The organism is Anaerococcoides asporogena (assembly GCF_029590275.1).
Taxonomy (GTDB): Bacteria; Bacillota; Clostridia; order Clostridiales; family Clostridiaceae; genus JG1575.
The window spans coordinates 3,627,166-3,684,836 of the sequence record NZ_CP120965.1 but is presented as its reverse complement, the minus strand read 5'-3'; the positions used below and the strand labels follow the sequence as shown (position 1 = coordinate 3,684,836).

Annotated in this window: 47 protein-coding genes and 2 pseudogenes (2 of these 49 only partly in view); 31 read left to right on the top strand and 18 right to left on the bottom strand. The window is 53.4% G+C overall.

The features are described 5' to 3' along the window. The 8 genes and pseudogenes from rsmG to rpmH all read right to left on the bottom strand — a co-directional run. Nucleotides 1–128 carry the start of a 16S rRNA (guanine(527)-N(7))-methyltransferase RsmG gene (gene rsmG, locus P6M73_RS16760; RefSeq protein WP_277854146.1) on the bottom strand. 679 nt of this gene lie to the left of the window's left edge, so 128 of the gene's 807 nt are visible here — the first part of the coding sequence; it begins with the start codon at nt 126–128; its stop codon lies off the left edge, out of view. A 1-nt stretch (nt 129) separates the two neighbouring features. Next, entirely contained in the window at nt 130–2,001 is a 1,872-nt protein-coding gene (gene mnmG, locus P6M73_RS16755; RefSeq protein WP_277854145.1) for a tRNA uridine-5-carboxymethylaminomethyl(34) synthesis enzyme MnmG, read from the bottom strand. Between the two features lie 8 nt (nt 2,002–2,009). Next, complete coding sequence (mnmE, locus tag P6M73_RS16750; protein WP_277854144.1) at nt 2,010–3,377, bottom strand: tRNA uridine-5-carboxymethylaminomethyl(34) synthesis GTPase MnmE; 1,368 nt, start codon at nt 3,375–3,377, stop codon at nt 2,010–2,012. 290 nt (nt 3,378–3,667) lie between these two features. Next, nucleotides 3,668–4,297: an RNA-binding cell elongation regulator Jag/EloR gene (gene jag / locus P6M73_RS16745; protein ID WP_277854143.1), complete on the bottom strand. Its 630-nt coding sequence runs from the start codon at nt 4,295–4,297 to the stop codon at nt 3,668–3,670. Then, nucleotides 4,297–5,055, bottom strand: coding sequence for a YidC/Oxa1 family membrane protein insertase (locus tag P6M73_RS16740; protein ID WP_277854142.1), 759 nt, complete (start codon nt 5,053–5,055; stop codon nt 4,297–4,299). Before P6M73_RS16740 ends, jag begins: the two co-directional genes overlap by 1 nt. Before the next feature lie 11 nt (nt 5,056–5,066). Beyond that, the gene (yidD, locus tag P6M73_RS17100) at nt 5,067–5,270 is read right to left on the bottom strand and encodes a membrane protein insertion efficiency factor YidD (protein WP_489666511.1); all 204 of its coding nucleotides are present in this window, start codon (nt 5,268–5,270) and stop codon (nt 5,067–5,069) included. Between the two features lie 36 nt (nt 5,271–5,306). Continuing rightward, nucleotides 5,307–5,630 (bottom strand): annotated as a pseudogene (rnpA, locus tag P6M73_RS17095) (ribonuclease P protein component); the annotation flags it as partial. A gap of 47 nt (nt 5,631–5,677) precedes the next feature. Next, complete coding sequence (rpmH, locus tag P6M73_RS16725; RefSeq protein ID WP_277854141.1) at nt 5,678–5,812, bottom strand: 50S ribosomal protein L34; 135 nt, start codon at nt 5,810–5,812, stop codon at nt 5,678–5,680. Between the two features lie 496 nt (nt 5,813–6,308). Here rpmH and dnaA point away from each other — a divergent pair. From dnaA to P6M73_RS16710, 3 genes and pseudogenes are all read left to right on the top strand, one after another. Continuing rightward, nucleotides 6,309–7,675: pseudogene (gene dnaA / locus P6M73_RS16720) on the top strand (chromosomal replication initiator protein DnaA). A 259-nt stretch (nt 7,676–7,934) separates the two neighbouring features. Beyond that, entirely contained in the window at nt 7,935–9,035 is a 1,101-nt protein-coding gene (dnaN, locus tag P6M73_RS16715) for a DNA polymerase III subunit beta (protein WP_277854140.1), read from the top strand. Further along, a complete protein-coding gene (locus P6M73_RS16710) occupies nt 9,035–9,247 on the top strand; it encodes an RNA-binding S4 domain-containing protein (protein WP_489666458.1) in 213 nt (70 codons plus the stop codon). Before dnaN ends, P6M73_RS16710 begins: the two co-directional genes overlap by 1 nt. 1,000 nt (nt 9,248–10,247) lie before the next feature. Here the strand turns inward: P6M73_RS16710 and P6M73_RS16705 are convergent. Then, nucleotides 10,248–10,673, bottom strand: coding sequence for an Hsp20/alpha crystallin family protein (locus P6M73_RS16705; RefSeq protein ID WP_277854139.1), 426 nt, complete (start codon nt 10,671–10,673; stop codon nt 10,248–10,250). Between the two features lie 497 nt (nt 10,674–11,170). Here P6M73_RS16705 and recF point away from each other — a divergent pair, with 497 nt between their 5' ends. The 7 genes from recF (at nt 11,171) to P6M73_RS16670 (ending at nt 20,859) form a co-directional block, all read left to right on the top strand. Next, on the top strand, nt 11,171–12,268 hold the full coding sequence (gene recF, locus P6M73_RS16700) for a DNA replication/repair protein RecF (protein WP_277854138.1): 1,098 nt from the start codon (nt 11,171–11,173) through the stop codon (nt 12,266–12,268). Further along, the gene (remB, locus tag P6M73_RS16695) at nt 12,265–12,546 is read left to right on the top strand and encodes an extracellular matrix regulator RemB (protein WP_277854137.1); all 282 of its coding nucleotides are present in this window, start codon (nt 12,265–12,267) and stop codon (nt 12,544–12,546) included. The genes recF and remB overlap by 4 nt, the downstream gene beginning before the upstream one ends. Continuing rightward, nucleotides 12,536–14,458 carry a DNA topoisomerase (ATP-hydrolyzing) subunit B gene (gene gyrB / locus P6M73_RS16690; RefSeq protein WP_277854136.1) on the top strand — a complete coding sequence of 641 codons (1,923 nt, stop codon included), beginning with the start codon at nt 12,536–12,538 and terminating at the stop codon, nt 14,456–14,458. Before remB ends, gyrB begins: the two co-directional genes overlap by 11 nt. Before the next feature lie 10 nt (nt 14,459–14,468). Next, entirely contained in the window at nt 14,469–17,159 is a 2,691-nt protein-coding gene (gene gyrA, locus P6M73_RS16685) for a DNA gyrase subunit A (protein ID WP_277854135.1), read from the top strand. A gap of 1,011 nt (nt 17,160–18,170) precedes the next feature. After that, a complete protein-coding gene (locus P6M73_RS16680) occupies nt 18,171–18,650 on the top strand; it encodes a DUF6431 domain-containing protein (protein ID WP_277854134.1) in 480 nt (159 codons plus the stop codon). A 60-nt stretch (nt 18,651–18,710) separates the two neighbouring features. Next, entirely contained in the window at nt 18,711–20,066 is a 1,356-nt protein-coding gene (locus tag P6M73_RS16675; RefSeq protein ID WP_277854133.1) for a DDE-type integrase/transposase/recombinase, read from the top strand. Then, nucleotides 20,059–20,859, top strand: coding sequence for an ExeA family protein (locus P6M73_RS16670; protein WP_277853148.1), 801 nt, complete (start codon nt 20,059–20,061; stop codon nt 20,857–20,859). The genes P6M73_RS16675 and P6M73_RS16670 overlap by 8 nt, the downstream gene beginning before the upstream one ends. Before the next feature lie 712 nt (nt 20,860–21,571). On the opposite strand, the gene P6M73_RS16665 is transcribed toward P6M73_RS16670, so the two are convergent. Beyond that, complete coding sequence (locus P6M73_RS16665; protein ID WP_277854132.1) at nt 21,572–23,911, bottom strand: N-acetylmuramoyl-L-alanine amidase family protein; 2,340 nt, start codon at nt 23,909–23,911, stop codon at nt 21,572–21,574. Between the two features lie 615 nt (nt 23,912–24,526). Between P6M73_RS16665 and P6M73_RS16660 the strand changes: the two genes are divergently transcribed. From P6M73_RS16660 to P6M73_RS16635, 6 genes are all read left to right on the top strand, one after another. Then, nucleotides 24,527–25,051, top strand: coding sequence for an HD domain-containing protein (locus P6M73_RS16660; RefSeq protein WP_277854131.1), 525 nt, complete (start codon nt 24,527–24,529; stop codon nt 25,049–25,051). 31 nt (nt 25,052–25,082) lie between these two features. Further along, the gene (locus tag P6M73_RS16655) at nt 25,083–26,468 is read left to right on the top strand and encodes an FAD-dependent oxidoreductase (protein WP_277854130.1); all 1,386 of its coding nucleotides are present in this window, start codon (nt 25,083–25,085) and stop codon (nt 26,466–26,468) included. A gap of 11 nt (nt 26,469–26,479) precedes the next feature. Next, entirely contained in the window at nt 26,480–26,701 is a 222-nt protein-coding gene (locus P6M73_RS16650; protein WP_277854129.1) for a DUF1667 domain-containing protein, read from the top strand. A gap of 376 nt (nt 26,702–27,077) precedes the next feature. Then, a complete protein-coding gene (locus P6M73_RS16645) occupies nt 27,078–28,346 on the top strand; it encodes an MFS transporter (RefSeq protein WP_277854128.1) in 1,269 nt (422 codons plus the stop codon). 349 nt (nt 28,347–28,695) lie between these two features. After that, nucleotides 28,696–30,072 (top strand): uracil-xanthine permease family protein, encoded by a 1,377-nt coding sequence (locus P6M73_RS16640; protein ID WP_277854127.1) that lies wholly within the window; start codon nt 28,696–28,698, stop codon nt 30,070–30,072. Nucleotides 30,073–30,498: 426 nt separating this feature from the next. Next, a complete protein-coding gene (locus P6M73_RS16635) occupies nt 30,499–32,001 on the top strand; it encodes a cobyrinic acid a,c-diamide synthase CobB (protein WP_277854126.1) in 1,503 nt (500 codons plus the stop codon). On the opposite strand, the gene P6M73_RS16630 is transcribed toward P6M73_RS16635, so the two are convergent. Continuing rightward, nucleotides 31,955–33,172: a metallophosphoesterase gene (locus tag P6M73_RS16630; protein WP_277854125.1), complete on the bottom strand. Its 1,218-nt coding sequence runs from the start codon at nt 33,170–33,172 to the stop codon at nt 31,955–31,957. The genes P6M73_RS16635 and P6M73_RS16630 overlap by 47 nt on opposite strands. 249 nt (nt 33,173–33,421) lie before the next feature. Between P6M73_RS16630 and P6M73_RS16625 the strand changes: the two genes are divergently transcribed. After that, complete coding sequence (locus P6M73_RS16625; protein ID WP_277854124.1) at nt 33,422–33,619, top strand: hypothetical protein; 198 nt, start codon at nt 33,422–33,424, stop codon at nt 33,617–33,619. A gap of 216 nt (nt 33,620–33,835) precedes the next feature. Here P6M73_RS16625 and P6M73_RS16620 read toward each other — a convergent pair whose 3' ends face one another. From P6M73_RS16620 to P6M73_RS16610, 3 genes are read right to left on the bottom strand one after another with little or no spacing between them, the layout of a single operon-like run. Then, the gene (locus P6M73_RS16620) at nt 33,836–35,095 is read right to left on the bottom strand and encodes a serpin family protein (RefSeq protein WP_277854123.1); all 1,260 of its coding nucleotides are present in this window, start codon (nt 35,093–35,095) and stop codon (nt 33,836–33,838) included. Nucleotides 35,096–35,130: 35 nt separating this feature from the next. Further along, entirely contained in the window at nt 35,131–36,387 is a 1,257-nt protein-coding gene (locus P6M73_RS16615; protein WP_277854122.1) for a serpin family protein, read from the bottom strand. A 34-nt stretch (nt 36,388–36,421) separates the two neighbouring features. Further along, complete coding sequence (locus P6M73_RS16610) at nt 36,422–37,681, bottom strand: serpin family protein (protein WP_277854121.1); 1,260 nt, start codon at nt 37,679–37,681, stop codon at nt 36,422–36,424. A gap of 126 nt (nt 37,682–37,807) precedes the next feature. On the opposite strand from P6M73_RS16610, the gene P6M73_RS16605 reads away from it, so the two are divergent. The 3 genes from P6M73_RS16605 (at nt 37,808) to P6M73_RS16595 (ending at nt 41,651) form a co-directional block, all read left to right on the top strand. After that, on the top strand, nt 37,808–38,257 hold the full coding sequence (locus P6M73_RS16605; RefSeq protein WP_277854120.1) for a DUF488 domain-containing protein: 450 nt from the start codon (nt 37,808–37,810) through the stop codon (nt 38,255–38,257). Nucleotides 38,258–38,465: 208 nt separating this feature from the next. Then, entirely contained in the window at nt 38,466–39,383 is a 918-nt protein-coding gene (gene glsA, locus P6M73_RS16600; protein ID WP_277855809.1) for a glutaminase A, read from the top strand. Between the two features lie 243 nt (nt 39,384–39,626). Then, nucleotides 39,627–41,651, top strand: a complete 2,025-nt coding sequence (locus P6M73_RS16595; protein WP_277854119.1) for a thioredoxin domain-containing protein — start codon at nt 39,627–39,629, stop codon at nt 41,649–41,651. A gap of 270 nt (nt 41,652–41,921) precedes the next feature. Here P6M73_RS16595 and P6M73_RS16590 read toward each other — a convergent pair whose 3' ends face one another. Both P6M73_RS16590 and P6M73_RS16585 read right to left on the bottom strand, forming a co-directional pair. Continuing rightward, complete coding sequence (locus P6M73_RS16590) at nt 41,922–42,599, bottom strand: hypothetical protein (RefSeq protein ID WP_277854118.1); 678 nt, start codon at nt 42,597–42,599, stop codon at nt 41,922–41,924. Beyond that, on the bottom strand, nt 42,596–43,048 hold the full coding sequence (locus P6M73_RS16585; RefSeq protein ID WP_277854117.1) for a hypothetical protein: 453 nt from the start codon (nt 43,046–43,048) through the stop codon (nt 42,596–42,598). Before P6M73_RS16585 ends, P6M73_RS16590 begins: the two co-directional genes overlap by 4 nt. 539 nt (nt 43,049–43,587) lie before the next feature. Here P6M73_RS16585 and prdC point away from each other — a divergent pair. From prdC to P6M73_RS16560, 5 genes are all read left to right on the top strand, one after another. After that, a complete protein-coding gene (gene prdC, locus P6M73_RS16580; RefSeq protein ID WP_277854116.1) occupies nt 43,588–44,913 on the top strand; it encodes a proline reductase-associated electron transfer protein PrdC in 1,326 nt (441 codons plus the stop codon). 123 nt (nt 44,914–45,036) lie between these two features. Next, nucleotides 45,037–46,860 (top strand): D-proline reductase (dithiol) proprotein PrdA, encoded by a 1,824-nt coding sequence (gene prdA, locus P6M73_RS16575; protein WP_277854115.1) that lies wholly within the window; start codon nt 45,037–45,039, stop codon nt 46,858–46,860. Further along, nucleotides 46,860–47,150 (top strand): CBO2463/CBO2479 domain-containing protein, encoded by a 291-nt coding sequence (locus P6M73_RS16570; RefSeq protein WP_277854114.1) that lies wholly within the window; start codon nt 46,860–46,862, stop codon nt 47,148–47,150. The genes prdA and P6M73_RS16570 overlap by 1 nt, the downstream gene beginning before the upstream one ends. Further along, the gene (gene prdB / locus P6M73_RS16565) at nt 47,116–47,841 is read left to right on the top strand and encodes a D-proline reductase (dithiol) protein PrdB (protein WP_277854113.1); all 726 of its coding nucleotides are present in this window, start codon (nt 47,116–47,118) and stop codon (nt 47,839–47,841) included. The genes P6M73_RS16570 and prdB overlap by 35 nt, the downstream gene beginning before the upstream one ends. Nucleotides 47,842–47,952: 111 nt before the next feature. Beyond that, a complete protein-coding gene (locus tag P6M73_RS16560) occupies nt 47,953–48,945 on the top strand; it encodes a proline racemase family protein (protein WP_489666510.1) in 993 nt (330 codons plus the stop codon). 125 nt (nt 48,946–49,070) lie between these two features. Here the strand turns inward: P6M73_RS16560 and P6M73_RS16555 are convergent, their stop codons facing one another. Next, nucleotides 49,071–50,432 carry a DUF3100 domain-containing protein gene (locus tag P6M73_RS16555; RefSeq protein ID WP_277854111.1) on the bottom strand — a complete coding sequence of 454 codons (1,362 nt, stop codon included), beginning with the start codon at nt 50,430–50,432 and terminating at the stop codon, nt 49,071–49,073. Between the two features lie 257 nt (nt 50,433–50,689). Continuing rightward, a complete protein-coding gene (locus P6M73_RS16550; RefSeq protein ID WP_277854110.1) occupies nt 50,690–50,986 on the bottom strand; it encodes a hypothetical protein in 297 nt (98 codons plus the stop codon). A gap of 47 nt (nt 50,987–51,033) precedes the next feature. Here P6M73_RS16550 and P6M73_RS16545 point away from each other — a divergent pair, with 47 nt between their 5' ends. The 6 genes from P6M73_RS16545 to P6M73_RS16520 all read left to right on the top strand — a co-directional run. Then, nucleotides 51,034–52,224, top strand: coding sequence for a M20 metallopeptidase family protein (locus P6M73_RS16545; protein WP_277854109.1), 1,191 nt, complete (start codon nt 51,034–51,036; stop codon nt 52,222–52,224). Beyond that, a complete protein-coding gene (locus tag P6M73_RS16540; protein WP_277854108.1) occupies nt 52,224–52,763 on the top strand; it encodes an OsmC family protein in 540 nt (179 codons plus the stop codon). Before P6M73_RS16545 ends, P6M73_RS16540 begins: the two co-directional genes overlap by 1 nt. Nucleotides 52,764–52,976: 213 nt before the next feature. After that, entirely contained in the window at nt 52,977–53,819 is an 843-nt protein-coding gene (gene nudC, locus P6M73_RS16535; protein ID WP_277854107.1) for an NAD(+) diphosphatase, read from the top strand. A gap of 456 nt (nt 53,820–54,275) precedes the next feature. Continuing rightward, nucleotides 54,276–54,770: an NADH-quinone oxidoreductase subunit NuoE family protein gene (locus tag P6M73_RS16530; protein ID WP_277854106.1), complete on the top strand. Its 495-nt coding sequence runs from the start codon at nt 54,276–54,278 to the stop codon at nt 54,768–54,770. After that, nucleotides 54,754–56,637, top strand: coding sequence for an NADH-quinone oxidoreductase subunit NuoF (locus tag P6M73_RS16525; RefSeq protein ID WP_277854105.1), 1,884 nt, complete (start codon nt 54,754–54,756; stop codon nt 56,635–56,637). The genes P6M73_RS16530 and P6M73_RS16525 overlap by 17 nt, the downstream gene beginning before the upstream one ends. A 3-nt stretch (nt 56,638–56,640) precedes the next feature. Then, on the top strand, nt 56,641–57,671 hold the 5' portion of the coding sequence (locus P6M73_RS16520; RefSeq protein WP_277854104.1) for a [FeFe] hydrogenase, group A. 655 nt of this gene lie beyond the right edge of the window; 1,031 of the gene's 1,686 nt are visible here — the first part of the coding sequence; it begins with the start codon at nt 56,641–56,643; its stop codon lies off the right edge, out of view.

Below are 57,671 nucleotides of genomic sequence, written 5' to 3'. Positions count from 1 at the left end.
AGGTTCAGGTGTTGGTTCCATTCCTGCAGCAGATTTTTATAAAGAACAAATCGCTCAAATGTTTCACGTGAAACATCCATTTCCATTGGTTCAGCGATCCGTCGGAGCATATCATAGTGCTGGTTCATATTACCTCCTGGATTCCAGATAAATTAAAAGGACATTGATATCAGCAGGGGAGACTCCCGAGATTCGAGATGCCTGGCCCAGGTTCAGCGGTCGTAATTGATCCAGCTTCAGCTGTGCTTCCTTGCGCAGTCCTTTGATTGTTAAATAGTTAACCTCATCCGGAATCAACCGATTTTCCATCTTGCGGAACTGATTGATTTTCTCCTGTTCCTTTTGAATGTATCCTTCGTATTTGATTTGAATATTAATTTCGTCCCGGATATCCTTCCTCAATGGCATGCGGTTCGGATCCAGGGGCGACAGTTTGTCATAATCCAGTTCTGGGCGCTTGATCAGGTCATACAGGCTCGTGGCTTTCTTAATCTCAGTGCTGCCCAGTTTAATCATGACTTCGTTTTGGTCCGCCTTGCCGGTAAGGACCTCTTCCTTCAGCCGGTGTTTCTCCCGACCGATGGCTTCCTTGCGCTCCATATACCGGGCCCAGCGCTCATCATTGACCAAACCAACTTGTCGGCCAAGTTCCGTCAGCCGAAGATCCGCATTGTCCTGTCTTAACTCCAGACGATATTCCGATCGGGCCGTCATCATTCGATAGGGTTCATTGGTCCCCTTGGTGACCAGATCGTCCACCAGTACGCCGATATACCCCTGAGAACGGTCGATCATCACGGGCTCCCGATGCTGTATGGCCAATGCGGCATTGATGCCAGCCAGAATTCCCTGACCGGCAGCTTCCTCATAGCCAGAGGTTCCATTGATCTGGCCGGCACTGAACAAGTTTCGGATTGTTTTGAATTCAAGGGTCGGTTTCAACTGCAGGGGATCAATGCAGTCATATTCAATGGCGTATCCCGGACGGGTGATTTCCGCCTGCTCCAAACCAGGTACAGAACGGAGGAATTCAATTTGGACATCCTCCGGCAGCGATGATGACATACCTTGTATATACATCTCTTGGCTGGATTCACTTTCCGGTTCAATAAAGATCTGATGACGTTCTTTATCCGGAAATTTCATCAGCTTGTCCTCGATCGAAGGGCAGTAGCGCGGCCCGACCCCCTCGATGGATCCATTGTAGAGAGGGGAGCGATGGATATTCCGGCGGATTATTTCATGGGTCAGGGGAGCGGTATAGGTCAGGTGGCAGCTGACCTGGTCCACCCGGTCCAGCGTTTCGGTCAGGAACGAGAACGGGTAAATCTCGGAATCACCGGTCTGCTCCTCCATGACGGAAAAGTCGATGCTTCGCTTATGGACCCGGGCAGGGGTACCGGTTTTAAACCGTCTCAGGGCAATGCCCAGGTCGAGCAGATTCTGGGAGAGGTCCCGAGCCGGCTGAAGTCCGCTGGGGCCAGACTCATAACTGGTTTCTCCAATAATGATTTTTCCTTTCAGATACGTTCCGGTGCACAGGATGACGGCTTTTGCCGGAAGGTATGCCCCGTTCTTGGTGGTGACGCCCTGAATGACTCCGTCTGTCACATTCAAAGCGGTTGCCTCTACCTGATAGAGGGTCAAACCGTCCTGAGCTTCCAGCGTCTTGATCATTTCTTCCTGGTAGCGTTTCTTGTCAGCCTGGGCCCGCAGTGAATGAACTGCGGGACCCCGGGATGTATTGAGCATCCGGGACTGGATAAAAGTCTTATCAATATTCAGGCCCATCTGTCCGCCCAGAGCATCCACTTCCCGGACCAGATGACCCTTGGCTGTTCCTCCGATGTTTGGATTGCAGGGGAGGAAGGCAATAGAATCGATGTTCATGGTCAGCAGGATGGTTTTCATCCCCAGGCGGGCACTGGCCAGAGCAGCTTCCGCTCCCGCATGGCCGCCGCCGATCACGATCACATCGTATGATTGTCCTTGATATGGCATTATTTCACCTACTTTCCGATACAGAAGCCGGAGAAGATCTTGTCAACCAGATCCTCCTGCAGCGTATCACCTGTTATTTCGCCCAGACTGGACCAGGCTGCATGAACATCGATGGTTACAAGATCCATCGGCACAGCCAGCTCGATGGCAGCAACCGCATCCATAAGGGCCTGCTGGGCCTGCATCAGTGCTTCCTTATGTCTGGCTGAGGTAACCAGTGTTTCATCAAAGCCGGAGGCATCCTCCAGGCTCATGGCATGAATGCGCTCCCGCAGCCGGTCCAGCCCATAATTGTTCAGCGCCGAGATCACAGTGGCATCTTGAAGGATGTCCTCCGGAATTTCAGCCACCTTGGGCAGGTCTTCCTTATTAAGCAGCAGGATTCGTTTGCGGCCGGCCGTCTGCTCCAGCAGTTCATGATCTTCCTCACTTAAGTGTCTGGACAGGTCCAGCACCAGGATAATGAGATCCGCTTCTTCCAGGCTGCGGCGGGATCGCTCCACACCGATGGATTCCACCAGATCCTGAGTCTCGCGGATCCCTGCCGTGTCGGTCAGACGGATCGGAATCCCCTCCAGATTGATGTATTCTTCAATGACATCGCGCGTCGTTCCCGGAATTTCGGTGACGATGGCCCGCTGTTCCTCCAGCAGCGCGTTGAGCAGAGAGGACTTACCGACATTCGGCTTGCCGGCAATGACCACCTTGATGCCCTCGCGCAGCAGCTTGCCTTTTTCTGCAGTGGCCAGAAGCTGTTCAATTTCGGTGTAGATTGCCTCCAGTTCCTGCGCCAGCTTCAGATCGGAGGACCGATCCAGGTCATCATCCGGAAAGTCCAGCGTAACTTCAATTTTGGCCATGACGTTCATCAGTTCATCCCTCAGTTCCAGGATGCGCCGGGACAGCTTGCCCCGGCTCTGATCGTTGGCTGAGCGCAGAGCGGCATCGGTCCGGGACTGAATGATGTCCATGACTGCTTCCGCCTGGGAGAGGTCAATCCGCCCATTTAAAAATGCCCGTTTGGTAAATTCTCCGGGCTGAGCCAGTCGAACGCCCTGCTCCAGAATTCGTTCCAGAATGCGGCGGACGGGGAGGGGACCGCCATGGCAGGAAATCTCGATGACATCCTCTCCGGTGTAGCTTCTGGGTCCTTTGAAGTAGCTGACCAGAACCTCGTCAATCACACTGCCGTCTTGTTGAAGAATGTGGCCGTAGCGAATGGAAAACGGCCTGATGTCCGTCAGCTGCCGTCCCCGAATGCCCCGGAAAATCCGGCTCGCAACGGGCAGAGCCGCCTCCCCGGATAACCGGATCACGCTGATGGAACTTAAACTGGCCGAAGTGGCTACTCCCACTATGGTCTTATTATCTATCATTACTGTTCACCATATCTTTCTGCCGGTCCCTCGACTCGATGAAGCACGTTCCGGCCGGCTGTTGCTGAGGTTGCCGCGGTGATCCCTGATCGGACCGGCGGTTGACCGTGTATTTTCCACTGTTGGGACTGCTGCATGAACTGCAGCGATCACCCAGAGGAAACTGTTCTTTATCATTATATCTGATCTGTCAAAAAAACGAATGACACCGGCCGTCATTTCTTCCAGGCATAGAACAAAGACATCATCCGGCAGGATAATGTCTTTGTTTTATGCTTCCATTCAGTTGGTTATTTCTGGTCAAGTTCCACAACAACCTTCCGGTAAGGCTCTTCCCCTTCGGAATGGGTTTTAACATTCGGATAATCCTGCAGTCTGGAGTGGATGATTCGACGCTCGTAGGGATTCATTGGATCGAGTTTGATGCTCTTGCCGTACTTGGTGACTTTCCAGGCGGTTTTCTCAGCCAGATGCTTGAGGGTTTCTTCCCGCTTTTCACGATAACCTTCGGTATCAATGATGACTCGGGTGTATTCCTCACGGCTCCGTTCCTTGTTGATTGCCAGGTTCGTCAGATACTGGAGCGCATCCAGCGTTTCCCCGCGGTAGCCGATGATCAGGCCCATCTTGGGTCCGGCCAGGTTGACACGGATATTGCCGTCTTCTTCGCGTACTCTGATCTCCGCCATCAGTCCCATCTTATCAAGGATGGAGCGGATGAAGTGTTTTGCCTTGTCGGTCAGGGGTTCCGCTTTGCGGGTCGCCTGAACGATGAATGGTTTGGCGCCGAATCCGAGGATCCCTTTGGAGCCTTCTTCAAGCACCTGATATTCCATCTGGTCCAATGTGCAGCCTAAGCTGGCTCTGGCAGCTTCTACAGCTTCTTCCAGTGTTTTTCCTGTTGCTTTCAATGCTTCCATTATTTTCTGATCACCTTATTTCTTTTCCTTTTCTTTTCCGGTTCCGGAAGGTCAGGGACGATCACAGGGTTTGGTTCATTCCCCTGAACTTTGTTCATGATGAGCTGCTGGAAAATCCGGAAAATGTTTCCGGTGATCCAGTACAGTCCCAGAGCAGCGGGGGAGGACCAGGTGAACCAGCCGATCATGAGTGCCATGACGTAGTTCATGGTATTCATCTGCTTGGCCTGAGCCTTTGCTTCGGCTGACATGTTCTTCTCATTGGCTTTCTGAGTAATCCAGGTTGAGAGGAGCATGGTAAGAACGGTCAGAATGGTCAGTGGCAGATTATTGTTGTCTGCCAGATCATTAATCAAGGGTCTGAGGAATCCCATCCCACCGATGGTTCCATCCTTCGCCAGCTGATTAAAGACGTTGAACAGCGCAATGAACAGGGGCCACTGAATCAACATGGGCAGGCATCCACCCCACATGCTGACGTTGTTTTCCTTCATCAGCTTGGACTGTGCTTCCTGAAGCTTGGCAGGATCATTCTTGAAACGCTCCTGGATCTTCTTCAGCTCCGGCTGGATCATGCTCATTTTCTTCGAACTCACCATGGCTTTCCAGTTCAGCGGAAAGACGATGATGTTGAAAAGAACTGTGAAAAGCACAATGGACAATCCCCATCGTGTTCCGGGATCAGCGATATAGCTGCCCAAAAATTGATTCAGGATGTCAAAAACTGTCCTGAACACATTGTTAATACTCTGTTGCAACGGAATTCCTCCTAGTCTTTATCAACCGGATCATAAATGGCTCCCCGATAAAAGGGATGACACCGCAATATCCGTTTCACGGCCATCCAGGAACCCTTGAGAGCTCCATACTTTTCGATCGCTTCCAGGGAATACTGGGAGCAAGTGGGGATGAACCGGCAGCTGGGTCGTGTATTCGGAGAAATATTTCTCTGATAAAACTTAACCAGGCTGATTAGTACTTTTTCATGTTTAATTCCCGCTTTCTTATACAAATAGCGGACCGATGACAGCACTTCATGATAAGTTTTGCCAACGATGGGGTTTCTGGCGACGAATACCAGGTCAAATCCTTGGACTGTATCTTCCCTGGAAAGTCGTGCGGCCTCCTGGATCAGCCGTTTTACACGGCTTCGGGTAACGCTGTTTCCAACTTTCTTGCTGACGGAGATCCCAATTCGGTTGAACGGTTCTCCATTCAGAACATTTCGTGGATTCTTCAGTTTGTAGAGCACCAGCATATCACTGGCACAAGACCTGCCTCTTCTGTATACGTTCCGGAACTCCTGGTTTTTCCTGAGTCTTTCATGTTTCACAGAAGTGTTCCTCTTTCCTTACAGAAAAAGGCCACATAATGCGGCCCTTAAGCTGTTAATCTTTTTCTGCCCTTAAGTTTTCTTCTCTTAAGTACATTTCTTCCATTCTTGGTTGCCATTCTCTTTCTGAAGCCGTGTTCTTTCTTTCTCTGCTTCTTCTTTGGCTGATACGTCATGAACATATATCTACACCTCCTCCGGGTCTATTCGCAATTAATGCATTTTAAGTGATACTAGATTATTATACTCATGTGTTTTTAGTGTGTCAAGAAAGTTATGCCCAAGTGGTCCAGGGTATTTTAGCCCAGATTTCTGTGGATAACTTATTGTTTTAGTAAACCCAACTATGTTATCATTAAAACACGAAAACTGCGGAACCCATTGGAATCACTAGATTCTCAGCGGGTCCTCATTTTATTTTATCCCCATTATATCACAAGATCCTGTGGATAACTTCGGGCCTGTGATTAACTTGTGGATAACATGTGAAATTACTTTGGAGAAAATTTAAGCCACACGACATAAAATCAAGCATCGCAAAGATGCAGCGGTCATCCGGCCAGTGGAAAAGCATCATGGGTTCCCTGTGCATAGATTCCGAAGAACGAACGCGACCGTAACATTATACACAGCTGTGGATTGAACTTATCAACATAAGATCAAAGGAGACTATCGAACATGAGGGACAATCTGGAAGGCATCTGGCAGGATGTGCTAAAGATTATTGAAGATGAAATAATGGCCCCGGTCAGTTTCAAAACCTGGTTTTTACCGATTCGGCCGGAGAAAATCGCAGACCGAAAACTCACATTAAGTGTACCAAACAAGATGATCCGCGAGATCATTGAGCAAAAATATATGGATCTGCTGAAAAACTCCGTGGCCCATGTAACCAGGCAGGATTTAGCCATCGATATCATCATCGGTGATCTTCCCGATTCTGAGTTGTCCGTCGAGGAGAAAAAAAGCAAGGAAGAAGCCAGACCCCAAAACCGACAGCAGGCAATGGAAACGGCAGCGATGCAGGCAATCTCAATCCGAAATACACGTTTGAGACCTTCGTCATCGGTAATTCCAACCGGTTCGCCCATGCGGCCTGCCTGGCTGTTGCCGATTCACCCAATGAAACCTATAATCCACTGTTCATATACGGCGGAGTCGGGCTGGGTAAGACCCATCTGATGCATGCCATTGGCCACCGCATCAAGGAAAAGAATCGAAATGCCCGCGTTGTGTATGTCTCCTCGGAAAAATTCATGAATGAAATGATCCATTCCATCCAGAATAACTCCAACGAGGCCTTCCGGGAAAAATACCGCAAAAATGTTGATGTGATCCTGATCGATGACATCCAATTTATTGCGGGCAAGGAAAGCACGCAGCAGGAACTGTTCCATACCTTCAACGAACTGAAGGATTCCAACAAGCAAATCATCCTGTCCTCGGACCGCCCGCCCAATGAAATCCCCACGTTGGAAGACCGGCTTCGCACCCGGTTTGCTTCAGGGCTCATCGCCGATATCGAAGCACCGGATTTTGAAACACGAGTCGCTATATTAAAGAAGAAAGCCGAAGCAGACAAGATTAGTGTACCGGATGATATCCTTATATACATCGCCACCAAAATCAAATCCAACATCCGTGAACTGGAAGGCGCCCTGATCCGGGTCATGGCCTACGCGCGTCTGACGGATGAAGCGATCACGGTGGATCTGGCGACAGAAGCGCTGAAGGATCTAGTCTCCGAGTCACGAAACAGAGAACTTTCTGTTGAACTGATTCAGGAAGTAGTTGCCAATTATTATAATTTATCCGTTGATGACCTGAAGGGGCAGCGCCGTACCAGAAATGTGGCCATGCCGCGCCAGATCGCAATGTATCTTTCCCGTACCCTGACATCCACCTCCCTGCCAAAAATCGGCGAGGAATTCAATAAGGACCACACCACGGTCATGCATGCCTACACGAAGATCCACGAAGCACTGGCAAGTGATTCATCCTTAAAAACCACAGTGGACAACATCACCAAAAAGCTCAGCAATTAATCCACAAAACTACGCATAGCCCGCTGTGCATTCCCTGTGGATGGTCTGACAGTCTTTCCAGCCTGTTGATAACCCCCTGTTTTATCCTTCGGTTATCCGAAGCGTCATCCACGGGCCAAAGCCTTGCGCCAGGCCGATAATAACCACATATCAACAAATTCACAGCCCCTACTACAAACTACTGTTTTAGAACAATAAATAATCAATAAAAAAGGGTCAACCCGACACCTGTTGATAACCAAGCGATGGAGGAAAAACAATGATTCTCAAGGTGAATAAAAAAGATCTGGTCGATGCCGTCAATGTTGTCCAAAAAGCTGTTGCAGCCAAATCTCCCATTCCGATCCTGGAAGGCATCCTGGTGGAAGCCAAGGGAGGCACATTGACTCTGCGGGGAACCGATGTCGATGTCTCCATGGAGACATCCTTTCCCACGGAAATTCATGAGGAAGGCCGCATCGTCGTGGACTCACGCATGTTCGGAGACATCATCCGCAAGCTACCCAACAACATCATCACCCTGGAAACAGCTGACAACAACACGGTCACCATTTCAGCCGAAAAATCAGTCCTGAATCTGCTCTACATGGATCCCACTGATTTCCCGGTTTTCCCGGAGGTCGAGGAAACCACTTCACTGTCCCTGACTCAGAGCGGACTCAAGAACATGGTTCGTAAAGTCCTGTCCTCCGTAGCCACAGAAGACACCCGGCCGATTCTTATGGGCATGCTGTTTGAAGCAGCCGATGGCAAACTGAACATGGTTGGGCTGGATGGTTATCGCATGGCTATGGTCACGGAAGAACTCGAGACTCCGGTGGAGATCAAGCGGGTTATATCCGGCAAGACCTTACGGGACCTGTTATCCGTGATTCAGGATTCCGACGAGGAAGTCCGGCTTTCCTTCACGGACAATCACGTCCTGTTTGAGCTGGGTAAAACCCGGATTATATCCCGTCTGCTCCAGGGCGACTACCTGAAGTACCAGAACATGATCCCCGATTACTCCAAACTCAGCGTCGTCATAGACAAGAATGAGTTCCGCGATGCGACGGAGCGGGCTTCGGTTATGGCCAATGAAGGCACCTCAAACCTGATTAAATTCCTGTTTGAAGACAATACCCTGGTCATCACCTCCAACTCAAAACTGGGAAAACTCCGGGAAGAAGTCTACGGCGAAATGACCGGGGAATCACTGGAAATTGCCTTTAACGCCAAATACATTATCGACATCCTGAAAACCATGGATGAGGACAAGATCGTGATGGAGATGACCTCCAACATCTCGCCCTGCATTGTTCGGCCGGAAGACAACGACAAGAGCCTGTATCTTGTGCTCCCGGTTCGGATCGCCCGGTAATGGCCATGATCGAAATCAAAATCGATACGGAGTTTATCCGGCTGGATTCTCTGCTGAAACTGGCGGGTCTGGCATCCATGGGCGGTGAAGCCAAGCATTTTATCCAGGATGGGCTGGTCCGGCTCAACGGTACGGTCTGTACTGAGCGCTCCAAAAAGATTCGTCCTGGTGATGTCGTGGAATTCAGCGGACAGAAAGTCACGGTGAAATAGCCCCGGGGTTTTTAGCCCAAAAAAGGCTCAATCACTTTTTATGTGGGATTATGATTTTCCCTGTTTACACGGAGAGGTCGACGTGGTAGCCTGACTGGCCGACTAGCCCAGCATTTATGCAGCATAGCGGCAAGGCTGGCGGAACCACGCCGACAGAGGCTCCATGTCAACTTGGGAAAATCCCACAGTTTTTGTGATTGACCCCCAAAAAACACAATTTATTTTTTAGCGCCTTATTTCCTGGACAAAACGCTGACATTCCCTGGTATTCCCAGACATTTCTCTGTGGGTGAGCAGGGGACTGTCTCGCTTTGACATCAGAAAAAAACTGAATTTGACTTAGCCCAGGTTCACAGCTTTTCCAGAGGCCAGGGAATTCGAATGACCATCGAATGATCTGCTCGGCTTGATGTGAACTCCTAATCAGGCAGGTCAGATCACCGTAAGATAACTAGCCTGGTTTATCGAGGATTGCAGGTCAGTGATCTGACCCGGCCTCGGCCGCCGACCTTCTCTTGATCTGCCCCTGATTTCGAAGATCGGCTTTTGGAGATTCTTGCGGGAAATCCGTACGACCCCGCAGACCGATCGACCTCGCGGATCACAACCGAATGATTCCTGGGCTACATCATTGGGTGAGGCTTTCGCCATCCATCCCGGTCACCCTGACAAGGTTCACGGCCGGGTCCGACGACGCTCCTGGCTGATGAAGGTGACACTGGTTTACTGAATCCACCCAGGATAATGTTTTTCTGGCTGTGGCCAGACTCCGTCTGTGCGACCGCAGGATCCGCAAAGGATTCGATGCATCGGTGTCATGGGCTGGCAGCTCCCGAACTGCTCCAGCCCTGACAGGACAATCCGGGGAATCATTCGAACCTCGCCGAGCTTCTCGCCTCTCAGCCAAGCGAGGCAAGAAGCCGAGCACTCCTGTCGGTGCCATGTGTCCGGATAAAGAACAGCTCACGGAAGACTCTTCTTCCGTGAGCTGTCTATAGCCCTATTTAATTTCTATCTCGCGGACATTGGTTTCCGGTTCCTTTTCTTTCTTGGGGAGGGTGATCCGAAGGATGCCGTTGTCCAGGGCTGCAGTAATTTCATCGGCTTTGACATTTTCCAGGATGATCTGACGCTTGCTGGAAGAGGAGTAGCGCTCTCTCATCATGTACCGCTTTTCCTCGTTTTCCTCTTTTTTCTCTTCCGTCTTTTCGGTCTGAATGGTCAGGACATTGTCTTTGTAGTGGATTTTGATATTTTCCTTGGCAATGCCAGGCATGTCAGCTTCCAGAAGGAAATGGTCGCCTTCGTCCTTCAGGTCGATGGCCAGTGAGTTTTTATGATCGGTCAGACTGTCAAAGAATTTTCGGAAGAAGCGGTCTTCCGGCATCAGCGACGGACCGGTCAGCATAGGGAATAAATCAGCCATTTTCTTAACCTCCGTTCCATAAAATTCAAAGCAGGTTCGGCCTGTTCCTAACTTCAATATAGGACGGACTGCCCATGAATGAAATGAGAATCAGGGGATTTTGAAGGCATCTGAACCAGCTGACAGCAGATCTGGGTATAATAGCTGACAAAAGCTTATATTCTCTAAGCAAGGCTTTGATTCTCTAAGTACTTTGACTGGAGACCTGATACAGGGTTGGAAAAAGCAGAAGTCCGGCGACTCTCCAAAAAATGGCAATAAAAATTCGCTTTTGATAGAAAACAACTGGAATTTGCAGCTGTATACTAAGTGGAATGATAAATTTTAAGTCTTTTACAGGATGATTTATCAATGATTTTCAGAGGTCTGAATATGGGCTGACTGCAAGGCTTGCGGGGGTTGATGAAACTGTCCCAAGGAAGACCAAACCACCTCAAACCCTTGCCATATCTGAACTTTCTGCCATTTTATGGTATAATTTTAAGGTAGAGGTTCGTATGTATATTGAAAATTTGGAATTAAAAAACTTTCGAAATTATGAAAAGCTGAATATTGAGCCGGTCCAAGGAGTAAACATCCTTACCGGAGACAATGCCCAGGGAAAGACCAATATACTTGAGGCAGTATTTTTTTGTGCCTACGGACGGAGCCACCGGACCACCCGGGATAAGGAAATGCAGCGGTTTGACGCGCCGTTTACCCAGGTTTCGGTAAAAGTTAAGCGGGAACCGGTGGACAAGCAAATTGTCCTCCGCTTCAACAGCGAGGGCCGCAAGTTCATTGAGGTCAACGGCCGCAAGATCACGCGGATTCCCGATCTCCTGGGAAACCTGTACGTCATTATGTTCTCGCCGGAGGATCTGAAGATCGTCAAGGAGACTCCCGGAACCAGGCGCCGCTTTCTCGACATGGAGATCAGCGCCCTGGATAAATTCTATTATCACGACCTGGTGAGCTACAACAAAGTGATCCAGGAGCGAAATAATCTGCTTAAGATGCGATCGGTCGACCGGACGGTGCTGGATGTCTATGACACCAACGCCGCCCAGTACGGAGCGCGCATTATCCAGCGCCGGCTGGAATATATCGAACAACTCAATACCAAGGCCCGCCCGATCCATCACGAGATTACCGGGGGCAAAGAGGAAATTGAGATTGTATACCGGACCAGCCTGGATCCGGCGAAGCCTCTGGAAGCTTCGCTGAAACAGCTGCTGACAGAGCACCGGCGCCAGGATATGGAGCGCGCCGCAACCTCCGTTGGGCCGCATCGCGACGATTTCGCCATACTCATTAACGGCGCCGACGCCAGAACCTTCGGTTCCCAGGGGCAGCAGCGCACCGTCATTCTGACTCTGAAATTTGCCTCGCTCTGGATCATCCGCGAGCTGACCGGTGAATTTCCGGTCCTGCTGCTGGATGACGTGCTCAGCGAACTGGATCTGTCCCGGCAGAATTTCATTCTGTCATCCATCGAGGGCATACAGACCATCATTACGATGACAGGTTATGAAAACATAGAAAAACGTCTGATCGAAGGGGCCAGGGTGTTCCAGATCAAGGAAGGCACAGCAGCCATGGAGGTAATCGGATGATCCTGCATTTGGGAGAAAATATATCGGTCCAGCTTCGGGAGATCATCGGGATCTTTAATCTGGAAAACAACGGCAATTCCTCAGACAATCTGTCTTTTTTAAAGACAGCCGGTGATGAGGGCTTTATCCACCAGATTTCGGATGATCCGCCCAAGTCCTTTGTGGTGGCCGAGAAGGATCATAAATCCATCGTATACCTGTCACCCATTTCGACACAGACTTTAATCCGGCGGGCTCAGTCCGCCTTCGATCAGGAGGAGACCAATCATGGAAGATAAAACGTTAATGGAACGGGCCGGTCAGTATGACGACAGCCAGATCCAGGTCCTGGAGGGACTGGAGGCTGTCCGTAAGCGCCCCGGTATGTATATTGGTTCCACCTCGCTGGTGGGGCTGCACCATCTGGTTACGGAAATCGTAGATAATTCCATCGATGAAGCCCTGGCTGGATTTGCTACGCACATTGAAGTCTATATCCACCCCGACAATTCGGTTACAGTCCAGGATGATGGCCGCGGCATGCCCGTGGGCATGAATCAGAAACTGGGAAAATCCACCGTTGAAGTCATCCATACCGTGCTCCATGCCGGCGGCAAGTTCGGCGGCGGGGGATACAAGGTATCCGGCGGCCTTCACGGCGTCGGCGCTTCGGTCGTCAATGCCCTGTCTCAGTACATGCGGGTGGAAGTATCCCGCGACGGCCATGTCCACATGCAGGAATTCCGGCGAGGATTCCCGGTGGAACCTCTCCAGGTGATTGGAACCACGACGGGTCATGGCACGAAAACCACCTTCAAGGCGGATGACCAGATTTTTGAGGAACGGGTCTACGATTATGATATTCTGGTTGCCCGGCTGCGCGAACTGGCCTTCCTGAACAAGGGTCTGCGCATTACAGTCACGGACGAACGGGAAGACAGCCCGGTCAGCGAGTCCTTCCACTACGAAGGCGGAATCCGGGAATACGTGGAATACATGAACCGGAACAAGGTTCCGCTGCATCAGGAAATTATCTATGTGGATGAGAAATTTGACACCATGGAAGTGGAACTGGCCCTCCAGTACACGGACAGCTATGTGGAAAACATCTCATCCTATGCCAATAACATCGTCACCAAAGAGGGCGGCATGCACCTGGAAGGCTTCCGGCGCGCCCTGACCAAGGTTATCAATGACTACGGCAAGCGCTTCGGCTATGTCAAGGATGGCGAGAAACTGACCGGCGAGGACGTCCGGGAAGGACTCACCGCCATCATTTCCGTCAAGCTGGAAGAGCCTCAGTTCGAGGGACAGACCAAGCAGAAGCTGGGTAACTCCGAAGCCAGAACCGCGGTGGACCAGATTACCACAGCCCAGCTGGCAGAGTACCTGGAGGAAAATCCCCAAATCGGCCGGCTGATTCTGGACAAGAGCTTAATGGCGGCCCGCGCCCGCGAAGCGGCGCGCAAAGCCCGGGAGATTTCCCGAAAAAGCGTTCTGGAATCCACCACGCTGCCGGGAAAACTGGCAGACTGCCGCTCCAAGGATCCCAAGGAATGTGAGATCTACATCGTCGAAGGAGATTCCGCCGGCGGTACTGCCAAGACCGGACGGGATTCCCGCTTCCAGGCCATCCTGCCGCTGCGGGGCAAGATTCTCAATGTCGAGAAGCAGCGCCTGGACCGCATCCTCAGCTCGGGAACCATCCAGAACATGGTTGCTGCCTTTGGCGCCGGCATCGGCAATGATTTTGACCGCAGCAAGCTCCGCTATGACCGGATTATCATCATGACTGATGCCGATGTCGACGGGGCCCATATCCGGACACTGCTCCTGACCTTCTTCTACCGCTATATGCGTCCTCTGGTTGACGAAGGACACGTCTTCATGGCCATGCCGCCGCTGTATAAGGTATCCAAGGGCAAGACGTATCGCTATGCCTATGACGATGCTGAAAAGGATCAGATCCTGGAAGAAATGGGTGGCAAGGAAACCCAGTTTGAAATCCAGCGTTACAAAGGTCTTGGAGAAATGTCCGAGCACCAGCTCTGGGAGACGACCATGGATCCCGAGCGCAGAACACTGAAGCGCGCCAATGTCGACGATGCCAAGGTGGCCGATGAGATCCTGACCATCCTGATGGGTGAGAAGGTCGAACCGCGCAAGGAATTTATCGAAAAAAACGCGAACAAAGCCGACATCGACTTATAGGAGGTAGGGAATGAGCGAATTTGAAAATAACCAGGGTCATATCGAGGATATTGAGCTATCCCAGGAAATGAAAAAAAGCTTCATCGACTACTCCATGAGTGTCATCGTCGACCGGGCACTGCCCGATGTCCGCGACGGACTGAAGCCCGTCCATAAACGCATCCTGTTCGGAATGCACGAAGCCGGCATGTATCCGGACAAGTCCTACAAGAAATGCGCCCGTATCGTCGGTGACGTCATGGGTAAATACCATCCCCACGGCGACTCCTCCATCTACGACGCACTGGTACGTATGGCCCAGCCGTTCTCGTTCCGCTATCCTCTGGTCGACGGCCAGGGCAACTTCGGTTCCATTGACGGCGACGGCGCGGCGGCTCAGCGTTATACCGAGTGCCGCATGGACAAGCTGGCGGTGGAAATGGTCCGCGACATTGAAAAGCAGACGGTTGATTTTCGGCCCAATTACGACGGCAATGAGAAAGAGCCCGTCGTGCTTCCGTCCCGCTACCCCAACCTTCTGGTCAACGGCGCCGTCGGCATTGCCGTCGGCATGGCGACAAATATTCCGTCGCACAACCTGGGTGAGACCATCGACGGCGTCATCGCCATGATCGATCAGCCCGACATCAGCGTGCTGGAACTGCTGCATTACATCAAGGGACCGGATTTCCCCACCGGTGGTATCATTCACGGTACTACCGGCATCCGGGAAGCCTATGAAACCGGCCGCGGCAAACTGGTGGTCCGGGCAAGAGCTGAGATTGTCGAGGAAAAGAACGGCAGAAGCCGAATTGAAGTAACGGAACTGCCCTATCAGGTCAACAAGGCCAAACTGGTGCAGAGCATTGCCGAGATGGTAAAGGAAAAACGGATCGTCGGCATTTCGAACATCGAAGATCTGTCCGACCGGAATGGTCTGCTGATTTCTGTTGAAATCAAGCGGGATGCCAATCCCCATATTGTCCTGAATCAGCTGTACAAGCATACCAAGCTGCAGGATACCTTCGGCGTCAACATGCTGGCTCTGGTTGACATGCGGCCCAAGCTGCTGAACCTGAAGCAGATGCTCTATCATTATCTTGAATTCCAGAAAGAGGTCGTCACCCGCCGCACCCAGTATGATCTGGCCAAAGCCAGGGAACGGGCTCATATCCTGGAAGGCTTGCTGATCGCCCTGAATCATATCGATGAAGTGATCCGGATCATCCGGGCTTCCACCAGCACCGAAGCTGCCAAGTCAGAGCTGATCGAACGGTTTGAACTCAGTGATATTCAGGCCGTGGCGATCCTGGACATGCGGCTGCGCCGGCTTTCTCAGCTGGAAGGCGGCAAAATCCAGCAGGAATTTGACGAACTGCAACGGGAAATGACCCGCCTCATGGGAATCCTGGAAGACAAGGCGATCCTGCTGAATGTCATCCGCACCGAACTGCTCGAGATCAAGGAAAAATACGGCGATCCCCGCCGGACCTCCATCGAAATGCAGGAAAATGAGATTGACTATGAAGACCTCATCAACGAGGAAGACGTCGTCATTACCCTGACCGCTTCGGGCTACATCAAGCGGATCACCACGGACGCCTACTCGGCGCAGCGCCGCGGCGGCAAGGGCATTCAGGCCATGAACATGAAAGAGGATGACCTTATCACCAATGTGTTCATCACCTCGACCCACCGCCATCTGCTCTTCTTCACCAACCGGGGCAAGGTCTACCGGCTGAAGGCCTATGAGATTCCGGATGCCGGACGCAGTGCCAAGGGCATGAACATCATCAATCTGCTGCCCCTGGAAGCGGACGAACGCATTCAGTGCGTGCTCTCCATCGGTTCCATCAAGGACGGCAGCTTCCTGGTCATGGGAACGAAGCTGGGCATCATCAAGAAAACGCCGCTGAAGGATTTCGCCAACCTCAGAAAGAACGGCCTGATTGCCATTCGCCTGCGGGATGAGGATGAACTGCTCCACGTCAAGGCAACCAAGGGATCAGCCGAGCTGATTTTCGTCACGAAAAACGGCATGGCCATCCGCTTCAATGAAAAGAATGTCCGGCCCATGGGACGGAATTCCTCCGGTGTTCGCGCCATTCGCCTGCGCAAGGGCGATGAAGCCGTAACGATGGATATTGCGGTGGAAGGTGAAAAGCTGCTGCTGGTATCCGAAAAAGGTCTGGGAAAACGTACGCCCATCAGCTTGTTCCGCCAGCAGACCCGCGGCGGACTCGGCACCAAAGCCTACAAAGTCACCAGCCGCTCTGGAAAGGTCGCCGCGGCCCGCATCATCAACGATGAGGATGAAGTAATGCTGGTCAACTCCGATGGCGTGGCCATCCGGATCAAAGCCAGCGACATCGCGGTCACCTCCCGCGATGCCACCGGCGTCATCCTGATGAAGAACATCAATGAAACTACCGTCGTCTCCATGGCTAAAATCAAGAAGGCCCAGGAGAGCGAGGAAGAAGTGGATGTCGAGGAAATTGACTCCGAAGAACTGCTGGATCGCGATGAGCGGCACTTTGACAACGAGGAACTGACGGATATGGATGAATTTGAAGACCAGGATCCGCAGGACGATTTCCTCTCCCTCGAAGAAGATGAGCTGGAAGAGGATGCCGACAGCCTGATTGACGACCTGTTCGACGAAGAAGATTCCGACGAAGAATCCGACGAAGAAGACTCAGAACCAGAGAATCCGGAAGAATAATCTATCAGGAATCCTTTCCATAACAAGGCACAACGTGCTTCAACCATAAGAAAAATCAAAACCCTGGCTTCGCAAGATTTGCGAAGCCAGGGTTTTGCAGTCTGATCAACATGATCATTTTTCAGCAATGACCGATCATAGAAACTGTTCATGGCTAAACCAACCAGAACAAAAAAATCTAAAACCGATTAATCTTTTCAGCAGCCACTTTATAGTTAATTAATATAATTGTCACAGTCTGAAAAAAACACCCAAAAATAGCATATTCATGGAAAACTGATACTATGGAGATATGTGCAACATCAATAATGTCATTCAACATGGGATCCGGGAGTGGGAACTTGAGATGCGATATTACCATAATGATATGCTGCAGCCAATTCAGTTGATGGCAAGGCATACAGCTCAGGAAGTGGATTAATGAAGCAGCTGATATTTTAGTATGTGGGGCGGTAATTAGATGGATCGAACAAAAGACGATTGAAAATAGGTAAAATTACCCTTCTTGTTTTGCTGGCTCTTTTAATAGCTGGCGATGTGTGGAATCATATGAAACCAGCGGCTACATTACTGGATCTGACAGGAATGAATGCTTCCGAGATTGTTAAAATAGAGCTATATAATGGCCATAAATTGGTTAATGCAATTGAGGATGAAGCTTCTAAAAGTGAAGTCATAAATTATCTTCAGCAATCAAAGTTCAAGTATTCATCCGCTCGACCAAAAGGTTACTTTGGTTTCCCATATGAAATGATATTTTATTCAAGTAAATCGAAAAGTGGATTCTGTTTATGCCGGAACCAATCGTCCTATAGTAGCCAGCCTTGCCTGTCCGTAAATAGACGGATATAATGTCCATAATAATATTGTGGAGGACAAAAAGAGATCCTCCCTGACTCTATGGTTAGCGCCGAGTCATCAGGGAGGATCCTTACTAAGTTATTAGCATGATCAGTATATCAAAATACGTTTTAGAATGGAATCCCGATCAGGGTGTTTTTTGTTCGGAGTATGGAGAAAAGCATATGTCCCATCTGTCATCAGTCGCTTAAGGTCATTGGCTCCCGCAGGAGATCAGTGATCGACGAGAATGGGGATGTCATGATCCTGGTGCTTCGTCGCCTGCGCTGTACCAACCCCGGTTGCGGGAAGATTCATCACGAACTTCCGGATCTCTTAACTCCCTATAAGCGGCAGACCACAACGATCCTGGAGCAGATCATCACCGGTCAACATGAAGCGGTGCCCGTTGAGAATTCGACCATTCGGCGGGTCCGAGCCTGGTTCAACTCCAGAGCCCACGCTTTAGTCGGTGCTCTGCTCAGTACATATGCTACAGTCACTCAGGACTATGGGGTCGACTTTTCCGATCTGCCTCAGTCCATACTCGAGAGGATTTTCTTCTTTGTAGGCGAGCCTGCGGGCTGGCTGAAAAAGGTTGTCCGGATTTTAGTCAACAATCACCGATGGCCACATACCCAGTTGGCATAGGTGTCCACCGAGGAGTCCTCTAAAATCATGTCATCACTCGAAATTGAATGGAGGCATGACATGAAGGACAAGGAAAAAGCACAGGAAATAGCGACGCAACGGGCGATTCTACTGGCGCCCCTTCTTTCCCATGACTTGGACAAGGGGCAGATCCGGGTGCTTAAGGAGCAGATCTGCCGCGAGGCTGGGATTTCCGAGCGGACCTTACGGCGATATCTGAATAGTTATCTGCAGAAGGGGTTTTCCGGACTGATGCCGCAGGCGAGGGTATCGCAGGATTCAAGAGCCATCCCGGCGCTGGTGTTGGACGAAGCCGTGCGGCTGCGCAAAGAGATCCCGTCCAGAAGTGTGGCTGAGATCATTCGAATCATGGAATGGGAAGGCCTCACCGAAGCTGGCGCGATCAAGCGAAGCAGCCTGCAGGAGAAATTGCAGGAGAAGGGCTACAGCGGGAAGCATATGGCCATCTATGCCGCTGGCGGGGTAGCTACCCGCCGATTTCAAAAACGCACCCGCAACAAACTGTGGCATTCGGATATCAAGTATGGCTGTTACCTGCCGATCGGTCCTGGAAACAAGCCGCAGCAGGTCTATCTGGTGGCGTTTTTGGACGACGCTACCCGGATGATCCTCCATGCCCAGTTCTACTCGAACCTGGAGCAGAGCATCGTTGAGGATTGCTTCCGCAAAGCCATCCTCAAGTGGGGAATTCCAGAGCAGGCATACTTCGATAACGGCCGCCAGTTTAAAAATAAGTGGATGTCCAGAGCCTGCGCAAAGCTTGGCATCCGGCTGATCTTCGCAAAGCCCTACTCTCCGGAAGGCACCGGAAAAATAGAAAAATTCAATCAGAATATCGATCGGTTTCTCGATGAGTATAAATTCGATAACTCGGAACGATCCCTCGAGGTTATGAATGAGCGGTTCTGGATCTGGTTGGAAGAATGCTACCAGAACAAACCGCATACCGCACTCAATGGAACGACCCCGCATCAGGCGTATAATCTGGATCCCAGGCCCTTGAAATATCTGCCGGCGGAGAAGGTCGCCAACGCCTTTTTGCACGCCGAGACCAGAAAAGTCGACAAGAGTGGCTGCATCAACTTTGGCGGCGCGAAGTATGAAGTTGGGCTACCCTATGTGGCTCGCAGCGTGGAAGTGGTCTATGACCCCAGTAACACCGAGGAACTGAGCATTGAGTATCAGGATGACAAACCCTTTGTGGTGAGAAAGCTGGTCATTGGGGAGCGGGTGGCGCCCAAGCCTCAGCTGCCGGAGTTCCTGACTCCAGTCAAGCCAACCTCTTCCCGGTTACTCGATGGTGCCCAAAAGCAGAATCAGAAGCGAAAAGACAAACAGCAGTCTACGGCCATCTCTTTCAAAGACATAAGAAAAGGGGGTGGCAGTGATGTTTGAAGCGTTTTATGGCTTCAAGAAAACTCCATTCTGTCGGGATCTGCCGACGACGGAACTATTCCCCTCCAATACGCTGGAGGAGTCCCTGAGCAGATTATCCTATGTCGCCGAACGGCAACTCTTCTGTGTACTCACCGGAGAGTGCGGCACTGGTAAGACGACCACCATTCGCCGATTCCGCGATCAACTGGATGACACCAGATACACCCTGATCTATCTGGCAGACTCGAAAATGACGCCGAGAAATTTCTACAAAGGGATGCTGGATCAGCTGGGGGCCGAATCAAGATTCTATCGAGGGGATGCCAAACGCCAGCTGCATAAAGAGATCGAGCTGATGAAAGGGCTCCACAATAAGCGTCCGGTGGTCGTTGTCGATGAGGCGCATCTGTTGGATCGAGAAATGCTTGAAGAGGTACGTTTTCTCCTCAACTTCCGGATGGATGCCGTCAGTCCCATGGCACTGGTACTGGTGGGCCAGGTCGAGCTATGGGAGAAGCTCCAGATGCAGTCCTATACGGCGATCCGGCAACGGATCGACATCCAGTGCAAAATGCAATTGATGGACCACTCACAGGTGAAGGGATACATGAAACGCCACCTGGAATATGCCGGGATCGACCATGAGCTCTTCTCAGATGAGGCTACTGAGGCGATCTATCGATATTCCGGTGGATCCGCCAGGCTAGTCAACCAAGTGTGTACCAGCACCCTGATTTTTGGTTACCAAAGTGGAAAGCGAATCATTGACGACCACATGGTCAAACTGGTCATCAATGGTGAACTGAGCTAAACAAAATGGCAAGTTGAAATTTCTCTCAACTTGCCATTCTTTCCAGCAATTCCCGGACAAGAAATACCATCAACTTCTGGACAAGGAACAATAGCAGTAACAGGATTCTTCTTGGAGCAGATCGATTCGATTGTAACGGAAGACAGTATTTACCTAAAATCTTCTGGAGTATACGATCTTAATACATTGATTTCCTTTTTTAAGTAAGTAAATTGCTCCAGCATAAATAGTACAGCCCTGACTTGGCGGTATTGTTCAAGTTGTTTTGGACACACTATTTTCAAAGTAGATCTCTCTATTTCATGAGTCTGGGAATAAAAAATGGCAAAGCCCTTGAATTCACTTATTTTGAGTGAATCAAGGATTATTTTGTCCTGCTATTTCAAGTTTTTCTATCAAAAAAACTCTTGTTATACTATGGAATTTGGACAAGGCTATATTTTATCCAAGGTTATTGTTCCAGGATCCGTTGCAGGTTCAGGTAAGTATTGATCCTCTTGATGGGAGTCAAGATGGTTTTATACAGGGGTGTTTGATCAAGTTACTTTGGACGCGTTGTTCTCGAAGTAGTTTTGTAAGGGAAAGCCATCTAAAATATATAAGTTCAACAAAAACATAAGTCTCACTCGACTTCGAGTGAGACTTATGTTTTTGTTGATTATTTGAAATCCAGGTCTGGAAATTGACCAGTATCTAAGTCAATGGATCTGCTTTACTTGTAGAAGAAGTTATAGACTTGATTGGCCAGTTTTTTTGACAGTTCCTGCTGGAAAGCGGGGTTAATGATTTTTTTGACATCACCTGCATGGGAGATGAAGCCGATTTCCGTCAGGATGGATCTGCTGTTGGTATTGCGGAGCATGTAGAGCGAACCGCCGGACATGTCCTTGTCCCGATAAGCGCCGCGGTAGCCCATGCCTGAACTGGAATAAGCAGAGCTCATCATTTCGGATAATTTTTTGCTTTCGCTGAAGGCGGCCTGGGTCGAAGGATTGGCTTTCGCCGAGGGGTAAAGGGTCATCCCGCCGGATACCGTGCTGGAACCGGCGTTGTGATGGACAGAAAACAGCAGGTCGGCATCGGAGCGGTTGGACAGCGAGGCCCGGTCGGCCCGGGGCACGTCATAATCAGTGGTGCGGGTCATCACAACCCGGAAACCGAGCTTGATCAGTTCATCGCGCAGATTGCTGGCGAACTTGATGTCATAATCTTTTTCGTAGATTGACTTGCCGTTGAGACTGCCGACTGCTCCGGAATCACGTCCGCCGTGTCCGGCATCCACCACGATGGTGGGAACCTTGGTCACGGTGAAGGTGCTGGTCTGATAGAGGAGGCCGCCGGGGGTCGCAACCTGGATTCTCAGGTCGTTCCTGCCGGGACGGGTCACATTGGACGGAATGGTGTAGCTGAAGGACTGACCGCTGAGGCGTCCAGGATTCAGGTACGTGCCATTCAGGAATACGCTGACTTTGGTCGCGCTGGTATTCTTCACGGAACCGCTGATTTTGATGTCAGTATCCTTGTATTTTTTGTTGTGGCTGATTTTCACCTGGTCGGACCGGGTGCCGCCCAGGGTCTGGACATTGGGGGTGACGGAGCCGGAGCCGCCGGAACCTGAACCGGAACCGCTGCTGCCGGGAGAAGTATACCCTGGGGCTTTTTTGAGGTGCTTCATGTGGATATAGCCGTCCTTGCCCTGGTAGCTTACCTTGACGAAGTAGCCCCAGTCGTTCAGGACCGTGACTTCCGTTCCTTTGGGCAGGGTCGCCTTCGACTTGAAGTCCGTGTTGGGACCTGCCAGCAGCTTCACCGACTGTTTGGTGGACATGATATGGACGCCGCGGTAGCTGTCCTGCGAAGAGCCGGATCCTTGGGAGGAACCGCTGCCGGAGGTTGAGGAACTGCTTTTGGTATAATCGGTCAGATCTGATTTTTTCACCCAGCTGTAGGATTTGTTGTAGCGGACTTTATACCAGCCGTCCTTCAGATCGATGATCAGAAAATCGGTTCCCTCGGACACGGTGGTCCGGGTCTTGTATGAGGAACCGGCTCCCTGCTTCAGTACTGTCTGGCGTTTGGCGTACATATGGTAGCCATCGGACTGGATGGACTGGCCTTTGCCCGAATCAGACTGGCCTTCACCGGTTGAAGGTTTCTTCTCCGATGAGGAGTCCTTCTGATCGGATCGGTTTGCTGCCAGCGCCTTGTCAGCGGCTGACGTTCCGTAATCCGCCAGGTTTTTTTTATGGACATAGCCATAGCGTTTGTTGACATATACTTTCAGCCAGTCGCCCTTCCGGGAAATGATGAGAACATCGCTCCCGCCGGGGAGACTACCCAGCCTCCGGCTGTCAGCGGAAGCCTCTGACCGGAAATTGACTGTTCCTGATGTGACCATATGGTAGCCGTCACTCTTCACAGACTGGGCGGAACTAGAAGTTTTTTTCGAAGTGGATTCCTTCGCGGACTGACTGGTTTCGGATTTGTTTCCAGTCTTGCTGTAGTCCCGGGCTGAACTGACTGGGATCCAGCCATAGCGTTTGTTGACGTAGATCTTATAGTAGGAGCCTTTTCGATCGATGAGAAGGAAATCGGTTCCCGGTTTCAGCACCGTCAGTTTTTCCGAGGAAGAGGAAGCTGATGTTCGAAGGGTCACGGACTCCGCCGTAAACATGTGGTATCCGTCCGAGCGGACAGAAGAACCGGATTTCGGTGAGGCAGCGGCGGAAGATCCTGAACTTTGGGCCTTGGTCAGATACATCGTGCGGATATAGCCGGTCCGGTTGTTCCAACGCACTTTTGCCCAGGCGCCATTCTGATAGACGCCCAGGATATCGACGGCCTGACGGGAGGGTATTTTGACAATCAGCGTCTCATCATTGCGCATACCGCGGCGCATGCTCGTGGTCACGGTGGTTTTATAGACCGTCTGCGCGTAAACGATGCTGTTTTGCGGTTCGATCTGTGCGCCGACCAGGTACCCTGCACCGGAGACGGAACAAACAAGAGCCGTTTTTAATATGATTTCCTGTGCTCTCTTGTTAAACATCATATACTCCTCCTAATTATCGCTTCAATACTATACTGAAAGCAGTATTATGTTAATGTCAATTGATAAAATGACTGTTTCATAATTGATAACAATTCATCTTAATATTTTTAGCCCATTTTGGATGATAGAACGTAAATTCGAAAATCAAAAAATAGAGTAAAAAACGTCGTTTTAAGGATTTCTAGTTTTATAATGATTTTCTTCAAAGAATAACGTATTGCAAGGGTTTTAACCGTTTTGTTACTATTTGCATGACCATTCCCAGGATGTGGATAAAAGATCGCTAAGCTGGGATACAGGCCTGTTATAGCCGTTTTCCTTTCTGTATCAGGGTTAATTTTCATTATTTTAGCCCAAATTCAAAGCGTGAATCCAGTGTTTTCAACGGTTCATGGGGGTGGTTGACATAGTACCGGACAATTGTCTGAAATTTCTATCTAACAAGTTTATCCACAGTTTTTGTGGATAAGAGGAGATAATTGTTCATAACCTTTTATGAAATCGTTAGAGGCCACTTTTTTGAACAAAGTTATCCACAGGCCAGGGGTCAGAATTGTGGAACGTTTGTCCGGCTGCGGCTGTGGTAAAATGAAAGAAACGGGAAAAGGAGATATTATGTCCAGAGTCAGGCAGTTTTTCATGGATCTGGCAGCGCCGGTTCGACCGCTGAACGAAGTTTATTTGAAGCAATACCTGATAGAACCGGAACGGCAGGCCGTTGGACAACTGCGTCGAGCCGAGCTGTTGCACACCATTGCAACGGCACAGACGCTGGAACAGCTGCTCCCCGTCGCTGTCACCGGAGAGCGGAAACGACAGCTGCTCCGCGCCGCCCTCCTGCATGATGTCGGCAAAATCCGCTACGGCGCCGGGCCGATCCAGAAAACACTGGTGGTTCTCCTGGCAGGCATTATTCGCCGCGTTCCGGCGGTGGCCGGTCATTGGAAAGCTTGGGACATCTATCAGCATCACCCCGAATACGGCTATGCCATGGTGACTGCCTGGGACAGCTTTGCGTCCGATCCGTTTCTGTACGACCTGATCCGCTTTCATCATGATCCCGAATTGTTTGAGCGGCGGTACGAAGCGAGGGAACGCGACCTTTTCCGATTATTCTGTCAGGCCGATGAAATGAACTAACCAGCACGATGAACCAAGAGAGGGACGAAAGATGGATTATGATGTAGTCATTCTGGGCGGCGGTCTCGCCGGCTGCAGTGTTGCCGCGGCACTTGCCCGCTATAATCTGAATATTGCTGTCATCGAGCGCAATTTCGACATTGCGGAAGATGTAGCCCAGTTCATTACAACCTTTGTAACCGACGGGACGGATGTCATGGATGATTCGGTCTATGAACTGCTCCGGGATTCCCATATTCCACTGCTGGAGTACAGCCGGAAAGGCAATTTCTACTACGAGAAAGAGCCATCCCTGTCGATTTATGACGAGAAGAAGGACTTTGAGGCCGCCCTGGAGAGGATCCACCGCCGGGGCATCCAGGGAGCCCGCCCGGTCAGCCGGGAAGAGGCCGCTGCCTGGACACCGCAAATCAAAGACAGCTATCAATGGATCATCCGCCATGAGAACACCGGTATTATTTCTCCCTATGACATGGCCACCGCTCTGGGAGAGATCGCCTCAGAAAATGGAGTCCGCATTCGCCTCGAAGAAGAAGTAACCGCCATCGAACGAATCGCCCATGACGAGGTTCGGGTTACCACGAATAAATCCAAATATACCTGCCGGGTAGTGGTCATCACGGCGTTCAACGATCTGTACCTGGGCGGCGGGGAATACCGCCGGGCCACGCGGGATGTCCCGCTGCAGACGATGCTGCTGGAGAAAAATTACCAACAGGATATCGGGCTCATGCTGAACGTATTTCATGCTGACGGCCATGCTTCCTCCATCATGCCGACTTTTTCAGGAAAGGCAGTGGCTGCCATTGAAGCCTCCCAACGCATGGATTACAAGGGCGTCAAGCACCGGGTGGAAGAGCTCATCGGACCGTTTCCCTCCGAGCGGGTGGACCTGTTAACCGTCAATAATTACTATGATGTGCCCATCGTTATCAGTGATCTGCTGGAAGAAAAAGGCTACATTAACCTGGAGGTTAAGAACCATCAACTGCCTGCTCTGCTGCCCCGGGTCACACAGATTGTGTCGGACCTGGTGGTCAGCAATTTCAAGACAGCTGAGAATCCGGACTATGTATTCAAACGGCGGGATTATTTCCGGTTCCGCGATCTGTCGGACAAGGAACGCAATGAAGCCATTGCCTTTGATCCCCGCTTTGGCCATATGATCTGCACCTGTTCCCAGGTGACGGAAGGAGAAATCGTCAACTCCATCCGGCGGCCGCTGGGAGCCCGTACCGTGGAAGGCGTCAAGCGCCGCACCGGCATCTCCTTCGGCAGCTGTCAGGGATCTTACTGCATGAATCGGATCCTGAAAATTCTGGCCAAGGAGCTGGACAAAAAGCCCGAGGAAATTCTCAATGACTCCAAGGAATCCCGCATTCTGACTGCCCGAATCAAAGAATTCGAAAGCATATAGGAGGTCTGGCCATGAAAGCCTATTTTACATCCCTCATTCGCTGCAAGGACTCCGGACGAATTGAAGTGGTGCCGGTGAAAAGCACCCAACCAGTGGAGATGGAAATGTTCCTGCCGATTTCCCGGGTACTCTCCCGCATTTATGTTGGAAAGCCCGTCCGCCGGGGCGACGTGATCTGCCTCAATGTACTCAACCAGGGCATTAACATTGTCGCCACCAAAACCGTCGAGTAGTCCCCCTCCATAGAATCAGAATCTGGTCCAGGCTCCATCCGGTCAAACACCAGTCACCACAAACCAGCTCAGAAGAGCGCTCCTCCGATAATAAGATCGGACCAGACAGAACCAAAGAGCATAACAGACCTCTGCCCAGAAGTGACAAAACAGACAGATCAACAGACTGGCAGACTGCATTGGGTTGATACAGACCGAAACAGCCAGAGACAGACCGAGTGCACTAAACGGACCGGACCAGCCCGAAACAAACCGAGAAAGCTGATAATACACAGAGGATCAGAACCATTTATGGATGAAGCATCTGTCATGGATGAAGCATCTGTCAAAGAAGTAAAAAGAATTTATCATAACAACGCTGTGAGGAGATGGTCATATGCCACAGGACAAGCTGAAGCTGAACGTTCGCCAGACCCTGCTGATCGGATTGGGATTTTTTGCCAGCTCATTGTTATGGAGCCTGTACAACAGTTTCGTACCCTTGATTCTTCAGGACTTCATTGCCTCCACCGCCACCGTCGGTCTGATCATGACCATCGACAACGTCTTCGGGGTGATTTTTCAGCCGTATTTCGGTGCCAGAAGCGACAAAACCCGCACCCGGTTCGGCCGGCGCATGCCCTATATCCTGATTGGCGCACCGATCTGCGCCGTGCTGTTCGCCTTCATTCCTCAGATGAAAGTGCTATGGCTTCTGATGCTGGTTATTATTATCTTTAATTTCATCATGTCCATCTGGCGGGCTCCCATGATTGCATTGATGCCGGATTTGACACCGGACCCCCTGCGCAGCAAGGCCAACGGACTGATTAATCTGATGGGCGGCGCTGCCTCCATCATCGCCTTTCTGGTGGGGGGACGCATCGCCCACAGCTACGGCCGCGGCGCCACTTTCCTTATGGGGTCCGTCATCATGCTGCTGGCCGTTGGCCTGCTCTTTGTCCTGATCAAGGAAAACCGGCTCAATCCCAGACTGATGACTCCGCCGGATACCCAGGAGGAATCTGGTGATCAGTCATTCTTTGGACTGGGGGGCTTCCGCAAGCTGTCGTCCGATTCCCGGCGCAGCCTGTTCTTTCTGCTTCTGGCGATTTTTTTCTGGTTTTGTGCCTACAACGCGGTGGAAACATTCTTCACCAGCTATGCCACGACGGTCCTGGGACAGAGTGAGGGACAGGCAGCCATGCTGCTGGCATTTTTCTCCGTTTCCTTTGTCATTTTCGCCGTACCCTCGGGGATCATTGCCGATCGGATCGGCCGGCGCCGAACGATCCTCCTGGGTCTGATCGGACTGGTGGCGGTGTTCATTCCGCTTCTGTTTGTGGAATCATTATGGGGCATCCGGGCGCTGCTGCTTCTGGGCGGTATGTTCTGGGCCGGGATTAACATCAATTCCCTGCCCATGGTGCTGGAGATGGCGGGAGAGAATGAACTGGGAACATTCACCGGTTACTACTATTTCTTTTCCTTCTCTGCATCCATTGCCAGCCCCATCCTGTTCGGACTGGTCCGGGACCTGTCCGGCAGCTTCCGCTCCCTGTTTGTTTACGCGCCCATTGCCTTCGCGCTGGCGCTCCTGGCGATTCTGCAGGTGACGCACGCCTGGGAGAAAAAAACGCAGCCCGGAGATTCAGGAAACCAGTAAGTCACCCGGCACTCATTCCAGGAAGAACAGCCTCTGACCGATCACTGGACTGGATGAATCAGGCAGCGAAAAGACCGCTTCGGCGGTCTTTTGCTTTGATCCAATTGGTTTCGTCAAATCGAACGGCAATTTTTGAGCATTTCATCGCCGAGCACCGATGAATGGTGATAAAACGTGAAATAAACCCCGGGTTTGATTTCCTTCTTTCTATTTGAAGCAGAAAGTGATATCATCGTAATGATAAATCTTTAAAAAGGTTCTCGAGAAACCGTAAGATAACAAATGGGATAACTGTGCGATCTTGCGGCGAGCAGGATTTTTTTATTGCAAAAAATTGGAGGTATTATTCATGACCAACAAGGTACACGGCTATCTGCCGGATGAGACGCCAAGGCCCCTGGAATTATTATTCTTTGCACTCCAACAAATCATCGTCATGTTCCCCGCGACGGTTCTGGTCGCTCTGCTGACCGGATTCAACGTATCCACCACCATCTTCGCCTCAGGGCTGGCAACGCTTTGCTTTATCCTGGTGACCGGACGCAAGATTCCGCTCTACTACGGTTCCAGCTTCTCCTACATCGCGGCCATTACCTCCATTACCATGGGATCAACCTATGCCCATCTGCCCATGAATGAAAGAATCTCCATTGCTCAGTTCGGTATCATGATGTCCGGATTCGTGTCGATCATTGCCGGTTTCATCATCCGCCGGTACGGCCGCAAGCTCATTGATCGCCTGCTGCCCGCCAGCGTCACCGGACCCATTGCCATCATCATCGGTCTGTCCCTGGCTGGTTCGGCTATGTCCAACGCCACCGCTGTGCCGGCCTCCGTGGATCCCGCCTGGGGAATGAACTGGGCCTGGGTGATCGCCATCGCGACCCTGCTCTCCACCATCCTTTACTCAGTTTATCTGAAGGGACGATTCAGCCAGCTGCCGATCCTGTTCGGACTCCTGACCGGCTATGGCGTTGCCATCATCGTTCAGATGGTTACGAAAATTCCGTTCATCAGCTTTGATACCATTCAGGGAGCCATGCTTCAGCTGCCGGTCATCACGCTGCCCAAGCCGACCTTTGTTGCAGTGGCTGCTATTATGCCCATCGCGCTGGCCACCATCCCGGAATCGACGGCCCACATCTTCCAGCTGCACATCTATGTCAACAATCTGGCAAAGAAGAAGGGTTCCACTAAGGTCTACGACCTGGAGAACCGCCTGGGCGACAACCTCATCGGTGACGGAATCGGCGACATCGTTTCCGCAGCCATCGGCGGACCGGCCGGCACCAACTATGGCGAAAACATTTCCGCCATGGCCATTTCCAAGAACTTCTCAGTCAACGTGCTGATTACGGCGGCAATCCTGACCATGGTGATCTCCAGCTTCACCCCCCTGGTCAACGCGGTCTATTCCATTCCGGCAGCCGTCATCGGCGGACTGTCCATCTACCTGTTCGGTGTCATTGCCGCTCAGGGAATCGCCATCATCATTGAGAAGCAGGTGGATATGTTCAGCTCCAAGAATCTTGCGATCATCTCCGTGATCCTCATCATTGGCCTGGGCGGCAGCTTCTACTTCCCGGAATCCATGATTCCATTCTTCGGCGTGCGTTTCCCGGCCATTGCCACCGCCGCCATCGTCGGAATTCTCCTCAACCTCCTGCTGAGCCTCGGCAATCAGGAAGAACCCGTTATCGTCGATGAGGATGTCGATCTGGCATAGTCCGATCAAGCAACAGACTTTAACCACCAAAGATTCACTGAATGAAACATCCGTCAGATGCGAGTCTGACTGGTCAATAACAACAGAGATCAGAAACTCCCTGCCAGGCAGAGCGAACAGCTCGGATTGCCCGACAGGGAGTTTTGTCATGAACGGATTCAGGCGGAGGGCAGGATATGAACCGGAAAGGAAGCGCACCGGTTGGTGATCAAAAATAGTACTTCCCCCGGGATACAGCATCACGCAGGCTGAAAATTTGGTACAATTTCGGAGAACAAACCAGGCGATACTTCGGTTCAGAGCGATGGTTGAAGCAGATGTCAGTGAATGCCGAGATTTCAGGATGTCCTGATGACAATATTTCAGGTCATCAGGGGGAAGCATCCCGCTGACGCTGGCTTCGCTCCCCGAAGGAAAGGAACCATTATGAATCAAATCAGACCACGCCTCCTCATTGCCGGAACCGGCAGCGGGAGCGGAAAAACGACGATGACCTCAGCCATTCTGTCTGCCCTGAAGCTGCTGGGCAAATCACCCATTGCCTTCAAGTGCGGTCCCGATTTCATCGATCTCATGTTTCACCGGGAGGTCACGGGGATTCCCTGCCGCAATCTGGATCTGTTTCTGATGAAGGAAGCCACGGTCCGATCCACCTTGCATAATCACGGTCAGTCCTTTGATCTGTCATTGATTGAGGGGGTGATGGGGCTCTATGACGGCATTGATGATGAGGGAACAGCTTCTGCCAATGCCGTGTCCCTGGTCACGGGCACGCCGGTGCTCCTGGTGGTCAATGTCCATGGAAAAGGTTTGTCCGTCTGTGCCGAAATCTTTGGCTTTCTGAAGTTCATGCCCAACCGGGTGCAGGGCATTCTGCTCAACCACTGCCCGGATGGCCTGGTGGCGTATTACCGGTCGATGATCCAGGAGCGTCTGGAGCTGCCGGTGGTGGGCGCGCTGCCCGCCATTCCGGAAGCGGAGATCGGATCCCGTCACTTGGGCCTGATCACAGCGGCGGAGATCAGCGATCTCCGCCAGAAGCTGGACCGCCTGGGGCAGGCGGCCTTACAGGGAGTCAACTGGGATCTTTTCTTTGCGATTGCCGCCGGAGCGGATCGCTTGGACCCGCGGGAAACGATGGCTGAAACGGAGCCGATCCTGCCGGAGGGAAGGGATCGAAGCGGAGTCGGATCCGGCACCACGAATGCGGCCGGAGACGATCCAGTATCCGCTGAGGGGGACCGACCGCTGCGGATCGGCATTTCCAGGGATGAAGCCTTCTGCTTCTACTATCAGGACAACCTGGACCTCCTTGAAACCATGGGAGCCCAGCTGGTGTTTTTCTCCCCGCTGCACGAACCGGCTCTGCCGGACCATCTGGATGGCCTGATCCTGTGGGGCGGCTATCCGGAACTGCATGCCCGGACTCTGTCCGAAAATCAGGGGATGCTCCAAGCCCTCCGGACAGGCTCACAGTCGGGGCTGCCAATCTATGCCGAGTGCGGCGGCTTTATGGTGCTGCACAAAGCCATCCGGACACCATCGGGAGAGGAGTACCCGATGGCGGGCGTTTTCCCCGGAATCACCCGGATGACCGATTCGCTCCAGGATTTCGGATATGCCAGGCTGACCGCCAACGCAGACAATCTGCTCCTGCCCCGGGGAGCCGTCATCCCGGCGCACAGCTTCCATCACTCCGTCAGTGACGATCCCGGCGACTGCTTCACCGCCGTTAAAGCCGGCAGCGGCAGATCCTATCCGGCCTTCCGCCAGACCAGGCAAACCCTGGCGGGTTACCCGCACCTGCTTTGGTCCGATAATCCGGAAGCGGTGAGCCGGTTTCTGGCGGCCTGCCGGGTCTATCAGACCGAGCAGGCGCCATTCAGGGCTTCGGCCGCAGCGACAGCCGCAGCTCATTCTCATTCTTGAGCGGAGCAATCAGGAAGGAATTGAGATAATGCCAGAACCGCAGGTGACGCCCTTTTTCTTCCCACAGGCGATAGCCCTGGTGACGCTGCGGATCCTGCAGCAGCAGATGCAGGGTTCCGGAGAAATAGGCCCGGGTCACTTCCGCCGCGAATTCAGCCATTCGAATCACCTCCGGTTCGCTGAGGGAAGGATCCTGGAGCAGATCAGCACCGGTCTTCAGCGCTGAAATCCCGTAAAAGTACTGACTGGAGAAAGCCTCAAAATCCATCAGATTAGGGTCAGCCACACCCTGGCCGGCGGCCCAGCCGGACACGTTCAGCGATTCGGTCCGGTATTGCAGGACCAGTTCCTCATCAATGGTCACATGAGCCATTAAATGAGGAAACGCCGACAACGCCCCGGTGGCAGTTTCGTTGAGACCCTCCGGAGTTAGAGCCAGGTGCTGCAGATGGATATGACCGGACAGATTCAGCCGGATCCGATACTTATCGAGAACCTGCATCAGCTCCAGATGGTTGTCGATGATGAATCCCCTGGTGAACTTTTCATTATGGACCAGAATATTTTGATGGGTCGCCGTCAGAATGGTTTCGCCCTGAGCGGAAGCTTCCCCCAGGGACCGGTCCAGCCATTCCAGCGTTGCCGGAGAAATCCTGCCCGGTGCCAGGCGGGTGTTGGTATCAATCAAAGCCAGCCGCAGCCCGTCATTCAGTTCCAGGATATAGCTGAAGGAAGCCGGATCCCGCCAGCGGGCCCGGTCATAGCCGAAGGCCCGGTACAGCTCCAGGAATTCTGGCTCACTGATGGACGGCGCCGACCGGATGCTTCCCTTCAGGAATGCGGCCGCCGAAGCGATGGCGATATCGTGATTCCCGGGAATCAGCGCTACCGGAATTCCCCCGGACTGAATCCGGTGCAGCTGTTCCACCACATCCAGATGGCTCTCCAATTCCCCGTTGAAAGTCAGATCGCCGCTGATGACCAATAGATCCGGTTTCTGGCGGAGCACATACCAGGTGAACGCCTCCACGATTTCCGCTGAATAGGGCAGAACTTTGCCGTCACCCTGCAGACTGATGCGGTGCAGGGCATCGCCTTTGTCATGGAGACGGGCGGACAGCAGATGCAGATCGGCAACGTGAAGAATGTTGAGAGGCAATTTATAATTCATGAAAGTCTTCCTTTTTTGAGCAAACTGGAACAGCAGTCCGGCCCGTTACTTCCGGGCGAACGCCGGAGCTGTTGAACCAAGCGGTCCGGCCAACGCCGCTATCTGAGGGAAGGGTGCGAAATTAAGCGGGATGTTCCTGCTTCAAGAATACCATATGCGCCGGATTCGATGTATAGTAGGGGTATAGAAGACAAGACTTTGAGCCGGAAGACCAGCACCCGAACCACACTGCACAAGGGAGGATGTCCCATGTCAAAATCCGAGCGCAGAACCTCTCTCCTGATCGGAGCCGCCATGACTCTGATCGCGGGAATCTACCTCAAAACCCTGAATGAGATCCGAAAAGAAATCACCCAGACCCACCCGGCAGCCAAAACCAACGACCAGGGCAAGCCACGGGACCCTCAGACCCCGCCGCAGTCTGACGGGCAGGAGGACGTATGGTAAACACTCCGTCCGGTTCCCTCTCACCCTGATGTGTTCCATGATTTCAGATCTTAAGCCAGAACTTACGCCAGAACTTGAGTCATAACATAGTTCAGACAAAAAAACGACCTGTTCCGGTCCATGTCAGTCCGGAACAGGTCGTTTTCATTGCAGGTTCTCTTCGTCAGTACGTCCTGGGTGAAGGGTACCGTGGATCCGGATTTGTGAGGGGATGGGCTACTTTTCTGACGGATCCTGGATTCGGGATATAAAGAGGGGGAGTCCCTGGTACTCGATGACCAGGAGGTAGGGGCGATCCAGGGTGAACTCAATCTTATTGTCCCCGGGGAGGGAGGTTTTGCCGACGCCGATTTCAGTGACGGCAGCGGCCTTGAAGCCTTTTTCATCCAGCTGCAGTTTGGTTTTCTGCTTGATTTCGGTGACGGAAGCCGTCACGCCGCTGAGCATGTTCGACAGGTCCGCGGACAGGAACATGTTGGTGTAGCCTTTGTCGATCAGGAGTTTCTTCAGGGACAGGTTCTCGCCATTGATATCCAGGGCGGGAGCCTTGAAATCCACCAGGGCCGGGGACCCTTCGGACAGAATCGAGGCCAGCTCTGGAATCAGATCCAGCGGTTCGGCTTCTCCCCTGGGCAGGAGGAACCAGACCCGGATGCCCTGTTCGCCGGGGAAGGCGACCGCCTGGGCTTTGGCATGATCCACATAGTCCGTCCCATCGGCCAGTCGGCCCACAAAGGGAACCTGGACGTCACCGGAGGGAGCGTGGAAGGTCTGATTTTGAAGCTTCTGGAAAGGAACCAGCCACAGATCGGTCAGGTAGAGCACGTTATAGATATTGAGAATGGCAGAGCCATCGGTCTCAAAGGTCGCTTCATAATCCTCCATGAACCGGTCCGTCTTGTCACTGACCCATTGCCGGATGATTTCCTTGGTTTCCTTTTCTTTGGTGAAGTCGACCTGAGCGGTTTCCGCGCTCCAGACGGAGGCGGCGGTTTCGAAATACTGGGATTTGATGTTGGCGGCATAGCGTGAATCGAAAAAGATTCCGTTGGTCAGGCGTATGCCGTACTTGGATTCATCCGGCTTGTCCCGGAGCAATTTCGATGCCGTCATGAAATTGAGGCTTCTGGTCAGGTCCGGAATGACCTTCGAGGAATCAAAACCAGCCGGCAGCTTCATCAGGCGGTTCAGTTCCGCCAGCGTTTCCCCGGCCGCGCCTTCCCGCAGAACACCCAAGGCCGTCCACAGGGACAGCGGGGAAAAGATCTGATTTTTCTTCTCCGAGGCCGCGAAATAGGCCGGGGTAATTTCCTCCGCCAGCTCATACAGACTGGAACGGATCTCGGAAGGGACCTGAACCGCAGTTCGGGCTGAATTCACCGGAACCTGCTTTAAGAACACCGAAGCCGGCGTGACCGGCGCACAGCCGGCCAGCAGGGACAGCCCCAGAATCAATGGAATGGTGGATCGTTTCATCTGGATTCCTCCGTTTTCAAACGTGGTGAGTGAGGCTATGGTTCTGACGGCTGTTTGATCTGAGCGACAAACAGAGGCAGGCCCTGGTATTCAATGACGATGAGATAGGGCCGGTCGACGGTGATTTCCAGGGGCGGATCCGGCGGTGCCGAGGTATCAATGCTGATCTGGGTGACCGCAGCGGCCTTGAAGCCTTTTTCATCCATCTGCAGCCGGGTCTTCTGCTTGATATCCGATACTTCGCCATAGATACCGTCCAGCATGCGGGACAGATCCGCTTCCTGGAACATTTTGGTATAGCCTTTGGCCTGGAGCAGGTCTTTCAGGGACAGGTTCTCCCCGTCCAGATCCAGGAGCGGAGCCTTGAAGTGGAGGTAAGTCTGCTCTCCGCCCGCCAGAATTTCTTCCAGGTCGGCCACCAGATCCACCGGTGGCAGCCCGTTCTTCGGCAGCAGGAACCAGACCCGGATGCCCTGCTCGCCGCGGAAGGCGACAGCCTGAGCTCTGGCGTGATCGACGTAGTGGGCATCCTCGGCCAGGCGTCCCATGAACGGCACCGACACATCGCCGGCAGGCGCATGGAAGGTCTGATTCTGGAGCTTCTGGAAGGGCATCAGCCATAAGTCCTTCAGGAACAGCACATTGTAGATATTGAGGATGGCGGATCCGTCGGTGGCAAAGCTCGCTTCATAATTTGGGATGAACTCCTGGGTCTTGTCACTGACCCACTGCCGGATGATTTCCTTGGTTTCGGCCGCTTTGGTAAAGTCCACCCTGGCCGTTTCCGTGCCCCAGACCGAGGCAGCCGTTTCCAGGTAGGCGGAGCGGATCTTGGCGGCATAGCGCTGGTCGAAGAAAATGCCGTTGGTCAGAAGGATGCCGTACCGGGAATCATCCGGCTTGTCTTTGGGCAATTTCGAAGCTGTCATGAAATTTAAGCTTTTGGACAAATCCGGGATCACTTTCGAGGAGTCAAAGGCCGCCGACAGCTTCATCAGACGGTCGAGCTCCGCCAGGGTTTCTCCGGCTGCGCCTTCCCGCAGAACCCCCAGGGCGGTCCACAGGGACAACGGGGAAAAGATCTGATTCTGCTTCGCGGATTCCCTGAAATAGGCTGGGGTAATTTCCCTGGTCAGGGCAAAGATGCTGGCGTGAATCTCCGCTGGGACCTGAATGGTCGGGGCGGAATCATTGACCGGGACTTTTTTCAAAAAGGCCGAAGCCGGGCTCTGCGGCGCGCAGCCCGCCAGCAGCGACAGTCCGAGAATCAGTGGGATGATCGGTCGCTTCATAAGAATTCCTCCGTTTCAGGCGAGGCGGTTGCCGTTATTTTTCTGACGGCTGTTTGATCTGAGCAATGAACAGAGGCAGGCCCTGGTACTCAATGACGATAAGATAGGGCCGGTCAGCGATGAATTCAACCGGGGGATCGGCCGGTCCGGAGGTCTCCAGAATGCCAATTTCGGTGACGGCCGCAGCCTTGAAGCCCTTTTCGTCCATCTGCAGTTTCGTCTTCTGCTTGATCTCGGAGACCTCCGCGTTGACTCCGTCCAGCATGCGGGACAGATCCGCCGAATGGAACATTTTGGTATAGCCCTTGGCTTCCAGCAGGTCCTTCAGCGACAGATTCTCTCCGTCCAGATCCAGGACCGGTGCCTTGAAGTTGACATAGGTCGGCGCTCCGCCGGCCAGAATGCCATCCAGGTCAGCCACCAGGTCCACCGGCTGCAATTCGTTCTTCGGCAGCATGAACCAGACGCGAATGCCCTGTTCTCCGGGGAAAGCGACAGCCTGGGCTTTGGAATGATCGACATAGTGAGCGCCTTCGGCAAGACGGCCCATGAACGGCACCGAAACATCGCCGGTCGGAGCGTGGAAGGTCTGATTCTCCAGTTTCTGGAAAGGCTCCAGCCACAGGTCCTTCAGGAACAGGACATTGTAGATATTGAGGATGGCGGAACCATCCGTGGCGAAGGTGGCGTCATAATCCGCGATGAACTGCTCGGTCTTGTCACTGACCCACTGGCGGATAAGCGATTTGGTTTCGGTTTCTTTAGTAAAGTCAACCTGGGCCGTTTCCGTACCCCAGACCGAGGCTGCCGTCTCAAAAAAACTGGAGCGGATGTTTTTGGCAAAGCGTTGGTCAAAGAAAATCCCATTCGTTAAAAGGACGCCGTACTTGGAATCATCCGGTTTGGCCTTGGGCAGTTTCGAAGCCGTCATGAAATTGAGGCTTTTGGACAAGTCCGGGATCACCTTGGAAGAGTCAAAGTCCGCGGACAGCTTCATCAGTTGGTCCAGCTCCGTCCGCGTTTCACCGGCTGCGCCTTCCCGCAGAACACCCAGCGCCGTCCACAGGGACAGTGGGGAAAAGATCTGGTTCTGCTTCTTGGATTCGCTGAAGTACGCCGGGGTAATCTCCTTGGCCAGCGCAAAGATGCTGGCGTGGATGTCCGACGGGACCTGGACAGTGGTGGCCGTTGGACTGACCGCAACTTTCTTCAAAAAGGCCGAAGCCGGGGCAGCCGGAGCACAGCCGGTCAGAATTGACAGACTCAGGACGAAAGGGGCGGCTTTTTTTATCATGTCAGGTTCCTCCCTGTACGGTTTTTCTATTGGATCCCTTGGGATCCCGTACTTTATTCTTACGCTTTTTCCGGGAGAAAAGGGTTACAATGTAGTTAATCAAAGGGAACAGGGAGGAGACCAGGCATGGCAGTCATTGAGGTAAGCCGGGTGTATGAGGAGATTGCAGCGGGCAGGCGGATTCTGGTAGACCGGCTCTGGCCCAGAGGGAAACGCAAGGAGGATCTTGAGCTGACCGACTGGGCCAAAGCAGTGGCGCCATCCACGGAACTGCGCCGGACCTTTGCCCATGATCCCGAGACCTTTCCCCGGTTCCGGGAAGCCTACCTGGAGGAGTTGAACGCAAACCCTGCGGCGGCGGACTTTCTGGAGCAGATGGCAATTTATCTGGCGGATGGGCCCGTGGTGTTTCTCTATGCCGCCAAGTCCCGGGAATATAACCATGCCCTGGTGCTGCGGGACTGGGTGCTCTCCCGCCAGGAGGAAGCAGCCGGAGCGGAACCCGCCGGGACGAAACCAGCCGGACCGAAACCAGCCGGACCGAAACCACCGGCCAGTCAAAAAAATAACAGGTAATTTCAAAAAAACAAAACGAAGGCGGACCCAAACCAAAAATGTATTAAAGCCCGCCGGTTTTTGTTGTAAATATGATGTTTCACGAACCGCGGGGGTGAGCTCGCGGTTTGTCTTTTTGAATGCCACTCGGTAAGATAGAAGGGATTGTATTCATGACGGAGGAAATGCTATGGAAGAACTCAAAAAAACATTCGATCTGACCCAAGCGATGGATCAGGGACTGACCGACGCGCTTGCCTATGGATCCGGTTATCTGGGACAGGGCAAAGTGGCTGATTATATCCCGGCCCTGGCTGGAGCCCCCGCTGACCATTTGGGCATCTGCGTTCTCACCCGGGATGGGGAGTTCCACTGCCGCGGCCACTGGGATCAGATGTTCACCATGCAGAGCATTTCCAAGGCCCTGCTCCTGATCTACGCCCTGCTTGAATTGGGTCATGAGAAAGTCTTCTCCCGGGTTGGCGTGGAACCGACCGGCGATTCCTTCAACTCCATCGTCAAGCTGGAAACCAAGGGGCACCATCCTCTGAATCCCTTCATCAATGCCGGCGCCATCGCGACGATGGGGCTGATCCTGGAGGAGGGCAGAACCTTCGTCCAGTTCATGGAATTCCTCGAAGGCCTGGCCCGCCGCCCCCTGACCATTGATGAGACGGTGTACCGGTCGGAAAAGGAAACCGGTGACCTGAACCGGTCTCTGGCCTATTTCATGAAATCTGACCAGGTCATACAGGGGGATGTGGAAGCGACCCTGGATGCCTACTTCCGGATGTGCTCCATCCTGGTCAATACCAGGGATCTGGCCCGGTTTGGCATGATCCTGGCCAATGACGGGCAGGATCCGCTCACCGGAGAGCCGATTCTCAGCGCTTATTATGCCACTCTGGTCAAAACACTCATGGTCACCTGCGGCATGTATGACAGTTCCGGGGAATTTGCCATTAAAGTCGGCATGCCGGCCAAAAGCGGCGTGGGCGGAGGCATTCTCGCCCTGGTCCAGGGCAAGGCCGGCCTGGGGGTCTACAGTCCCGCCCTGGATGAGAAGGGCAACAGTCTGTGCGGCATCAAGACCCTGGAATACCTGTCCCAGGCCCTGGATCTGCATTATTTCAAAGGAAATCAGTAGTTACCCCACCGAGCGACACGCCAGGAGACCCTGCAGGGCAGAGTCTCCTGGCTTTTTTAAGTTCCGCTGTCAGTACGGACTGCCGCCAATTCGGTCCGATTCCTGCACGGCAAGGCCGGGCGGTACAGGATTGAAGGGGTGGTGCTGGCGAAGGGGAGCCAGGGGACCTGGGATTCAGTTCATTCGGCGGTAACATCTGCTCCTTACAATGGTACTATCATTTCGACTGATAAGGAGGAAGCCATGACTCAACAGCATACCAACCGACTGATCGGCGAAGCCTCGCCGCATCTATTGCAGCATGCCCACAATCCCGTGGACTGGTACCCCTGGGGCGAGGAAGCGCTCGGGCGGGCCCGGCGGGAGAATAAGCCGATTTTTCTGTCGGTAGGTTATTCCACCTGCCACTGGTGTCACGTCATGGAGCGGGAATCCTTTGAAAACGAGGAAATTGCCCGACTGTTGAACGAGCACTTCATTGCCGTCAAAGTGGACCGGGAGGAGCGCCCGGATCTGGATCACCTGTACATGAGCTTTACCCAGGCCTTGACCGGGCAGGGCGGCTGGCCGATGAACGTCTTTCTGACGCCCGGGCTGGCGCCGTTTTATGCCGCTACCTACATCCCGCCGCAGGCCACGGTCTGGTCCCCCGGATTCCCTCAGATACTGACCGGGATTCAGGAGGTCTATCACGGGAATCCTGCCGCTGTGGAACAGATTACGGAGCAGGTGCTCACCCAGGTTCAAACCATCCGGAGCCGGCAGCGGGAGGACCGCCGCAGCCTGGACCCCGACCTGGCCGAACAGCTGGTGGAGACCCTGCGCCGGCGCTATGATCCGGTTCATCCTGGCTTTGGCACCAAACCCAAGTTTCCTGCCCCACACAACCTGCTGTTCCTTTTGAATCAGCCGGATGTCCAGACCGGGGCAGATCAGGCGGATCCCCCTGACGAACCAGGACCCCTGGAAATGGCGTTTGCCACCCTGGAAAGCATGTACCGCGGCGGAATCTATGACCATGTCGGAGGCGGCATCAGCCGCTACAGTGTGGATGAGGCCTGGCTGGTGCCACATTTTGAGAAGATGCTCTATGACAATGCCTTTCTGATGGAAGTGGCGGCCAGAGCCTGGCAGAGGCAGCCGTTGCCCCTGTTTCGAACGATCTATGACCGGACCCTGGAGTATATAATGAATGATCTCCAGTCGGAAGACGGACTCTTTTGCGCCGCCGAGGATGCCGATTCAGAAGGGGTGGAAGGCAAATTCTATGTCTTTTGCGAAGCTGAGATCGATCAGATCGCGGGCGATGCGGCAGAGCCTTTCAAAGCTGTCTTCGGGGTGACGGCAAAGGGAAACTTTGAAGGCGGGAACATCCTGAATCTGATTGCTGCCGAGTTGTCGGTGCGGGATTCCGAAGAACAGGTCTGGCGGCCGCTGCTCAATCAGCTGAAAGCCTGGCGGGATCAGCGGATCCGGCCCCTGCGGGATGATAAAATCCTGTTTTCCTGGAACGCCATGGTCGTCCGGGCCCTGGCCGTCGGCTCCCAGGCTTTTGCCGATCCGTCCCTGCTGACCCTGGCCGAAGCGACGATGGACCGGCTGCTGGGATCAATGACCGTGGACGGCAGGCTTCATACCTCCCGCCGGGGCAGCCGGATGGGACCCGAAGGCATCCTGGACGATTATGCCTTTGGGATTCACGCGCTGCTGGCACTGGCTCAGGCCAGTCAGCGGCCAAAGTGGCTTCTTCAGGCCATCCGACTCACGGAGCAGACCCTGCAGGAATTTTACTCCGAGGCGGAACAAGCCTTTCAGCTGGCGGGAGTCGGTCGGTCCGACCTGATTCTGAACCCGGTGGATGCCTACGATTCCGCGATTCCATCGGGAAACGGAATCATGGCGCTGGTCCTGGCCGAGCTTAGCCTGATCGCCCACGAGCCCAGGTACCGGCGGATTCTGGATCAGATGTTTCAGCGCTTTTCCGGCCAGATGACGGACAACCCGGATGCCGTGGTCACCCTGGTGGATGCCTGGCAGCGAATATCCGGAGATCAGGAACTGCATATCCTGACCGGACCGGATTTCGAGGCCCTGACCCGACTGGCTCGTTCGTTGAATCTGCCTGGACGGATCCAGCTGGTCACACCGGACAGTCCGCTCCGCGCCGCGGTTGACTTTTTGGGCAGCCTGGACAGTTCGGACCGAGTCTTCCTGTATCATTGCACTGCTGGAGTCTGCGATCTGCCCCGGGAAATCGAGCAATCCTGACTGTTGCCGGAAACTGGGCCAGTTGATGGGTTCCGAACCAGTTGATGGGTTTCGAACCAGTTCAAAGTTACCAGATCAGGTGATGGGTGCAAAAGAATTCGACTTCAGCCAAAGAAGACAGACCATCGCGGTCTGTCTTCTTTGGGGGGATTTCCTGCTGAGAGATACATCAGTCGGTTTTCAGTCAGTCGGTTTTCAGTCAGTCGGTTTGATCAGATGGATAAATTAGTGATTTGCATTTTTCGTCAGTCGTTCCATTCACGGACCCTTCTAGCTGTCTGGCAACAACCAAATGAGGAGAGCAATCAGCAGGAACAGGCTGAGGACAAGGAACAGCGGCATCATCCGGCGTATCGGTGACGGGATGGGTCTTGCGTCAATTGGCGGTGGAATATCCAGTGGATTTTTCAGGTTGATGGAATCATCTCCTGAGTCCAGGATCAGCTCCACCTGTTTTCCGCCGCTTAGAAACAAAGTGCCCCGGATGGTCAGGAACTCGTTCTGCCAGGCGCCAAATTCAATGCCTTCCAGGGATACCGGCAGGGGGAGATCGGTCAGATCGCTTAAGCCGGATTCAATCCGGCAGATGGAATAATCGTCAGCGATCAGAAAATCCCCGGCCGGAGTAGCGGTGACCTGAGACCAGTTGATTCCTTCCATCCATTCGAGCAGTTGTCCGGTTTTCCCGTCCAGCCGGTAGAGAAACAGGTCCGTCAGGATCAGGGCTTCGCTCCGTACCGGTGAGAGCGCGGCTCCCAGGAATTTTCCCTGAAACTGACCGCACCACAGCTCCCTGTCGCTGGCGGTAAAGCGTACCCAGCTCCACTGGGCAGCACCGCAGCCACCGACCGTTTGATAGATCACTTCCGGATAGTCACCTGAGATGGGAGGGGCGATGGATTCCAGCTGACAGATCCGACAGCCGGCTGATTCAGACCGGTCCATCATAAGTCACTCAGCTGACTGAGGAAATAAGCGCGGTCCCCCTCCTCCGCGATGTCCTGGGCCGCCTTGCGGGCGGACTGCAGGTACTCCTCGGATTCTTCGGTCCGTCCTCCCAGTTTCAGGGCCCGGGCTACTGCCTCATAGCCAAACGCCAGATCAAAATCGTCGATGTTGTTATTGAGACAGATTTCAAGGGACCGCTTTCCGTGGTACAGGGCGCTTTCCGGCATGCCGGCCAGGGTGTAGACCCGGGACACCTGCCACTCACCCCGGGCCATGTGGATGGCTTCCCCGACATAGCTCCAATGGACCACCGAGGCATGCGCCGTATGGATCATGCGCAGCGTTTCATAATCGCTCCGGTCCGGTTTTTCCATGAGATCCCAGACGCTGTTGAAGGTCTCAGCCGCCAGTCTCTTATGCCAGTTCAGTTCGTTCGGATCCAGTTCCATGCTGCTGCCTCACTTCTTTTTTTTATTCCCGGGTTTGCAACCGGGTGTGTTCTTTAAGTATAGCAAATTCCAAAACGGGCTGAGCGGGCGGCTGCGGATTGGATCCGATTCTGGATCAGGCCTTTGCCTGCAAAAATCAGATGCTGGTCTGGAAGCCGATCGGTAATGAGAAGAAAAATAGATACAGTTTCTGCGGGAAGGAAAACAGGAACACAAAATTAGAACAGGGAAGGGCAAAAGTTATGCTAAAATGAAAGCGTTGATCTGACAGGCAGAATTTTTTGTTCGCCTGCGGGCGACAGAATATTTAGTTTTTTCTTTAACAAATCGTTCGAATGAGATAGAATGTATGTAGCAAAATAAACCACAGGCAGCGAATTTTCGGCGTCAACGAAACTTCGTTTTTTATTGTGTCTCAAGATATCGTTTTCATTTTTGAAAAACTCGCAACAATAATTGGTAGAGCGTTGCGAATTGACAGGGATCACCCGGATTATTTTATTATTTTAACAGCGGTCCCGTTTAACAAAGGAGCCAACATGACACACCAACTGAAGATTGCTCTGAAGCAGGGTATTGGGGTGCCGCCCCAGGCTGTGGTCAGAGCCGGAGAACACGTACGGCGCGGCCAGGTCATTGCCCGCTGCGATGAAACCACCCTGGGAGTGGATTTGCACAGTCCCGCCAATGGAATCGTGACATCAGCCGCCGACGGCTATATCGTGATTGAGGCAGCGCCGGATCAGACCGAATTTGATTATGTCCGCCTGGAGCCGGGCTTGTCAGTCGCCGACACGGTTCGGCGGGCAGGCATCATCGGCCTGGGCGGTGCCGGTTTCCCCAGCTACGTCAAACTGGGCACCCGCCTGGATCCGTCCGGCTATGTCCTGTGCAACGCGGCCGAATGCGAACCGGTGCTGGAGCACAACATGCATCAGATCCGGCAGGATCCCGAGGGACTGCTGCGCGCTGTTGCCATTGCCATGGAAGCCACCGGCGCCGGCAAGGGCATCATCGGCATGAAACTGAAGCACCGCACGGAAATCAAGCTGCTGACTTCGGCCATCAAAGCCCAGGGGATTCAGAACATCCGCGTGCTCCCACTGCGCAATGTCTATCCGGTGGGCGAGGAGCGGGCGCTGATCCGCGATACTCTGAACCAGCTCCTGGAAACGACTCAGCTGCCGTCAGCGGCCAATGCGGTGGTTTTCAACGTCGAGACCCTTTACGCCATCCGCGATGCGGTGGATGAGGGCAAGCCCCTCATGGATAAATACCTGACAGTGGCCGGCCGGCTGAAGGATCTGGATCCGGGCGAGACCATAGTGCTGCGGGTTCCCCTGGGGCAATCCGTTGCCGAACTGCTGGAAGCCTTCGGCGGATTCGTCGGCGAGACCGGCGAAATCCTGCTGGGCGGTCCCTACACCGGACGGCGAGGCAGCAGCGAAGATACTGTTGGAAAAACCCTGGGCGGCATCCTCGTGACCCAGCCCTTTGAACAGCTGGAAGCCTCCCGCGTCGGCATTATCCAGTGCGCCTGCGGTCCGCTTTATCCGAGGCTGGAACAGGTTGCCCGCTCCATGGGCGGCGAGATTGTCGGCCACGAGGTCTGCAAGAACGCCGTCGAAAGCCGCGGCACTTACAAGTGCATGAACCCGGGAAACTGCCCTGGACAGGCTGAGAAAGTTCTGGCTCTGAAAAAACTGGGAGCACAGACGATCCTCATCGGACACTGTTCCGACTGCACCAACACCGTCATGGGGTCGGCCCCCAAACTGGGCCTGGAAGTGCGACATATCACCGACCATGTGCTGCTCACCATGGGCCAGCCGGTGCTGCGCACCTTCGACGAAACCCAGCTTTAATCCATTCCGCATGAAACCAGGCACGAAGGGGAAACCCTGGACTGCCGGTTCCCGAACCATACTGCAAAATAGATGATTTCACGAAAGGTCCCCGGCGGACCTTCGATCAGAGGAGGAACATACATGTCGATTACGAAGGAAACAGCCCTGGCCCATGCCGGGGACAAGGCAGTCACCTGCTGCCGGTTTGAAGCCGGCTCGGTCATTGAAGCGTCAATCCTGGAGGATCCGGCCATTTTCCCGGACCTTCTGGAAACCGGACTGCTGGAGTTCCCGACGGATGCCCTGAGCATCGGGGAAGTCCTCGGCGGGAAGCTGAAGGCCACATTGGACGCGCTGACCCCGCTGACCCCGGCGGTGGTGGAGCTGCCTGCGGTCAGCGCCCTGACTTCTCAGGCACCGGTCCCGGTTCAGCCCGCGGCGTCAGTCGCCCCTCAGGTGGAGGGATCCGCCCAGGGAACCCAGTACATTCATATTCATATCGGGGAAGGCCGCGACATCGACCTGAAAATTCCCGTAGGGATGGGACTGTCTCAAGGGATGGCAGCACCGGCAGCTCCCAGTGAGCCGGAATACTCCGAACAGGTGCTGCGCAGCCTGAAGCGCAGCTATATCCGAATTGAGGAGATCCGGCGCGGCCCCGAGACAAAGATTCAGGGGACAACCCTCTTTATTCGGGAAGGAATTGAGCACGATGCCGTGGCTTCCCAGGAACTGGTGACCGACCTGAAACTGGAAATCATCACGCCGGCTGACTACTGCAAGTATTCCGAGACCATCATGGATGTTCAGCCCGTGGCGGTGAAAGTCGAAGGCGAGCTCGGCGTTGGCGTGACCCGGGTCATTGACGGCGCGGTGCTGGTGGTGACCGGAACCGATGAAAACGGCGTTCAGATCGGTGAATTCGGTTCCTCCGAGGGACCGATGGACCGCAACATTATGTGGGGCCGGCCCGGTTCACCGGACCATGGCGATCTCTTCATCAAGACGCAGGTCACGATCAAGGCCGGAACCAACATGGAACGGCCCGGCCCGCTGGCGGCCCACAAGGCCTCCGACTTCATCACCGAAGAAATCAGGAGTGCGCTGAAGGAAGCGCAGGACTGCGTGATGGTGCGGGATGAGGACTTCCGCCAGGTCAGACGGCGGGGCCGCAAAAAGCTCCTCATCGTTAAGGAGATCATGGGACAGGGCGCAATGCATGACAATCTGATCCTGCCGCTGGAACCGGTGGGAACCTTTGGCGCCAAGGCCAATGTCGACCTGGGCAATCTGCCGGTCATGCTCTCGCCGCTGGAGGTTCTGGACGGGGGAATTCACGCCCTGACCTGCATCGGACCCGCTTCCAAGGAAACCTCCCGCCATTATTTCCGGGAGCCTCTGGTGCTGGAAGCCATGGCCGATCCGGAAATTGACCTGTGCGGCGTTCTGTTCGTCGGCTCCCCCCAGATCAACTCAGAAAAATTCTACGTCTCCCGCCGTCTGGGCATGACGGTGGAAGCCATTGATCCCGACGGCGTCATCATTACCACCGAAGGTTTCGGCAACAACCACATTGACTTTGCCGCGCATCACGAAGAAGTAGGCCGCCGGGGCTACCCGGTGGTGGGCATGACCTTCAGCGCCGTTCAGGGCGCTCTGGTCGTGGGCAATGACTACATGAAGCACATGGTGGACAACAACAAGTCGAAACAGGGAATCGAGAACGAAATCCTGGAAAACAACTGTCTGGCCCCGGAAGATGCCGTCCGCGCCATTGCCATGATCAAAGCCGTCATGGCCGGGGAACCGGTGAAGGAAGCGGAGCGCAAATGGACCAGCCAGGTGAAGCTGAACAACATCAAGGTGATCGAGGAAGCCACCGGCCGGACCATCCGGCTCGAGGACAACGAGCAGGTTCTGGAAAAATCCAGAAAGCGGGCCGAGATCTACGAGAAGGAAGAATAATGGAAAAGCTGAAATATCTTTCGACGGAACACTATCAGGAAGGCATCATTGTCGAAGTGACCGACGGCGGCGTTGCCCTGGATCTGAAGGGCCGCCTGGGTCATGTCCGGCTGCCCCGGCGCATGATCATCACGGACTGGCCGCTCCAGGTCGGAATGGAAGTCGGCTTCGTCATGAGCTATCCGGAAGTGCTCTCCGGAGAGATCGATGAAACCTATCAGCAGAACAGCATCAGAAAACATCAGGAGGAAACCAATGGATTTGACGATAATCAAGGGTCTGCAGTCTGAGATCTATGTTCCCGTAACGCCTACGCCGGTCTGGACCGAGGTGACCGGGGAACTCAAGAATATGCGCATCGCCATCGCTTCAGCAGCGGGGGTGCATCTGAAAACTGACGAGCGGTTCAATCTGGCCGGTGACTTTTCATTCCGGGAGATCCCGGGCGATGTCCGGGCCCAGGACCTCATGGTCTCGCACGGCGGCTATGACAACGGCGATGTCAACAAGGACATCAACGCGATGTTTCCCATTATCCGGCTGCAGGAGCTGGCCCGGGAGGGCTTCATCAAGGAAGTTGCCCCGGTGCATTACGGCTTTATGGGCGGCGGCGGCGACCAGGACAAGTTTCAGCATGAAACCGGTCCGGCCATCGCGAAAAAACTGAAGGAAGAAGCGGTGGATGCCGTTGTCCTGACAGCTGGCTGAGGCACCTGTCATCGTTCCGCTGTCATTGTACAGCGGGCGATCGAGGAATCGGGGATTCCTACCATCATCATCGCAGCACTTCCGCCGGTTGTCCGGCAGAGCGGCACGCCCAGAGCGGTTGCCCCCCGGGTACCCATGGGGGCGAATGCCGGTGAACCGAACAACATTGAAATGCAGACTGCCATTTTAAAGGCCACCCTGGAGCAGCTGTTCCAGATTTCTTCGGCCGGCATGATTGTCCCGCTGCCCTTTGAATATATGGCTCGGGTCTAGCCCCAGGCAGCTTCCGGCAGGATCAAACCAAAGACAACCCGCTGAGCGAACGAGAAAAAACATAGACAGGTTTATAAACCATCAGGAGGGGAAATCGTGGTTATCACCAGGATGTTACAAGCAATCGATTCTCATACCGCCGGGGAGCCAACCCGGATTATCACGGGAGGCGTCCCGAATATCCCGGGCCAGACCATGGCCGAAAAACGGGAATATCTGGAACAGAATCTGGACTGGCTGCGCCGGGCCGTCATGCTGGAGCCCAGGGGTCATGCCAACATGTTCGGCTCAGTCCTGACCTCACCCGTCAGTGAGGAAGCGGACTTCGGAATTATATTTATGGATGGCAAGGGCTATCTCAACATGTGCGGACACGGCACCATCGGCGCGGCGACGGCCGCGGTCGAGACCGGCATTGTCCCCATGGTGGAGCCGGTAACCCATGTGACGCTGGACGCGCCGGCCGGTTTGGTCCGGGCTCAGGTCCGGGTCGAGGGCAGCAAGGCCCGATCCGTAACAGTAACCAATGTCCCGTCCTTCCTGTATCGCCGGGATGTCCGTCTGGTCACTCCGCTGCTGGGGGAAGTGACCTTTGACATCGCGTTTGGCGGATCGTTCTTTGCCCTGATCCGCGATGAGTACTTCGGCTGCACCATCGAACCGGAAAACAGCGAACGGCTTCTGAAAATGGCCACGGAGCTGCGCGATGTCATCAACCGCGAAATCCGGGTGCAGCACCCGACGCTGCCGCACATCAATACGGTGGACCTGGTGGAAATCTATGGCGCACCGACTCATCCGGAAGCCAATTACAAAAATGTGGTTATTTTCGGGGAACGCCAGATTGACCGCTCACCCTGCGGCACCGGAACCAGTGCGAAAATGGCCGCCCTGGGCGCCAAGGGCGAACTGAAACTGGGCGAAGAGTTTGTCTATGAGTCCATCACCGGAACCATCTTCCGTGGCAAGCTCGTGGAAACGACAACCGTGGGCGAGTTTGACGCATTCATTCCGCAGATCACCGGTTCGGCCTGGATTACCGGGTTCAATCAGTTCGTCATCGACGAAACCGACCCCGTCAAGTACGGCTTCGTTCTGGATTAGTTCCGAACCATCAACAGGAATAAACCACAGAGAAATGGCAGGTTGAAGCGCATTCAACCTGCCATTTCATTTGCATATTTTTTTCATTTCCTGCTATTCATCTGCTGCCGATGCGGCGAATGCTTCTAGAATGCACCGGAGAGGCGCATGACCACTTCCGCGATCAGCGCGGATCCCACAAAGGTTCCCATGAACGTCAGCAGGGAGACCAGGATGATCTTGAAGCCCTGCTGCTTGAAGGCAGCCATGTCCTTGCCGGTGGCAATACCGGCGTAGGCCAGGATCGGAGTGCACAGCGGCAGCAGACCAACGGTCATGATCTTTGCCACGATGAATTTTGATGTTTCCCCGAAGAGCTGGGGAACACAAAGAACCGAAGTGATGAGGGATACATAGATGATGGCCGGGAGATTGATGCGGGTGTGTTTGGCCAGCACTTCCTGAACCCAGTAGCTGAACAGAATAATGACGGCCATGATGGCCAGTCCGGGGAGTGCCTGGTCGGGTGTGACGGGCTTGCCGGCTTTCGAGGTCATGATGTAGTTTGCCACCGCGGCCATGATGCCTGAAATAATGAGCACCTTGACACGGGTGAACCAGACGTTCTCAACCACTTCCGGTTCTTCCAGCAGGATACCATCCTTTTCTTCTTCGGAGAGTTCCTTGAGGATGACTTTCTTAGTTTTTTCCGCTTCCAGTCCCTGTCTGCCTTTCAGCTTCTTATAAAGCCAGTTGGTGAACGGAATGGCGACGAAAATTCCGATATAGGGTCCGTCAATGGAGGTCAGAAGCTGGCTGGAAGAGGCATAGGCCGAGAGCACCTGCGCTTTGTCCGGGAAGGCTTCAACGATGGGAGCCAGAGCCGCAGTCATCATGGAGGCAGAGCCGGTACCTGCTGCCATGGCCAATGATTCGGGGTGGAAGAATGCAATATTCAGGGCGATTGACGCCAGAATGCTGTTGAACACGGTTCCCAGCAGGGTACCGGTGATATAGGAGCCCATGACGCCCCGGCCTTCCGGGGAATCCAGTCCGTATAAATCGCCGATAATTGCCAGGGAACCTTCCCGGGAAATGGAGAAGGAAGAACCGACGGCGGTCCGGTCCATCTTTAATAAAAGAACGGCGACGGGCAGAGCGAACAAAACCGTGAACAGGTTGCCGATCTCCTGAAGAATCAGAGCCGGGCCGGCTTCAAACAGCTTCTGCAGGTTTGGTCCGACGGAGGCGCCCATCCAGGCGATGAGTGCCATGACGGTGATGCCGATATAAGGGGAAGCCGTCTCCATGTCCTTCTTGGAGATGAGTCCCTTGAACTGAGAGAGAATGACACCCATTACGAGCGCAAAGAGCATTGGCAGAAGTGAGAAGCTGATGATTCCGAATTTGAATTTCTGAATTCCGATCAATTCAGCCACAATGACGAGGGCAGCCATAATGACATGTACTCGCCAGTCCGAGAAGAGTCCCCTTTTTTTTGATTCCATGAATGATTCCTCCTATAAAATACCCCCGGTCCTCCGGGTGAGCGGCGGGACCGGGTGCTTTGCAGCCTTCGCTTTGACCTCCAGGGACTGATCGTCGCTCGGCCCGAGCGAATCAAATCATGGACTGATTCAGCCGGGATTCTGAGGCGAGGCGCACAAATTATCAGGTTCTGGATTGTATTTTTATTCAAAACGTACATTGTTTGTTAACAAATCAAGTATATTGGCTGAGGCGGATTCAAGTCAATAATATATTGCTAAAAGTGTAATAAATTTATTGTTCGATAAATTTTTCCGGTTTCATGATGTAAAATGGTAAATAGACCATCTGAATAATCGATTGCATAAATTAATAATTTTACACTGTTTCCGATAACCCTGATGATTCCTGGCTGCGCACGCTCTACCAAATCTGGAAGAACCGCAGGCTGGAAAGCGGCAAAGAAGGCAAAGCGGAAAAGAAGGCAAAGCGGCAAAGCGGCAAAGAATGCAAAGAAGAGAAAGAAGGCAAAGACAAGCCAGTAAACCAAATAACCAAATAACCAAATAACCAAATAACCAAATAACCAACAAAAATTCTTTTATTAGATGAGGTAACCAGATGACCAGGAAGATTTCCCAGGATGTATTGCAGATCGAGCCGGAGCTGATCGAATGGAGGCGGCATTTTCACCAATACCCGGAGCTGTCCTTTCAGGAAGAGGAAACCAGCGCGTATATTGAGGAAAAGTTAAGGGGGTTTGGCGGCATTGTGGTATCACGGCCTACCCCGACGAGTGTGATGGGCGTGATCACCGGGAAAAAGCCGGGCCGGACCATCGCTCTCCGGGCTGATATTGATGCCCTGCCCATCGAGGAGATCAATGATCTGCCTTACGCCTCAACCAGAAAAGGCGTCATGCATGCCTGCGGCCATGACGGGCACGCGGCAATCCTCCTGGGCACGGCCAAGCTGTTGAGCGGGCTGTCGGACCAGCTTTTCGGGGAGGTCCGGCTATTATTCCAGCATGCCGAGGAAGTGCCGCCCGGCGGAGCCGTCGAAATGGTGAAGGCCGGGGTCATGGATGGCGTGGATGAAGTCTATGGACTGCATTTATCCTCGGCTTATGACACCTGTACCTTCGGCCTCAGGACCGGACCCCTCACTGCGGCGACCGACCGGTTTGACATCACGATCCGGGGCAAAGGGGGACATTCGGCCTTCCCGGAAGGGACCGTCGATCCCGTGGTCATCGGCTCCCATGTCATTGTCGCGCTGCAAAACATCGTATCCCGACAGACGGCCGCCATTGACATGGTGGTGCTGTCAGCCTGCCAGTTATCGGCTGGCCAGGCCTACAATATCATTCCCGAAACTATGGAAATCACTGGTTCCACCAGATCCTTCAGACCGCAGATCCGGCAGGCGCTGCCTGAAAAAATCGAGCAGATCGTCAAAGGCATCACCCAAAGCTTTGGGGCAGGCTATGACTTTACTTATTCCCTGGGCTATGCCCCGGTCATCAACGATGCCGGTCTCATGGGGCAGGTGGAACAGATCATTGCCGACACCTTCGGACCGGAGAGCTTTACCTACATCGATCCGGTCATGCCGGGAGAGGATTTTTCTGAGTTCCAGGCCGAATGTCCCGGCGCGTTCCTGGAATTAGGCACCCGAAATTCGGAACAAGGCGCGGACCGACCGCACCACAACCTGAACTATAAAATGGACGAGGCGGCGTTGGCTTACGGGGTTGAGCTGTTTGTGGCACTGGTTAAAAACCGACTGGCATCCGAACGGCAGGCAGACTGATGAATACAGCAAAGAGCAAGGGATCTGTGATCTCCATTGAGGGCTTCTCCAACGGAACCACGGAAACGATAATTCAGGCCGGGGAGTTCCGGTTTGTCATCGATGAACCGGAAAGCTTCGGCGGCTGCAACAAAGCCCCCAGCCCGGTGGCCTATCTATTGGGAGCCGTCTCCGGATGTATTGTGGCGATCGGAATGCAGGTGGCCAAAGAGCTGGGAATGACCATCACGAAACTGAATACCAAAGTGGACGGATCCATTAATTCGGAGGCTTTTTCGGGATCTCCCAGGATGAACGGGCGGGATTCTCGGAAATTCGGATCGTCGTCGATGTGGAGAGTGACGCGGCTCCGGAACAGCTCAGCCGCTGGACCTCGGAAGTTGAGAAACGCTGTCCCGTCATTGACAATCTGGTATATACAACCAGGGTCACAATCCACCAGCACCTGCGGTAGAATCGACCCGGTTATCCGGAGCCTGATGTGCGGGACATCGGAAGCAGTTGCGAAGGAAATTAACTGGTGTGGGGGACTCCATTGAGCTGATCGAAGTGGAAATAACCGTTTGATAATGCTAGAATTCATCCAGATACCTGCTTAATAAAATACAGCGCCGATCGCAGTCAGCGCACCAACAAATGCTTTCAAAGGCTTAGTTGCCTCAAAAGCTTAGTCGCCTCGAAGGCCTCCGCTGAGCTGGTCAGAGCTTTCGGAGAAAACAGCAGGACGAAATGATTTTTCCAGGAGGAATGTTATGATCCAGGATATAGAGCCCCGCGTGTTTCAAAATCAGTTTCACAATGTCAGACCCAACCCGGACGACCGGTTTCTTTCCTTTTCCGGGGACCAGGTGCTGGTCCGGGAAGAAAAGGATAAGCTATGGTACCCGTCGTTTGCGGATTTTTCCGAATCCTGCCCCCATCTGATGGACGAGGCCCAGTTTCTCTTTGTGATTGATGAGATCAGATTCTTCCTGGTGAAGGAACAGGAACTTGATGTCGTTCCGGGATGGATCTATGCCTCCACCAGCCGGTTTCGGACGGAAACCAAATACTGGCGCTCCTTTGCCGGCGCTATCGGCTGGCAGCTGAACCGGTGGTATCAGGACCATGCGTTCTGCAGCCGATGCGGCAAGCCGACGGTTCATTCGGAAACCGAGCGGATGCTGTATTGCCCGGCCTGCGGGTTTCAGGCTTATCCCAAGATTTCGCCCTGCGTCATCGTTGCGGTGCACCAGGACAGCCGCCTGCTTCTGACCAAATACAGGGGGCGGCCCTACGCCAATTTTGCTCTCATCGCCGGCTTTGTCGAAGTGGGGGAAACCCTGGAGGAGGCAGTCCACCGGGAAGTCCTGGAAGAAGTGGGACTCCGGGTGAAAAACCTGTCCTTTCACAAAAGCCAGCCCTGGCCGTTTTCTGATTCGATTCTGGCGGGATTTTTCGCCGAACTCGACGGTGATGACACGATCACCCTGCAGGAAGAGGAGCTGGCGCTGGGGGTCTGGCTGGATCGAAGCGAGATTCCGGTGCCGGAACTAAAGATCAGCCTGACCGGCGAAATGATTGAGCGGTTTCGCAGCGGTCCATTAAATTTATAACAGTTCTGCGATATAAATGGAACAGATGGAACCTTATCGTTAGATCTTTGTACATATCACTTGAAAAGGTCGCTTTTTTATTGAAAATAATCAATTTATCAGCCAGGCAAAGCCAGCTGCGCTTCGATCAAATGGGATCGGATGCGTGAGCTGGCTTTATTGGCTGTTTTTCAGTGATATACAATTTGATGCCATCAAAGCATTTCAGGGGATAAAATGAAATATGGCAAGAATTATGAAAATATAAGCATACGATTTCAGTGACAGAATCACGAATCCGGTTCCGATTTCGAAGGAAAACTCAGATTGTATCATTAAATATATATAAGCGGATAAATAGAATTGACCCAGTTTAATTCTGTAGTATATTATAGTATCGACAAATCGTTAACAAAAATACATCGGTCTGTTGATAATCTATCAATAATTAATGAACGTGCACAGGGGAGGATTAAGATGCAAACTCAGGAAATCAGGGAAACCGTGGACCAGATTCTGCTGGAACACAATTTTAACCCGTCATCGATCATCAGCATTCTTCAGGGGATCCAGAAGAAATACCGGTATCTGCCGGAAGAAGCGATTAACTATGTGTCGGAACGACTCGATGTCAGCTCAGCCAAGATTTATGGCGTAGCCACTTTCTACGAAAACTTTTCACTCGAGCCCAAGGGAAAGCACATTATCAAAGTATGTGACGGAACTGCCTGCCACATTCGCAAATCGCAGCTGGTGCTCGATGGTCTGCGCAAAGAGCTTAATCTGACCGGGAAAAGTAAGACAACGGAAGATATGCTGGTGACGCTTGAGCAGGTTTCCTGCCTGGGAGCGTGCAGTCTTGCACCGGTTCTGAATGTGGATGATGATGTCCATGCCAGAATGACCCCTGCTAAAGTACAGGATTTAGTCAAATCCATCCGTGAGGGCGAAGCGAATGAAAATCAGAACTAGTGAAGAATTAAGAGCCTGCCACGAGCAGTATCGCCGGACGCTGGAAGCTCCGGTCAAGCAGATCGTTGTCTGTACCGGAACGGGCTGTGTCGCCAGCGGCGCGCTGAAGGTCTGTGCCGAGTTTGAGCGGGTGATCCGGGAAAAGAACGTGGAGGCCAAAGTTGAAGTCATTCGCGAAGCCGAGGAAAAGCAGGACGGAATCTTGTTGAAGAAAAGCGGCTGTTCCGGTCTTTGCGAAGCCGGTCCGCTGGTTCGGATCGAACCAGGCAACCTGCTCTATACCAAGGTCCGGCCAGAGGACTGTGAAGAGATTATCGACGGAATGATGAAAGAGGAAGAGCCCATCACCCGGCTGCTGTTCCAGCGGGACGACGAAGTGTTCTCCACCAGAGAAGACATTCCGTTCTATGCGATGCAGACCCGGCTGGTGCTGGAGGACTGCGGTCTGATCGATCCGGAATCCATTGAAGAATATATTGCCCGGGGCGGCTATCTGGCCCTGGCCAAAGCGCTGGAGGAAATGACCCCCCGGCAGGTCTGCGACGAAGTTCTGGGATCCAAGCTGCGGGGCAGAGGGGGCGGCGGATTCAGTGCCGGTACCAAATGGTCCCAGGTTCTGTCCTTTGAGTCCGATGAGAAGTACGTCATCTGCAATGCCGACGAAGGAGACCCAGGTGCCTTCATGGACAAGTGCATCATGGAAGGAATCCCGCACAGCATCCTCGAAGGCATGATCATTGCCGCATTCGCCACCAAGGCGACCGAGGGCTATATCTACGTCCGGGCGGAATATCCCCAGGCGGTCAAGCGCATGACCAAAGCCATCGAACACGCCAGAGAGTATGGCTTGCTGGGTGAAAACATCCTGGGAAGCGGCTTGAATTTTGATATCCATATCAACCAGGGTGCCGGAGCGTTCGTCTGCGGCGAAGGCAGTGCCCTCATTGCCTCCATTGAAGGAGAGCGCGGCATGCCCCGGGTCAAGGCCAAGCGGACCGTCGAGGAAGGCCTGTACAAGAAGCCGACCGTCCTCAACAACGTTGAAACCTACGCCAATTTAAGATATATCATCACCAACGGCGCGGAATGGTTCCGTTCCTACGGGACGGAGTCCAGCCCGGGAACCAAGGCGTTCTCTGTCACCGGAAATGTCAACAATACCGGAATTGTTGAAGTGCCAATGGGTACCCCGCTGCGCGAGATCATTTTCGGCGCCTGCGGCGGTATCAAGGACGGCAAGGAATTCAAGGCGGTTCAGATCGGCGGACCCTCCGGCGGCTGTCTCACCGATGAGCACATGGATCTTCCCCTGGACTTTGATTCTCTGTCCAGTGTCGGCGCCATGATCGGCTCCGGCGGTATGGTTGTCATGGATGAAAGCACCTGCATCGTTGAAGTTGCCCGCTTCTTCATGAACTTCACCCAGAATGAGTCCTGCGGCAAGTGCGTTCCCTGTCGGGAAGGCACCAAGCGGATGCTGAGCATCATGGAAAAGATCGTTGCCGGCAAAGCCACCCTGGATGATCTGGACCTGCTGGAAGAACTGGCTCACACCGTCACCGACACGTCCCTGTGCGGACTGGGCAAAACCGCCGCCAATCCGATTCTCTCCACCCTGAAGTACTTCCGGGATGAGTATGTGGAGCATATTGTGGACAAGAAATGCCGGGCCGGCGTCTGCCAGGCGCTTAAGACGATCAAGATTGATCCTCAGCTGTGCAAGGGCTGCAGCAAGTGTTCCCGGATTTGTCCGGCGCAAGCGATCCACGGAAAAATCAGAGAACCCTATGCCATTGACCAGGACAAATGTATTAAATGTGGCGCCTGCATCGAAACCTGTGGCTTCGGTGCCATCGCGGAGGTATAAATCATGGGAAGCATGATCATTGATAACAGAAAAGTAGAATTCAGCAGCGAGAAAAACGTGCTGGAAGTAGTGCGCAAAGCCGGCATTGATCTGCCGACCTTCTGCTACCACTCGGAACTGAGCATCTACGGCGCCTGCCGGATGTGCATCGTGGAAGATGAGCGCGGAAAGGTGTTCACCTCCTGCTCCACCCTGCCCAAAGAGGGCATGACCATTTATACCCAGACCCCGAAACTGCGCAAGTACCGCAAGACAATTCTGGAGCTGCTCCTGTCCAACCATGACCGGGACTGCACCTCCTGCAACATCACGGGACGCTGCGACCTGCAGAAACTGGCCCGCCGCGTTGGCCTGGAAGAAATCCGGTTTGAGGAACTGGACCGCAATCTGCCCATCGACCGGTCCAGCCACAGCATCGTCCGCAACCCGAACAAGTGCATCTACTGCGGTGACTGTGTCCGGGTCTGTGAGGAAGTCCAGGGAGTCGGTGCCATCAGCTTTGCCAATCGCGGATCCAACCTGCTGATCACCCCTGCCTTCAACAAGGGCATTGGAGAGGTCAACTGCGTGGACTGCGGACAGTGCCGCGTGGTCTGCCCCACCGGAGCCATTACCGTCAAGGATGACCGCAAGAACTTCTGGGCTCTGCTGGAAGATAAGAAGAAGCGCGTAGTCGCTCAGGTTGCTCCGGCTGTCCGGGTCGCCCTGGGAGAACGTTTCGGCATGGATGGCGGAGAAATCACCATTGGCAAGATTGTCGCGGCCTTAAAGATCATGGGCGTCGATGAAGTCTATGATACCGCCTTTGCTGCGGACATGACGGTCATTGAGGAAAGCGCCGAGTTTGTGGACCGCCTGACCAAGGGGGAAAACCTGCCGCTCTTTACCAGCTGCTGCCCGGGCTGGGTGAAATTTGCCGAAAACAAGCATCCCGACCTCTTGTCCAACATCTCCACCTGCAAATCGCCGCAGCAGATGTTCGGCGCTGTGGTCAAGGAGTACTACAAAGCCAAGGATCAGGCCGACGGCCGGGA

Excerpts from the sequence above, each read along its gene's own strand:
- mnmG (WP_277854145.1), bottom strand. The coding sequence starts at position 2,001 with ATGCCATATCAAGGACAATCATACGATGTGATCGTGATCGGCGGCGGC.
- mnmE (WP_277854144.1), bottom strand. The coding sequence starts at position 3,377 with ATGATAGATAATAAGACCATAGTGGGAGTAGCCACTTCGGCCAGTTTA.
- jag (WP_277854143.1), bottom strand. The coding sequence starts at position 4,297 with ATGGAAGCATTGAAAGCAACAGGAAAAACACTGGAAGAAGCTGTAGAA.
- rpmH (WP_277854141.1), bottom strand. The coding sequence starts at position 5,812 with ATGTTCATGACGTATCAGCCAAAGAAGAAGCAGAGAAAGAAAGAACAC.
- dnaN (WP_277854140.1), top strand. The coding sequence starts at position 7,935 with ATGATTCTCAAGGTGAATAAAAAAGATCTGGTCGATGCCGTCAATGTT.
- P6M73_RS16710 (WP_489666458.1), top strand. The coding sequence starts at position 9,035 with ATGGCCATGATCGAAATCAAAATCGATACGGAGTTTATCCGGCTGGAT.
- P6M73_RS16705 (WP_277854139.1), bottom strand. The coding sequence starts at position 10,673 with ATGGCTGATTTATTCCCTATGCTGACCGGTCCGTCGCTGATGCCGGAA.
- recF (WP_277854138.1), top strand. The coding sequence starts at position 11,171 with ATGTATATTGAAAATTTGGAATTAAAAAACTTTCGAAATTATGAAAAG.
- remB (WP_277854137.1), top strand. The coding sequence starts at position 12,265 with ATGATCCTGCATTTGGGAGAAAATATATCGGTCCAGCTTCGGGAGATC.
- gyrB (WP_277854136.1), top strand. The coding sequence starts at position 12,536 with ATGGAAGATAAAACGTTAATGGAACGGGCCGGTCAGTATGACGACAGC.
- gyrA (WP_277854135.1), top strand. The coding sequence starts at position 14,469 with ATGAGCGAATTTGAAAATAACCAGGGTCATATCGAGGATATTGAGCTA.
- P6M73_RS16680 (WP_277854134.1), top strand. The coding sequence starts at position 18,171 with ATGGAGAAAAGCATATGTCCCATCTGTCATCAGTCGCTTAAGGTCATT.
- P6M73_RS16675 (WP_277854133.1), top strand. The coding sequence starts at position 18,711 with ATGAAGGACAAGGAAAAAGCACAGGAAATAGCGACGCAACGGGCGATT.
- P6M73_RS16670 (WP_277853148.1), top strand. The coding sequence starts at position 20,059 with ATGTTTGAAGCGTTTTATGGCTTCAAGAAAACTCCATTCTGTCGGGAT.
- P6M73_RS16665 (WP_277854132.1), bottom strand. The coding sequence starts at position 23,911 with ATGATGTTTAACAAGAGAGCACAGGAAATCATATTAAAAACGGCTCTT.
- P6M73_RS16660 (WP_277854131.1), top strand. The coding sequence starts at position 24,527 with ATGTCCAGAGTCAGGCAGTTTTTCATGGATCTGGCAGCGCCGGTTCGA.
- P6M73_RS16655 (WP_277854130.1), top strand. The coding sequence starts at position 25,083 with ATGGATTATGATGTAGTCATTCTGGGCGGCGGTCTCGCCGGCTGCAGT.
- P6M73_RS16650 (WP_277854129.1), top strand. The coding sequence starts at position 26,480 with ATGAAAGCCTATTTTACATCCCTCATTCGCTGCAAGGACTCCGGACGA.
- P6M73_RS16645 (WP_277854128.1), top strand. The coding sequence starts at position 27,078 with ATGCCACAGGACAAGCTGAAGCTGAACGTTCGCCAGACCCTGCTGATC.
- P6M73_RS16640 (WP_277854127.1), top strand. The coding sequence starts at position 28,696 with ATGACCAACAAGGTACACGGCTATCTGCCGGATGAGACGCCAAGGCCC.
- P6M73_RS16635 (WP_277854126.1), top strand. The coding sequence starts at position 30,499 with ATGAATCAAATCAGACCACGCCTCCTCATTGCCGGAACCGGCAGCGGG.
- P6M73_RS16630 (WP_277854125.1), bottom strand. The coding sequence starts at position 33,172 with ATGAATTATAAATTGCCTCTCAACATTCTTCACGTTGCCGATCTGCAT.
- P6M73_RS16625 (WP_277854124.1), top strand. The coding sequence starts at position 33,422 with ATGTCAAAATCCGAGCGCAGAACCTCTCTCCTGATCGGAGCCGCCATG.
- P6M73_RS16620 (WP_277854123.1), bottom strand. The coding sequence starts at position 35,095 with ATGAAACGATCCACCATTCCATTGATTCTGGGGCTGTCCCTGCTGGCC.
- P6M73_RS16615 (WP_277854122.1), bottom strand. The coding sequence starts at position 36,387 with ATGAAGCGACCGATCATCCCACTGATTCTCGGACTGTCGCTGCTGGCG.
- P6M73_RS16610 (WP_277854121.1), bottom strand. The coding sequence starts at position 37,681 with ATGATAAAAAAAGCCGCCCCTTTCGTCCTGAGTCTGTCAATTCTGACC.
- P6M73_RS16605 (WP_277854120.1), top strand. The coding sequence starts at position 37,808 with ATGGCAGTCATTGAGGTAAGCCGGGTGTATGAGGAGATTGCAGCGGGC.
- glsA (WP_277855809.1), top strand. The coding sequence starts at position 38,466 with ATGGATCAGGGACTGACCGACGCGCTTGCCTATGGATCCGGTTATCTG.
- P6M73_RS16595 (WP_277854119.1), top strand. The coding sequence starts at position 39,627 with ATGACTCAACAGCATACCAACCGACTGATCGGCGAAGCCTCGCCGCAT.
- P6M73_RS16590 (WP_277854118.1), bottom strand. The coding sequence starts at position 42,599 with ATGATGGACCGGTCTGAATCAGCCGGCTGTCGGATCTGTCAGCTGGAA.
- P6M73_RS16585 (WP_277854117.1), bottom strand. The coding sequence starts at position 43,048 with ATGGAACTGGATCCGAACGAACTGAACTGGCATAAGAGACTGGCGGCT.
- prdC (WP_277854116.1), top strand. The coding sequence starts at position 43,588 with ATGACACACCAACTGAAGATTGCTCTGAAGCAGGGTATTGGGGTGCCG.
- prdA (WP_277854115.1), top strand. The coding sequence starts at position 45,037 with ATGTCGATTACGAAGGAAACAGCCCTGGCCCATGCCGGGGACAAGGCA.
- P6M73_RS16570 (WP_277854114.1), top strand. The coding sequence starts at position 46,860 with ATGGAAAAGCTGAAATATCTTTCGACGGAACACTATCAGGAAGGCATC.
- P6M73_RS16560 (WP_489666510.1), top strand. The coding sequence starts at position 47,953 with ATGTTACAAGCAATCGATTCTCATACCGCCGGGGAGCCAACCCGGATT.
- P6M73_RS16555 (WP_277854111.1), bottom strand. The coding sequence starts at position 50,432 with ATGGAATCAAAAAAAAGGGGACTCTTCTCGGACTGGCGAGTACATGTC.
- P6M73_RS16545 (WP_277854109.1), top strand. The coding sequence starts at position 51,034 with ATGACCAGGAAGATTTCCCAGGATGTATTGCAGATCGAGCCGGAGCTG.
- P6M73_RS16540 (WP_277854108.1), top strand. The coding sequence starts at position 52,224 with ATGAATACAGCAAAGAGCAAGGGATCTGTGATCTCCATTGAGGGCTTC.
- nudC (WP_277854107.1), top strand. The coding sequence starts at position 52,977 with ATGATCCAGGATATAGAGCCCCGCGTGTTTCAAAATCAGTTTCACAAT.
- P6M73_RS16530 (WP_277854106.1), top strand. The coding sequence starts at position 54,276 with ATGCAAACTCAGGAAATCAGGGAAACCGTGGACCAGATTCTGCTGGAA.
- P6M73_RS16525 (WP_277854105.1), top strand. The coding sequence starts at position 54,754 with ATGAAAATCAGAACTAGTGAAGAATTAAGAGCCTGCCACGAGCAGTAT.